We start from the raw sequence: 57,671 nt of genomic DNA, 5'->3' as shown, positions 1-57,671 counted from the left end.
TATCGTGAAAGCTCATGGTGTGCTCCAAAGGGTAGGACGCCGGTGCTGGGGTGGCTGCGCCCGGTAGGTTAGGTGGGGTAAAAGAAAAGAAGCGTGCCCCGTCAAAGCGGGATACGCTCCTTAACCTTACCTGTCTAACAGGTGCTTCGGCTGTTGTTACAGCCGATGTGGAACTTTATTCAGAAACCGGAATTTCCTGGCGGCGGTGCGCGAAGTCCAGGTAACGGAACTTGTCAGCGCGGTGGCGGGAGATGGTGTACTGGAAGGCGGTGCCGTCCTCAAGCACAGTGATAGAGGTGGTCACAGCAACGTACTCGCCAGCGTGCAGGTTCAGGTACTTGGCATCGTTGGGGGTAGCCTGCTCGATGGTGATCTGCTTGGCAGATGACACAATGTTCAGACCCAGTTCGCCCTCAAAATAGTTGTAGAGGGAATCCTCAGCGACTTCGCGGGGGATCTCGGCAACCACGCTCTTGATGATGTAGTCGTGGTCGATGATGGCGGGGGCGCCGTCCATGTGGCGAACTCGCATGATGTGGGTGACGGGCACCTGCTCTACGGAGCCGTCCGTCAGGGCCTGGAAGGGTACATGCGGCAGTAGGGCGTCTTCCAGTTCAACCAGTTCGGTCTGGGTGTCGCGGCTGGCTGACTCGGCAAACTCCTTGTAGCTCACCAGTGAAGACACGGGAATGGAGTAGCGCTTGTGGTCGATGACCAGGGAGCCCTTGCCCATGATGCGCTGAATGTAGCCGCGGTCGGTCAGAATGGCCAGAGCCTTGCGGGCGGTCTCACGGGAGACATTGTACTTTTCGGTCAGCTTCTTTTCGCTGGGCAGCAAATCGCCCACGCCGTACTTGCCTTCATCAATGTCACGAGCCAGATCGTGGTAGATGCGTTCAAACTTTCCCATTTGGTTCCCCTAAGTAACAGGTGCAAGAGCACATTGTGCGAGATGGAGTGAGAGTTTCACACGGTGATTGTGTTTCCCTATAGTCTAGGACTCGCACGGGGTGTTTGCGAGAGACACACATGTAAATGTGTGTCACACGTTAGACAGGAATGTGACATGCCGGTTTTTTCCAGGAGGGTACGAGTTTGACCTGCAAAAACTCTGGTTAACGAGAGCACCCCTGATGGAAATGTGGCGCGAAACGCACTTTCGGGTTGTAAGAAGCGGCCCCCACCAGCGTCCGCTCGCCTCCCCTGGCCCCGCAGCAAGAGGACCGCATAACTTCAAAGGGACCGCATACTACGCGGTCCCTTTGAAGTTATGCGGTCCCCTTTAATGGTGGGGTGGGGTCTAGCCCTAGCCGAAGAGGCGCTCACTGGCGATGCGGGCACCTGCCGTCAGCGATTCCAGCTTGGCCCAGGCAAGGTCGGGGTGCAGGCGTCCGCCCAGACCGCAGTCGGTTGACGCCACCACGTTCTCCTTGCCCACCACCTGAGCAAACTGCTCGATGCGCTGGGCAACCAGCTCAGGGTGCTCAATCAGGTTGGTCGAGTGCGAGACAACACCAGGAATCACGTACTTGCCCTCGGGCAGCTCCAGGTTCTCCCAGACCTTCCACTCGTGGGCGTGCCGCGCGTTAGCGGCCTCAAAGGTGTAACCGGCTGCGTCAATAGACAGCAGGGTGTCGGCCAGGTGCTTGAATTCCAGGTCGGTGCTGTGAGGCCCGTGCCAGGATCCCCAACAGAGGTGGAAGCGGGTCTGCTCGGTCGGAATATCCTCCAGCGCGTAGTTGAGGGCATCAACGGCCACCTGAATAAAATCAAGGTAGTCGCGGACGCTGGGCTCGGGGTTAATCTGGTCCCAGCCCTCAGCCACGGAAGGGTCGTCGATTTGCAGGGTGAAGCCGGCATCGGTGATGGCCTTGTACTCTTCCTTCAGCACATCGGCCCAGGCGTAGATGTGCTCCTTATCGGTGGGGTAGTAGAGGTTACCCACGCGGGCAGCTGACCCGGGTGACAGGGCAGCAACAAAAGCACTGTGCGTCCCCTTGCCCTCGGTGGCAGCTGCCAGGTTGCGGACGTCCCGCCCCACCTCGTCCTGCCCCTGGTAGGTTAACGGGGCAACGGTAACAGGGAAACTGCGGTCGGGGTCGTTGCCCAGATCGAGCTCCGCGGTGTAGAAGTCCTGAAAACGGGTCCAGTCACGGCGGTCAGCAAAGCTGGTGTACTTGAGCTTGCCCGCCTCAGAACGGTGTACCTCGTTAGCGGGGTTGCCCTCGGTCAGCAGTTTTAGACCGCCGGTGCGGGCAAAGGAGTAGTGCCACCAGGCGCCGTAATCCACGGCCTGACTCATGGCATGCCCGTACTCGCCGTCGTTCACAATGTCGATACCGATGTCTACCTGGCGGTCAATCACTGCCTGGGTTTCCTCGGTCAGAATCTGCTGGAAATCTGCCTCGTCTATGCTGCCATCGCGGCGGGTGGCATTTGCTTCAATCAGGCGCTGGCTGCGCGGCAGGGAACCAACGTGAGTGGTCAGAATACGGTCGGTATTGATGGGCATAATCTGCTCCTGGGGTAGTCCTACGGCTGTAGAGGCTGCTTGCGTCAGCGGCCATAAACCCAGCTAACACCCCCACCTTGCGAGCCCCCAAGCCCTCCAGGCCCTAAGACGGCATATTTCAAAAATGAACTTCGGTGACGGATGCGCGTCATACGCGCGTCATGAGCCCCTGCCTCACCGTAAGGGGACCGCAAAACTCAAAAGGGACCTCATATTATGCGGTCCCTTTTAGGTTTTGAGGTCCCCTTTGAGAGGGCGCGGTGCGGAACCGTCCGCCCCTAGTCATCCCCAAGAGCTACTTGTTAGACTCGAAACAACAAGACCAAGGAAAGGAGCAGAACTATGACCTTAAACGCTAAAGATGCAACTCGCTGGCAGCCCACTCATCGAGCGGCCCGTCAAACCCTGCAAAAAGTTCTGCGCCATCACACCACGGCTATCGGGAACGACGGCCTAACGGATACAGAGCGAAAAACCCTCGCATCGGAATACGAAACCCAGCAGAACCGGGCTTTTTCGGCTCAGCATCGTAGAGCCCTTGAGCAGCTCGAGCCTACCCCAGTAGGATTAGCCCTCAAAAACTAGGGGCCTACGTGTATTTTCGAGAGCTCAGCACAAGCGATATACCGGCCCTTCAACAATGGGTCTGCACCTACCCTGCCAAGCGGCACTACCACACCGCTTCACACCCCGCGGAATGGGAGCTAAAGGTTCAAAGCTTCGTCCGGGAAACTCAGCCCCAGAAAATTGCCCGAGATCCCTACAAGGTCTCTATCGGAGCTTTCTTGGAGGAGCAGATAGCAGCTGTCGCTCTCATTACATATCGCCCCTATGATGATGTCTTCGACATTACCTATATCTCTACGGCCGCCCACGCCCAAAACCAGGGAATTGCACAACAGCTTATTCAGCAATGCGTTATCACAGCCCAAGAGCACCCCAAATTTAAAGACCTCACTAGCGACATCATGACCTGCGCTATCGATCGCAGAAATACAAAGTCTCAACGGGCCTTTGAGCGCTTTGGATTTACCCTAGTTGACGATAGCCACCCCCAGCTTCTGGAATATGCGCTGAGATTTATGCGAGGCTTACTGGAGTAGTGTCCCGCGGACGCCCGTCCTGCCGTCCCTGCCCCTTGGCAGGGGAGTGGAGGAGAGACCGTCCGCCCCTATCTTCACTATGTGAGAACGCCGCTTCCCACCCTGTGGACTACCCGCGCTCAGGCGTAGACTAGTACCCAAACCTCCAACCACAAACTTTCTTGGGAGCTAACGATGCCAGAACTGCGCTCGCGTACATCAACCCACGGTAGAAACATGGCAGGTGCCCGCGCACTGTGGCGCGCCACCGGCATGGGCGACGACGACTTCGGCAAGCCCATCATCGCTATCGCCAACTCCTTCACCCAGTTCGTGCCCGGCCACGTGCACCTGAAGAACATGGGCGAACTGGTCGCCGGGGCTATCCGCGAAGCAGGCGGTGTAGCCAAGGAATTCAACACCATCGCCGTGGACGACGGTATCGCCATGGGCCACGACGGTATGCTCTACTCCCTGCCCTCCCGCGACCTGATTGCCGACTCGGTCGAATACATGGTCAACGCCCACCGCGCCGACGCCCTGGTCTGCATCTCTAACTGCGACAAGATCACCCCCGGTATGCTCCTGGCAGCTATGCGCCTGAACATCCCCGTCATCTTCGTCTCCGGCGGGCCTATGGAGTCCGGCGAAGGCATTGAGGGAGTCGTTGAGCACCGCCTTGACCTGGTGGATGCCATGGTCATGGCGGTGGACGATAATGTCACCGATGACGCCCTGGCTCAGGTTGAGAAGAATGCATGCCCCACCTGCGGTTCCTGTGCCGGTATGTTCACCGCTAACTCCATGAACTGCCTCAATGAGGCGATCGGTCTTGCCCTACCCGGTAACGGCACCACCCTGGCCACCCAGGTCGCCCGCAAGCAGCTCTTCCTCGAAGCTGGCGCCAAGATTGTTGAGCTGGCCAAGCGCTACTACGAGCAGGACGACGAGTCTGTGCTGCCCCGCTCCATCGCCACCAAGGCCGCCTTCGAGAACGCTATGGCCCTGGACGTTGCCATGGGCGGCTCCACCAACACCGTTCTGCATATCCTGGCGATTGCTCACGAAGCTGGCGTCGACTTCACTCTGCGCGACATCGACGCGATTTCCCGCAAGGTGCCCTGCCTGGCCAAGGTAGCCCCCAATTCCACCAAGTACCACATCGAGCACGTGCACCGCGCAGGCGGTATTCCTGCCCTGCTCGGTGAGCTGGATCGCGCCGGTCTGCTGAACCGCGACGTCCACTCCGTGCACTCCGGCTCCCTGGAACAGTGGCTGTCTGACTGGGACATCCGCTCCGGCGCCGCCACCGACACCGCCAAGGAGCTCTTCCTGGCTGCCCCCGGCGGTGTCCGCACCACCCAGGCCTTCTCCACCGCCAACAAGTACGAGAGCCACGAAACCGACGCCGAAAACGGCTGCATCCGCGCCGTTGAGCACGCCTACACCAAGGACGGCGGCCTGGCCGTTCTCTACGGCAACATCGCCGAGGACGGGGCCATCATCAAGAGCGCCGGTATCGACGAGGAGCTCTTCCACTTCGTCGGCAAGGCCTTCGTGGTGGAGTCCCAGGACGAGGCCGTCTTCGAGATCCTGTCGAAGAACGTGAAGGAGGGCGACATCGTCGTCATCCAGTACGAGGGCCCCAAGGGCGGCCCCGGCATGCAGGAAATGCTCTACCCCACCTCCTACCTCAAGGGCCTGGGTCTGGGTAAGAAGTGCGCCCTGATTACCGACGGACGTTTCTCGGGCGGCACCTCCGGTATCTCCATTGGCCATATTTCTCCCGAGGCTGCTGCCGGTGGCGCTGTGGGTCTGATTGAGCACGGGGATGAGATTGAGATCGATGTTCACAATCGCATCCTGCGCGTGAACGTCTCCGACGAGGTACTGGCCGAGCGCCGTGCCAAGAAGGGCCCTGCCCCCTGGAAGCCCACCAAGCCCCGCGAACGCCAGGTCTCCAGCGCCCTGCGTGCCTACGCCTCCATGGTCACCAGCGCCGATAAGGGCGCAGTGCGCATCGTTCCCGAGTAAACCTCGGTTTTCACCCAAGATAAGGACGCCCGCCCCGGCTTACGTAAGCCGGGGCGGGGCGTCCCTGTGTTGGGGTTCTGTAGTCCTGCCCGGTTTGTCTCCTGCCGGGCTGCTTCGGCGTCCGTCCGCTCGCCCGCTCCGCGCGAGTGCTTACCAGACTCGCACAGTGCCTACGCACGGGGTGGACGCTCCGCGAAGCTGGTGGGCGTTCACCGAGAGAGTGAAGAAGGCTCCGATGCCCCTCACCTGTTGGCAAAAGGGCGTGGAGTTGGTATAGCTTTAAAGAGTAAGCAAAACAACTATAGACACCCCTTAGGAGATGAATAATGTGGAAATTACGCCTGCACATATCAAAAAATGTGAGCTGACCTGGGAACCGCCGGACTACACCAGCTCTTACCCGGCAGGGTTCACCGAGCAGGGCGTGGCAGTGATTGTGGTGGTCATGGACCAGGTGCGAGCCGCCGGTAACTGCCATGTGGGGTTGACGTCCTTCGCCTTTATCTCGCGTGAAAACGGCGAGCGTGAGGTGATTGAGAGCGAGCCTATCGCCGAATCCCTGACCCACAGCCTCATGGACCCCTGCGACACCGTGCACACCGACATGCTGGGCCGCGCTATCCTGGCCGCGATGGAGGCTATCCCCGAGGACTACAAGACCAACCTCATCACCGTGGCCGCCGACAAGCACTATCTGAAGCTGCTCTTCCGCAAGTTCACGGCCTTCCGCGATTTTCTGGAGTACCGCTCCATTGATAAGGTGATGAACCCCTACGAGTCGCACTCGCTGGGGGAGATTCACGTGAAGCTGATTGGCACTCCCGCGGGGGAGCTCATGCCCCACTTCATGGACGAGGCCTCGCGCCTGGCCCATGCTGAGTTTGAGAAGAATACCGCCCAGCTGCCGGTTGAGAAGCTGGTGGAGTACAGCGTCTTTACTGACTGTTCGTACAGGTCAACGAACAATAAGAAGTATTTAAAGGGCGGACGCATGGGCATCGGCGGGGTGAGCGAAGACGGCTTCTTCTTCCACTCCCACTACGATGCAACGAACATTATGACCGGGGAGCTCTCGGCCATGTTGGCTGCTTTTAATATCTTTTATCACGGTGGCCGGCAGCTGATTATTCACACCGATTCGCTGGGGGCGCTGACCTTTGTGCTGCGCCTGGCGCACAACCGCTGGGTCTACAACACTTGGGCTACCGAGGGTGTGCAGAACCAGCAGGTTCTGGACGAGATGGAGCGGCTGACCGAGGCCATTCGGGAGCGCCGGGTGCTGGTCAAACATATTCCGGGGCATACCGGGCACGGGCTGCAGGAGTCGTCGGATTCTGTGTCGAAGATGCACCGGCACTTCCCCGGGCAGATTGTGGACAAGGGGCATGTTTCCGAGTTCAACCAGCGCTGCGAGTCGATTATTACCGCCCTGTCTGGGTGTGAGAAGGCCCTGCGCCTGCCCTGCGGCGACTGGATTCAGATCCGCCCGTCGGTGGTGCACGCCCGTAATCGTTTGTGGAAGTAGCGGGGTCGCTGCCCTAGGGTGCCCTACTTCCTCAAAGGGGACCTTAAAACTTAAAAGGGACCGCATAATACGCGGTCCCTTTTAAATTTTAAGGTCCCCATGGGTGAGGGGGCAGGTGCGGGCGCGGGGCTCCGCTAAGCCGTGCGGACGCCCGCCGTTAGGCTACGTCGCGCTTTTCCTGGTGGGCGCGGCGCAGCAGCCAGATGAAGACGGCCACCAGGGCCAGGGCTACCAGGGCGTAGACCACCTTGGAGTACTGGTCGATGACGCCTTCAACGGCTTCCCAGTTTTCGCCCAGGACCCAGCCACAGTAGATGAGCAGGGCGTTCCAGATAGAAGAACCGAGCAGGGTGTAGAGGCCGAAGGTCAGCGGGTTCATGCGGTCGATGCCGGCGGGAATCGAGATGAGTGAACGAATGCCGGGGATGACGCGGCCGATGAGGATGGAGGCCTTGCCGTACTTGTCGAACCAGGCTAGGGCGTTGTCGACGTCCTCAACCTTCACCAGCCACATCCAGGCCGCGATCTTGCGCAGGCGGTTGGCACCGATAGCTGCACCCAGGTAGTAGAGGAAGTAGGCGCCGGTGAGCGAGCCGACGGTCGCCCAGATAAAGGCGGCCACTACGTTGATGGAGCCCTGGGAGGCGGTGAAGCCGGCCAGCGGCAGGATGACCTCGGAGGGGATGGGCGGGAAGACGTTCTCAAGGAAGACGGCCAGGCCAACTCCGGGGGAGCCGATGGCCTCCATGACGGAGATAACCCAGTCGATAATGTTCTGGAGCACGAGTGCCCTTTCTCTGCGAGTGCGGGCAGCCGCCCGGTGACAAAACTTTCTCTATTCTCTCGTAGAACCCTGTGTTTTCCTATGAGCTAGCTTGTAGAGAGGCTGGGGGTTTTGGTCACGTTAGATTGGTGGGGCTCAGCGTCTACTAGAATCGCGCTGTGCTTACGCGAGGGGTGGGCTATACGCGAGTTTGGTGGGCTTTTGTCGGGTGTAGAAAGATGCGCGGACGCCACTTTATCTGGAAGGTCGCGAGAGGAGTACCCCTTAATTCCGATGTCACTATCGACATCACACAAATATCTGTACACAAAAAATTAACCCCTCCACGGCAAACACCGCTGAACGGGAAGCCACATGTGGAGGGGGATTCATGTAAAACTCTACCAGTGGTGCTTGTACGATACGGGATAAAGATTAGTGGAAAGCGACCCAAATATATACCGCAGTCAGTAAGACTTAGGGCGGTTTCTTTTTGACGTTTCACCAGCTGGTAATGCTACGTAACCTGTTCACACCGTGAAATAAGTTACCGCCGCCGCGCGGGCATGGGTGACTATGGAGGGTAGAGAACTATGCCTATCAATCAGGAGAGTCCATGGCTGAGCATACTTTTGGCTTCCGCACCCGCGCCCTGCACGCGGGCGGCACCCCCGACGCTGAGCACGGTGCTCGCGCGGTTCCGATTTACCAGTCCACCTCCTTTGTTTTTAAGGACGCGGACGACGCCGCCAACCTTTTTGCCCTGCAGAAGTACGGCAATATTTACTCCCGCCTGGGCAACCCGACCGTGGCGGTGCTGGAAGAGCGCATCGCCTCGCTGGAGGGCGGTATCGGTGCGGTAGCGACTGCCTCGGGTATGGCTGCTGAGTTCATTACCTTTGCGGCGCTCTGCCAGACCGGTGACCATATTGTTGCTTCGTCTAACCTCTACGGCGGCACCATCACCCAGCTGGATGTTTCCCTGCGTCGTTTTGGCATTGACACCACCTTTGTGGACGGCACCGACCCTGCCGATTTTGCCGCCGCAATCCGCCCCGAAACCAAGGCTATTTACACCGAGATCGTGGCTAACCCCTCGGGCCAGGTCGCTGACCTTGAGGGTCTGGCCCGCGTGGCCCACGAGAACGACATCCCCCTGGTCGTTGATGCCACCCTCTCTACCCCCTACCTGATTCGCCCCATCGAACACGGCGCTGACATCGTGATTCACTCGGTCACTAAGTTCCTGGGCGGCCACGGCACCACCCTGGGCGGCGTGGTCGTTGAGTCGGGTCGTTTCAACTGGGGCAACGGCAAATTCCCCACCATGACCGAGCCGATTCCCTCCTACAACAACATTTCCTGGTGGGGTAACTTCGGTGAATACGGCTTCCTCACCAAGCTGCGTTCGGAGCAGCTGCGTGACTTCGGCCCCTCCCTCTCAGCCCAGGCGGCTTTCAACCTGTTGCAGGGTGTTGAGACCCTGCCCCAGCGCATGGACGCTCACCTGGCCAATGCCAAGGACGTCGTCGCCTGGCTGAACGAGGACGCCCGCATCTCCTACGTTAACTACGCCGGCCTGCCGGAGCACCCCCACTATGAGCGGGCGCAGAAGCTGCTGCCGCTGGGCGTTGGGTCGGTCTTCTCCTTCGGCGTTGCCGGCACCGAGAAGGCGGGCGGACGCGACGTGGGCGCCGAGTTCATCAAGAACCTGCAGCTGGCATCGCACCTGGCTAATATTGGCGATGCCCGTACTCTGATTCTGCACCCCGCCTCAACTACCCACCAGCAGCTGACCGCTGAGCAGCTGGCAGCCGGTGGCGTGGGTGAAGACCTGATTCGTATTTCGGTGGGTCTGGAAGATGCCGTCGACATTATCTGGGACCTCGACCAGGCTCTGACTATTGCTTCCGGCCGCAACCACGCCGGTGAGCTCGTCGGCACCGCCAGTGCGGACGAGCTGGTGGCCCGCCGCGAAGCTGCCGAAGCTGAGGCAGCTGCCCAGAAGGAGGCGCTGGAGGCGGATGCCGCCGCCCACGCTGCCGAGCGCGCAGCGCGTGAGGGGGCTGGGACGTCCGCACCGGCGTCCGCGCCCGCCTGCGAAATTCCCGCACCCAAGAAGGAGGCCTAAGCCGTGACTGAGATTCGTACCTGGGAAGGCCCCAGCGCGCCGGAGCGACTGAAGATTTTGCACGAGACGAAGTCTATTGCGATTGTGGGTATGTCTGACAAGATTTCGCGGTCTTCGTATTTTGTGGCGACGTATTTGCAGTCGTCGAGCCCCTACACCCTGTATTTTGTGAACCCGATTTTGGCGGCTAAGGGTAAGGAGGTGCTGGGGCAGAAGGTGTACGCGTCGCTGGCTGACCTGCCGGAGGCCCCTGACCTGGTGGAGATTTTCCGCCGCAACGAGGACCTGCCGGGTGTGGTTCAGGAGGCCATTGAGGTGGGCGCGAAGACGGTGTGGATGCAGCTGGGCTCCTGGAATGAGGAGGCTGCGCGGCTGGGTGAGGACGCCGGGCTGAACGTGGTGATGGACCGGTGCGTGAAGATTGAGCACGCCCGCTTCCACGGCGGCCTGCACCTGGCCGGCTTCGTAACCGGCGTGATTTCGTCAAAGCGGCAGGTGCTGGCCTAGCCCTTGGGGTAGGTACCATCTACATCAGAAATGACCACGAACTAGGTGGTCATTTCTGGTTTAAATGGGTATTTCTTGAAAGCATTGAACTCTTTTTTGCACTGCGTCTGGTACAGATAAGGGTATCGCTAAGGCATTCCTCCGCTTTTGCGGAGAATGGTTAAGCCGAGTTCATAGGTGGTGGTTACCAACAGAACTACCCCCGCTTGAGCGGGGAAGAGCCTATACTGCACCGGAAATACCCCCGCCTGAGCGGGGAAGAGCCTGATGAATCAACGAGCTTGACGTTGGACATGGAAATACCCCCGCCTGAGCGGGGAAGAGGAAACCTCATCAGCGTACCCCTCTGCCTCTCAGGAAATACCCCCGCCTGAGCGGGGAAGAGAAGAAAGGAGGCCGGGAATGGCAACCCGGGAAGGAAATACCCCCGCCTGAGCGGGGAAGAGGGCCTATTCATGGAGCTCACGCAAGGCGGGTCAGGAAATACCCCCGCCTGAGCGGGGAAGAGTTGGTGTGTGGGAACCCGATAAGACCACCGGCGGAAATACCCCCGCCTGAGCGGGGAAGAGGGCTGCCAGTCACCTGAGAAAAACACGGGGTCGGAAATACCCCCGCCTGAGCGGGGAAGAGATCTGAAAGGGCCATCCGACGCGCCTATCATCGGAAATACCCCCGCCTGAGCGGGGAAGAGGCGAAGCCGGCAGGGAATTTCATCTCGTTGAGGGAAATACCCCCGCCTGAGCGGGGAAGAGCCACGGGCCGCATCCAATGCTTTGACTAGGCTGGAAATACCCCCGCCTGAGCGGGGAAGAGGCGAAGCCGGCAGGGAATTTCATCTCGTTGAGGGAAATACCCCCGCCTGAGCGGGGAAGAGGAAACGACGTAATTAAAGAGGCGCCCGGCGATGGAAATACCCCCGCCTGAGCGGGGAAGAGTCATCCCACACTTTCGCATCACCTATCCCGTCGGAAATACCCCCGCCTGAGCGGGGAAGAGGCGGAAGATTTCACCGCTGGCGGTGACTCGCTGGAAATACCCCCGCCTGAGCGGGGAAGAGGCAATCTCTTTGGCGCGATTATCCGCGGCTCTGGAAATACCCCCGCCTGAGCGGGGAAGAGTCTTTAACGAGGTCGCGCCACCGTTCGGCAGCGGAAATACCCCCGCCTGAGCGGGGAAGAGTGGGTCGCCCCGTGATTGCAGATTTCCACGCCGGAAATACCCCCGCCTGAGCGGGGAAGAGTCGTAGTGCCAGATTTCATCCAGGCTCACCAGGGAAATACCCCCGCCTGAGCGGGGAAGAGTTGGGGTGGGGGTAGGTGCGGTTTTCGCCGTTGGAAATACCCCCGCCTGAGCGGGGAAGAGGTGCCGGAGGATTCCATTTCGACGCCGATGAAGGAAATACCCCCGCCTGAGCGGGGAAGAGAGAAGGGATAGCGGTCTTGTCTGAGTTGTACCGGAAATACCCCCGCCTGAGCGGGGAAGAGGAAGTGGGCGCGGGGATACGCGACTCAGAACCGGAAATACCCCCGCCTGAGCGGGGAAGAGCTTTTTGCGTGCATTCTATGGCAGGCTTGCCCGGAAATACCCCCCCCCGCCTGAGCGGGGAAGAGGCCTAAGAAGTAGTAGAAAGGACACACCTTATGGAAATACCCCCGCCTGAGCGGGGAAGAGTCTGGTTTCTTCGATAGGTAAGATCATCTGAGGGAAATACCCCCGCCTGAGCGGGGAAGAGTCGCGATGGCCGGATACAGCATGCTTGCAGGAGGAAATACCCCCGCCTGAGCGGGGAAGAGTCAATACTTAAACCATGCAAAGTTTAGAACTTGGAAATACCCCCGCCTGAGCGGGGAAGAGGGACTTGAGTTCGGTCTGCTCGGCTTCGGTCAGGAAATACCCCCGCCTGAGCGGGGAAGAGGATAACGGGGTGACAGTCGATGAGACCACCTGGGAAATACCCCCGCCTGAGCGGGGAAGAGGCGAGCTTTGACTGTGCCACGTCTTTAACCAGGGAAATACCCCCGCCTGAGCGGGGAAGAGGCTGCTTTTAGGCGGTTCATGAGGCGGACGCCGGAAATACCCCCGCCTGAGCGGGGAAGAGTGGCCGCAGAAAGAAATCACCCCAGGGTTCATGGAAATACCCCCGCCTGAGCGGGGAAGAGACCCAGCACCAAAGACACAACAGCCACAAGCAGGAAATACCCCCGCCTGAGCGGGGAAGAGAACAGCTTGAACTTTCCAAACCTGGGGGACATGGAAATACCCCCGCCTGAGCGGGGAAGAGTTTGATCCTTGGGAGTTTTACAACGCTGGGGTGGAAATACCCCCGCCTGAGCGGGGAAGAGGAGCTGACCTTGCCCGGTAGCTCGCGGAAAAAGGAAATACCCCCGCCTGAGCGGGGAAGAGTCAGAGATCAACGGTGACCCGCGTACCGTGCAGGAAATACCCCCGCCTGAGCGGGGAAGAGACATTGGCAACGTGATGGCAGCCTTGCAGGATGGAAATACCCCCGCCTGAGCGGGGAAGAGCCGAACCTGTGGCCCTAGCGCCGCCCTAGTAAGGAAATACCCCCGCCTGAGCGGGGAAGAGGCCCATTCTTCGGCTACCTCAAACTGAGCGCTGGAAATACCCCCGCCTGAGCGGGGAAGAGCAGGTCTACCCCGCTACATCGCCGCCTCACAAGGAAATACCCCCGCCTGAGCGGGGAAGAGGTTCCCGAGGGCGTGTCCATCGACTCATGGATGGAAATACCCCCGCCTGAGCGGGGAAGAGTCGCAAGGGTTCGCCCTATAGTGGGCGATAATGGAAATACCCCCGCCTGAGCGGGGAAGAGTTGGCTACCAGTGCAGCCCCGTAGGCGGTCAGGGAAATACCCCCGCCTGAGCGGGGAAGAGTTGGCTACCAGTGCAGCCCCGTAGGCGGTCAGGGAAATACCCCCGCCTGAGCGGGGAAGAGTGGGTCAATGGCGCTAGCGCAGGCTCGGCGCTGGAAATACCCCCGCCTGAGCGGGGAAGAGCGCATCAGGCACCTGCAAAGACGTAGTCACCCGGAAATACCCCCGCCTGAGCGGGGAAGAGTCATCAGGCTGAGCTGAAGGAGATTCGCCGTCGGAAATACCCCCGCCTGAGCGGGGAAGAGGTAAGGAGTGTTGCTAAGTTTATGGCCACCAAGGAAATACCCCCGCCTGAGCGGGGAAGAGGATACACCAATTTTTTCTGAGAGCTGACCCTGGGAAATACCCCCGCCTGAGCGGGGAAGAGGGCGCTCCTACTGCAACTACTGGTGGCTAGTGGGAAATACCCCCGCCTGAGCGGGGAAGAGACCCCCTGGCTGGGGATACCGTGGTTATCAAGGGAAATACCCCCGCCTGAGCGGGGAAGAGATTCCTGGGCATGGAACCGAGATAAATCGCCCGGAAATACCCCCGCCTGAGCGGGGAAGAGGTGAGGTAGGGCGTTACGGTTCTCAACTGCTAGGAAATACCCCCGCCTGAGCGGGGAAGAGCTGGGTGTGGTGGGGTCTGTTGATCCTGGCGTGGAAATACCCCCGCCTGAGCGGGGAAGAGTGCGCGGGGCCAGGCGGCATGTATCGCAGGGCGGAAATACCCCCGCCTGAGCGGGGAAGAGAGTCGGGGGTCTACCCATATGCGCCCGAGACCGGAAATACCCCCGCCTGAGCGGGGAAGAGACCCAAAGGAGAAACCCCATGACTGAGAAGAAGGAAATACCCCCGCCTGAGCGGGGAAGAGTGGATTCGGTCGAGTGATAATAAGCCTCACAGGGAAATACCCCCGCCTGAGCGGGGAAGAGGGTCGGTTCCTCGCCCCGGACGGTAGCCCTTTGGAAATACCCCCGCCTGAGCGGGGAAGAGCCGGCAACGCTTGGGTCTCCGGCGACGCTGAGGGAAATACCCCCGCCTGAGCGGGGAAGAGCCGGTGATACTCCCGTTGACGATGAGGGAGCCGGAAATACCCCCGCCTGAGCGGGGAAGAGAGGTCACTTACGGGGACACCGGGTGGAGAAAAGGAAATACCCCCGCCTGAGCGGGGAAGAGTATTTTGCGGTTGGAGAGCCCGTTGGTGTTCAGGAAATACCCCCGCCTGAGCGGGGAAGAGGATTCCTCCCATCAGGATTTGCTTTTCACGTAGGAAATACCCCCGCCTGAGCGGGGAAGAGGGCAACGTCGTCCAGCAACGCGCCGGGACCCAGGAAATACCCCCGCCTGAGCGGGGAAGAGTTGCGTTGGGTGCGGGCCCATTCGATGACCCCGGAAATACCCCCGCCTGAGCGGGGAAGAGGCAAGAATAAAGCTGACGCCTCTGGGGCTCTGGGAAATACCCCCGCCTGAGCGGGGAAGAGTTCCGCGCCGCATGAAGAAGATTGGCGCGAACGGAAATACCCCCGCCTGAGCGGGGAAGAGGAGAGGACTGCCTGGTAATGGCCCAGCACATCGGAAATACCCCCGCCTGAGCGGGGAAGAGTATTCTGCGATTTCTTGGGCGATGGCCTGCATGGAAATACCCCCGCCTGAGCGGGGAAGAGCCTCAGCCTGGGAATGATTCCACACCCACGACGGAAATACCCCCGCCTGAGCGGGGAAGAGGGTTTTGAACTTCGTCAGGTTCAAGGCGGCTAGGAAATACCCCCGCCTGAGCGGGGAAGAGCAGACGGCGGGCACGGTCGCGCAAAAGGTCGCGGAAATACCCCCGCCTGAGCGGGGAAGAGCCCCACGGTTTTGGTGTACCGGTCGAACCATTGGAAATACCCCCGCCTGAGCGGGGAAGAGATTTGCATGGCGCGCAGCTGTGCGCCTAGTGCGGAAATACCCCCGCCTGAGCGGGGAAGAGAATCCGGTGAAGAAACCATCATCCACACCAAAGGAAATACCCCCGCCTGAGCGGGGAAGAGAAGCCTTAGCCGTCAGCATGCCGATAGGGTCGGGAAATACCCCCGCCTGAGCGGGGAAGAGACCCCCACCTCACCGAAGCCGAAGCCTTCCAAGGAAATACCCCCGCCTGAGCGGGGAAGAGAGCATCGTACCCGAGGGTGGAAAGATCTCCGAGGAAATACCCCCGCCTGAGCGGGGAAGAGACTTCCTTGCCTTCGAGGTAGCGCTGGCCGAGGGAAATACCCCCGCCTGAGCGGGGAAGAGCCCTCAATCAGTAGGCCGCGTAGCTGCCAGCCGGAAATACCCCCGCCTGAGCGGGGAAGAGGCGCCGTGCTCGCGTGCTTCCCTGCCTGGGCCGGAAATACCCCCGCCTGAGCGGGGAAGAGTCAGATGCGGCCAGCTTTACGCCCTTGTAGTGGGAAATACCCCCGCCTGAGCGGGGAAGAGAGCCTGGTGAGAGGCCACCTATTACGCCGGATGGAAATACCCCCGCCTGAGCGGGGAAGAGCTCTCTTCGGATGCCGCCCAGCAATCCGCGGCGGAAATACCCCCGCCTGAGCGGGGAAGAGTCAGCCCATCTCCAGCCGTATGCCTTCAGGCCGGAAATACCCCCGCCTGAGCGGGGAAGAGACGAACTGAAAAACGTCCCCAACGATGACCCGGGAAATACCCCCGCCTGAGCGGGGAAGAGTCGAAACCGTCCGCGAAAACCTGCGTGACCTCGGAAATACCCCCGCCTGAGCGGGGAAGAGGAGGCCACCGAGGCGGCGTGTACGCGGCTTCAGGAAATACCCCCGCCTGAGCGGGGAAGAGTGCGGGAACGGTAGTTGCTGCCCACCTCGTATGGAAATACCCCCGCCTGAGCGGGGAAGAGGTCTTCTTCATGTGCATGACCGCGCTGCGTGAGGAAATACCCCCGCCTGAGCGGGGAAGAGATCGGTGAGCACCTGCTACCTGTGGTATCGCAGGAAATACCCCCGCCTGAGCGGGGAAGAGTATTCAGCTTCGAGGGTCGATTCTTCGGTGACGGAAATACCCCCGCCTGAGCGGGGAAGAGTGGCATGGTGCAAGAGCGGTGTGCTTCAGCTAGGAAATACCCCCGCCTGAGCGGGGAAGAGGGTATTGGGCGCGCAGACCATGAGCTAGTCCAGGAAATACCCCCGCCTGAGCGGGGAAGAGATTGGACTCCTGCCCACCATCGGACTCATTCGGGAAATACCCCCGCCTGAGCGGGGAAGAGTCAGCCTTGGAAGGTTCGGCCTTTCCAAAGCTGGAAATACCCCCGCCTGAGCGGGGAAGAGTTCAGTTCGCCGCCCTGAGCGTAGAGCAATTTGGAAATACCCCCGCCTGAGCGGGGAAGAGTTTTCAGGCACGCCCTGCACGATGCTGTCGTTGGAAATACCCCCGCCTGAGCGGGGAAGAGCCTTCGAGGGGTTTTGCAAGCGTTGCAACATGGGAAATACCCCCGCCTGAGCGGGGAAGAGACGCCACCGAGTCCGAACGCGCCGAACGTGACGGAAATACCCCCGCCTGAGCGGGGAAGAGGCGAGGGTCAGTTCTTTCATTCGTAGATACCTGGAAATACCCCCGCCTGAGCGGGGAAGAGACTATCTGACTTGCGATTTTATCAGCTTAAATCTGAATTTTCGCTGTTTTTAGGTACTGGAAGATAAGTCAGTGAGAGACCATCTAGTTCAATGACAGGGCGGCTCTGGGCACCTACTGACTGAATGGTGAAACCCTGCTCTGCCTTTCGGTCACTGGTAATCATGGTGAACGATCCTTCCTTCGCGGCGAGGGTACATCTCATCCAGAGATTTTCTTGTACTCGTTTTGACACGTTACCAACATACAGTCCAGCGGATGCTTCTGATAAGAATCTACTGAGGTACCCACGCAGATGCTCAGGTATGGCTGTTGCAGAGAGAACCACAAACATATCTATTATTCACCTCCGTATTGGGTATGCCCGTCGACTTCTTCGCCGCGGTCTGAAATAAGCCGATCATCATCTCTGTTCGGTAGATGTGGTGTAAGCACTTCCATTAATGTTTGGAGCATACCTTTGAGGACCTGCTGTTTGACAAGTTCTTTTCGGACTCCTGTCCTAACGTCTTCAGCGAGATTAGTGCTGTTATGGCATGCAAAAGCAACAGGAATTGATAGTGAAGGCTTGTAGAGATCAGCAAGGTCGAAAAGAAGAGACCGGGCATCACCTCGATGAATAATTCCTAGGGCCGGGTTTACTCCGATAGCGGCGCAGGCTGCTGCCGCACACCCATAGAGTATAGAGTTGGCAATATTAAGTGCCATATTTACGTTATCGTCAGCATCGACTTGTCTGCGGAACCCCGTAATTTTGTGTTTCTTGGCTGTGTCACGGTAGAGGTTTCTGATAGTTCTTCCCTCTAATCCACGCATAGTGGCGATAGTTCCCCCGGGCATATGTTCAATGCCGAGTTGTTTTTTATATAGGACTAGGGCAGCGACACGCTGATTCTTTTCTTGAGCAATGAGTCGGGCTTGTGCAATTGCCCAGCGTGCGGACGAGGTCAGTGGGGTAGCATGCGAATAGGCGGGTACTCCGCCTCCCCCAGTGAACATGACAGTTGTTCCTGCACGAGTACACGAGGTGATAGCGGGCTGAGTGATGCTTGTTCCTGGCCCAAGCATAAGTACTGAAAGTCCACTGACAGGTAGCTGAACTCTTTTGCCAGCTACAATGCCTTTCTCGGTATCGCCCCCGTAGGCAATAACACCTGTTTTGTCTTGCCGGATTACGCAGTATTCCAGGTAAAGAAAAGACACTCGGTCTTCTAGTCTGACTTGATGATCGGTAGGAATGGTAGAGAACGCTAGGGCTTCTTCTGAGTAACTCATTCTTCGCTGACTCCTATAAAGCCGAGAACGTGGTCGTATGTGTTGCCTTCAGGTACCTGCATATAGTAATAGCGGTTGAGGAGGGTCTTAGAGTCAGAGAGCGAAGGCAGGCCATTGAGATATTCACGGTTATTCTTAGAAACAACAATGGGTAAGGACGCTCGTAGTGCTTTTTGAATTTCTTGCTGGTTGTGTGCAGCGAGAGAGAGCAGATTCTCTAAGGAGCCTTCCCACGCACCAGGAATCTGTTCTGGGTTTCCGCCAACAATCACTTGGCGGATATCGCTGTTGATAAGTCGGGTAAAAGCGCCATCATCTGAGTCGTTAAAGTTTTTGTCTGTCATATCGCTGAACTCTTTGATGGTGCTCAGCGGGTTTAAAGCAGAGGCGAGTTTCTCAGATTTATCTTTACCCTTTCGGAGAGCTGCCGAGTTCTCAGCGAACTGGTCTAAATCTTCTGAGGTGAGTATGGATTCGAGAGTTACAGCCGCAGCATCTACGAAGTCTTGGTTCATCGTTGGGCAAGAGAACTGGGGGTGAGCTTGCAGAAATTCCCAGGTTCGTTGAAGTTCAGCCGCGTAGTAGGGCTTGAGCATCCAACTTTCGGCATCGTGAGGAGTTATGACGTGAATCGTTAGATTGGGCACCCCAGGTATTCTCTGTTCCCTACTGGTGTCTTCTCGTCGCCATACGCGCCCTGCACGTTGAATTAAGGACGGAGCAGGGCAGAGATCTGTCGAGAGCAGATCGAGATCGATATCTAGAGATGCTTCTATTGCCTGGGTGCCAACGACAGTTAGTGAAGTTCCCAGACCGCCAGCTCCAATTGTTTTTTCAAGAATTTCGGCGTTACGTTTGCGGTGTTCTGCGGTCATCCGCGAATGTAACAAAAGAACTGTCTCTCCCCGGTTAGATAGCTCCTGTGCAATAGCCTGTGCCCTTTTCACTGTATTGCAGATAATGCCTAGTCTTGCTAGAGGGAATGAGCGTCTTTGTTCGCTAGCCCATTGAATATGCGTGGATTCTAAATCTGTAAAATCTGGTTCGGAGAAAGTGAAGTCAATAGTGTATTCAGGTACAGAAAGCACGGTTTGCTGAGGCTTAGGAGACTCTGAACTGGCGGCTTCAACTGCAGGAAAAATGGCTTTCTGTTCTGGATTTGTTCCTGTGTAAGCCTGCATGAAGCGGTCTCGTTGCCATTGAGGGAACGTTGCGGATAAGAAGGTCACGCGAGTGTTAGTTAGGCCAAACCATGTAAGCAAGGGGACGAGCAGTTCGCTCTGATAATGGTCTAAAGTATGAATTTCATCAATAACTACGTGAGAGTTAGCAAGTGCTAATAGGCGTAGATGGGTCCATTTCATGGGGATAGATGCCATGAGCGGCTGATCGATGGTACCAACGCAGACAGGGGCTAGTAGACGGGCAGCCCCAGATTTAACAAACTCAGTGGGGTAGAGTCCGCCACTATCATGGCCGTTGCAGGTGTCAGAGAATAAGGTTATAGGCCGGGTGTAGAAATCTTCGATGGAAGAAAGGCCGTGGGCTAAGGAAGCGACATTAGGTGTGGACTTGTAAGCTTTTTGGACTCGCCGCATAAGAGCGTTCGTTGTAGCTTGGGTAGGAAGAAGGAAGATAAGCCGCTCGTCTTTGAGTGAGTGGCGGAGCAACGCTGCTTCAGTTTTTCCATTGCCGGTTGGCGCCATCGCATTCCAAATACCTTCGCCTGCAGCTAGGGCTTCTTGTTGTAGGGGGCGTGGACTATGGTCCCCCAAAATAGAAGAAAGAGCTGCGTCAGTGCTTTCCCAGCCGTGGTAAAGACCTACCGTATCTTTGATGCGTTGCAGGGCTCGGCCAGTACACAGTTCAACCCATGCCGCAGGTTTATCGAGAGAGAGCTTCCCCTGATTCATAAGTTCTTGGTTTTGGGTAACCCAGTCGGTGCCCGATGCGATGCGGTCGGCGAGAATAACAAGACCGGAGAGCAAGACAATGACGGTTGGGGAGACTTCTTCAGGGAAATTATCAGGGGAAATACCCAAGGACTCGGATAAAATATCGAGTAAATCAGATTGCGCGTCAGACCAGCCTGCTGCAAGTGCTTGTTGGAACCTTCGCCGGGTGACTTTGTTATCTCCCCGATCCGGGAAAGTGAAAGCGCCGTGATGCCCTAGCGCCGGAAGAACAAACCAAAAGTCTGATGCATCATCATTACGATCTGTCAGCTCTCCATTTGAGAGCGTGAAAGCACCTATTTGCTCATGCCTATGCAGGAATCTATTACCGCTTCGTGCGATGTCTGCAAGGGTTCTCTCATCAAGAAAAGCACAGGCCGGTTCATTCTCAGAAATGGATTTTCGTATTTGCTCCCATTCAGGATTTTTGAACCGAGGCTGAGCTTGAAAAATGGGAGACGCTTTTCCTACATCGTGAGATCCTGCGATCCACTGAATAATCTTTTTGCTTTCTTTACCTAACTCGTCCGCAAGGAGAGCTTGTAGACCTGGCCTGAGCCAATGATCGTGGAGGGCTAGGGCAACTGCCGCAGTATCAAGTAAATGGGCTAAAAGAGGATAAGTTTGGTTGAGGCCGTTCTGCTTCGACCAGATGTAAGGGTGAGCCTTCACGAGTATTTCCTAGTCGACTAGTGGGCGAATCGAGAGTAGGCCGCAGCCGTATGATTTTGCCCGTCCGACACCTTTTAGCAGTAGGTATTCCAAATGCGCAGTATCTTCGACGCGGGCAAAGCCATCAATCGTATCAACTTGTACTACGAAGGGGCTGACTTGTGATCGACCGAAACGGTCAGTGCCTAGAGCTTGACGTTGATGGTTCAGGATGGTCACTTCACCAAGGGCGGGGGAGAGCTTATCTGCTAGCCACTCACTCATGCGAGGTAGCCGTTCGTCTGCTTCGGCATCGCCGTCAAAAGGAATCGGAGTGACTCCATACCCCCTTTTACGACTGCTACCTGCTGCGTTCCCCTTCCTCTTGATGGCGTTAACAGCCAGACGGAAAGATATATGTGCTCCTACTGGAGGTGAAACAAGCTCAATCTGCTTTGTCTCTACCGGATTTCCCTCTGTTGGTGCGATATCAGACTGGATGAGAAAGTAGGGCGCGCTACCGGCAACAGTATCCAGACGGAAAAGAATACTGGAAGTTGCGCGTGGGGTAGTGCCAGCAAGCTCAGGAAAAAGGTGCATAGTGGCTCGGTGTCGAAAAATAGGGGAGTTGATATCCCAACCATGTTTGGGCTTAGAGGGATGATCCACCATAAGCGCTTCATGGACTGGGTACTTAGTGAGGAACACTGTGCGAGACACTGTTGCTTGCCTTCTTTCTGGCTGTATCAGCTGGGGTTGGTAAAGTTATTCTTGGCTCGGGTTCCTGCTACGTTTTCTGACGAGTGGCGGGGTAGTTCAATATAGTTGTAATGTCCGAGGCCTTCCCCGTAGTTGCGGGGGAATCTGTTTCCAGTGTACTTACCTGGGAACAGAAGAGCAATAATTTTCTGTACATATAATTGTATTGTTTGTTCTTATGATTTACTCTGGAGATACAGATACCGAAGGAGGTAGTCGTTGCTATCTAATGCTTTGACTGACATTCCCTGGATTCGTCTTGAGACGGATAAGGGCATGACTAGTGTCACTATAAGGGATACGCTCTTGTCTTCCCATCAAGAAGGAACAGCCCTTGATAAAAAAATCCCTGGGTACCTTTTAGGAGCCCAGATGCGGATTCTCCGAGACGTCCTTGCTGTAGTACTACGTCATGAAGAAGGGTATGAACCTCGAAAAGAAAAGAAACTAGCGAAAAAGATTCTTGAGCAGGGGTTAAGCGAAACAGCCGTGGATCAAGGGCTTAAACAACTAGAGGACGGCGCAGATGTTTTTTCACCTACCTTTCCCTTCTTGCAGCGTCCACCATTAGAGCCCACATCTTCCAGAGACTCTGCACGGCTACTTGCCCCTGGCAAGCAACCCGTTAAAAAACTGCTTCCTGCTATGCCGGCAGATCAGGGTGAAGATTTCTGGAACCTATCAGTAGCCCAGCAAGCTAGCTTGGGTCTGGTGGAAGCAGTGCAAAATATCGCAGTGCACCATCACTATTCCATGGCCGGAAACAATACCTATGATGGTGAAAAGTGCGCTATGGGCTCCCCAGGTGTTCGTTTCCTCGGGAAGGGAAATACCTCTACAGAGATTTTCTGGGAAGAGAAAAGCCTGTTGGCAACTCTCCTGCAGTCATTGCCTAAAACTTGGGTTCAGGGAGATGCCTTGCCAGCTTGGTGCGATCGACTGGGAGCTACAGCCCTGCTGGATGATGGGACGGAACACCCCCTGTGGGCGGGTACCTGGAGCTCCAACACGGCAGCTTGCTTGTGGGAAGGTGACCGTTTAGTTGGTGTGCGAATTGGCGGTATTCCTCAGGAGTGGTATCTACCTGCTATGGGTCAAGATAAGGATACTCGCAAGGACTGGTGGGACCATCGCAATACCCGCGATCCCTTGTATCTCTACATGAGGAATGAGCAAGGAGACCTTAAAGCTCAGCGGCTTGACTTAGGAAGAGATGCTACAGATTTAGCTGTCGAATGGGCAGCGGCGCATAAGTCTGTGGTAGCTAAAGAGCGACGAGATGACTGCTTCTACTCATCAGATGAATCGAGATTAGCTTTTATCCGTCATCAGATTGAAGGAACTGCATCGTCGCCTAGCATTCGTGCTTCACAGGTGTATACGCCGGATCCGGAGCGGTGGGCTTTTGGACAAAATGAAGATACTCAGGAGCTTATCCAAGAACAGGCTCGTGTGGTGCAGCAGATGCACGCTATTGTCTGTTCACCTTTTAGGCGGAAAAATGCTGGAGATGAAAAACGTGCCCTAGAGGGGTATGCGCCTGTTGTTCTTGATGATTTGGAGCAACTCAGGCCGGATGCCTCTGAGAATTATTGGAGGGCTATTACCCCCGTCTATATACGTTTCCTTCAGCATGACTGCGAGAATCGAGGCTATTTACCAAACTCGCTTCTTGAAGATGCGTTGCGAGCGGCTATAGGGGCATATGACGCAACCGTTTTGCCTTACCGTAACCAAAATATGGCCCGTATTGAATATGTGCGTGGGCAGCTTTATGCGCGTCTTAGGAAAGCAATGAACATTATCAAGGAAACCCCTAGTCAGGAGGAAGACGATGGTGAATAAAGAGCCAGCTGTTTGGTATCACCTCATTAAAAAGGTGAGCTGGATAGCAGAGCAAGAAAGCGGTTATGCCAAAGAGATTTCTGCTTTGCGTCGTGGGAATAGCTCTATAACTGAACATTATGCCTACCCTTACGTGTTGCCTTATGCGACAGATTTTAAGTCTGCAGATCAAAAGACAGCCCTTTTGAGAGTTGCTGCGATGCTCGCAGAGTACAGGGATATTCCAACATTTGATAGGGGTAATGGAGCAGGCTACCGTTCCTTCGGTTCCTGGTGCTATCACCTGTCGAAGCATCTTGCAGAGGGAAAACAAGCAGTACTAAACCCTGACAAGCCTGATGTTGTGGGTCAACGTCTTGCCTACCTTCATACGCAGTCACTTGAGGAGGCTGTTTTGAGTATTAGGCGGTTATTGGCTCTTGCTAATGGGTTGCAAAACCCACCGTCTCTCGATAAATACAACCTGGCAAAAACCATCATTTACTGGGGGAACGGATTATCTCCAGCCTCGCAAGATAATCGTCGCCAGGTGCTTCGAGATTACTACTCTTCATTTAACTACACCCTTTCACAGGCCGAGGGAAATTCATCGGCCGATGACCAGTAAGGATAACTGACCATGTCAAACCATCTAACTATCAGCATTCTGACCTCCGTCCCGTACTCCAATCTCAACCGGGATGATAATGGCACGCCCAAACGCGTTACCGTTGGCGGCGCCCTGCGCGCCCTTCATTCATCCCAGTCAGTTAAGCGTGGTATTCGTACTGCGTACGAAAATGCTTCCTTGGATCGTTCTGTACGGTCAGGGGATCTTGTTGGTGAGGTAGTAGCTAAGGCTCTGGAAATTTCTCCTGATACAGATGAGAAAACTCTCTTAAAAGCAGCGAAAACTCTTGTCGGTACGCTTACTAAGGGCAGCGGTAAAGAGGGGGATGACGAAGGTGGATCTGCACGTTCTTCTTGGCTCAGTGAAGAAGAAATTACTACTGCCGCAACAACTATCCTGGATAAAACCGACGCTGACTTTATCAAAGAAGGCAAGACCGGGTCCCTCGCAATAGCCAGCTTTGGTCGCATGTTCGCCAATGCTCCGCAGAAGAACACTGAGGCAGCTTTAAGCGTTTCACCTGGGGTGACAACCCACGCCGCTACTATTGAAACTGACTACTTCTCAACGGTAGATGATGTGAAGGAGCGCAAGGGTGAAACCGGTGCGACTTTCCTTGGCGTTGCCCAGTACACCAATGGAATCTTCTATCGCACTATTAGTATCGATAAGGCACAGCTCAAAGAATCCTGGACTGGGTTTGGTCAAGAGCGTTCAGAAGATAACCTCCGCGACCTTATTACCGCAATTATTTATGGTCTGCCTCGTGGCAAAGAAAACAGCACGGCTCCTTATATTCAGCCTGCCTTCGTCCTTGCTGAAGAACAGCAGTATCGCACTGCCTATGACTTCGAGACCCCCGTGCGCAACAGCGCAGAAGGTGGTTACTTGAAGCCCAGTATCGAGAGGTTGGCTGAACAGTATGCGCAGGCTCGCCGTTTTGACCCCGATAATTTTGGCCCCGTTGAGGCTCTTACCGGTACCTACCCTGAACTTGACGGAAAATTCGGTGATTTGAAGGCAACTTCCCTCAAAGAGTTTATTGATGCTGTTGTCGAATGGATTCAGCAGTGAGTGATTCTGTATATATCAGATTGGCAGGTCCTCTGCAGTCCTGGGCAGGGGCAGCAGTCACCGGCAATATCGTACGCACAGAGGAAATTCCCTCACCACGTAGCCTTCGTGGCCTTCTTGCAGGGGCTATGGGGTACAAGCGTGATGATGAAATGCCGACCTGGCTTGAAAGCATCCATTTTACTGTACGACAAGAACGCAGAGCGATTTTCGTAGATGACTTCCACACCATCAATCAACGTACCGGTGAAGAGAAATTTCGGCGTCGGTTGCTCTTGGCTCAGGGGATGAAAGCTAGTAGCGCTAAAAATCTAGTTTTTACTCCTGACGCTCAGGGTGGCACATCTATCGTCAACCGCACCTACCTGGCAGATACGGAATTTATTGTCCGTATTACAGCCGAAGGCCGTACCGAAGAAATCGATCAGGCTCTGCGTAGCCCACGATTCTCCACTTATCTCGGACGAAAAGCCTTCCCTGCGGTTTTTCCCTTCTACCTGGGCGTAGGTAACTCAGAGCTGCTCTATCAGCTCCCTACTGTTGCCACGAAAAAAGGTCAGGAAAAAGCGTTGGTCACTATCCATGAGTTCGTGCAGAATCAGGCTATAGCCCCCTTCACTACGGAAGTCCCTGCGGTTTCTAATCGTGGGACTTGGCTGAAGGACGTCGGCACGCAGCTAAAGCGTCGCAAGACTGTCCTCTCTGCCTAGGGTGCACCGCTGAATGCGACTCGTTTTCCCAACAGGACGTTAAAACAACGCCCGCTCGGGAAAAGGAGTCGCATTCGGCGTATCTGCCCTCCGCCGTCCGCTTGTCCCGGCCGTCCGGTCAAACCCACCCACCCCCGTCCGCCCCGGCGTACACTAAACCTATGAAACTCATTGAGCCTCGCCCCGTGCCCCTGGGTGGGCTGCGGGCCATGACCGTCCGCCGCCTGCTGCCCTCCCGCGACCGCCGCATGGTCGGTGCCTGGTGCTTCATCGACCACTACGGCCCCGACGACGTCGCCGTCACCGGCGGCATGCGCGTCGCCCCGCACCCCCACACCGGCCTGCAAACCGCCAGCTGGATCTTCACCGGCACCATCGAACACCGCGACTCCCTCGGCACCGTCGCCGACGTGCGCCCCGGCGAGCTCAACCTCATGACCGCCGGCTACGGCATCAACCACTCCGAATACTCCACGCCAGACACCACCGTGCTGCACGGCATCCAACTCTGGATCGCCCTGCCCCACCAAGACATGAACACCGCCCCCGCCTTCGAAAACTTCGTGCCCGATGCCCTCACCTTCGGCGGGCAGGGGAGTGGGCAGGACGCGTCCGCCCCGGCTCCGGTGCAGGCCCGTGTCTTCCTGGGGGAGTTGGGTGTGGCCGTCGACGGGCAGACCCTCACCGGCTCGTCGCCCGTCACCACTTTCTCGCCCCTACTCGGCGCTGAAATTCTGGTGGGTGCCCCCGGCTCCGACCCCGAGGCAGACAAGAACCCGGCAGACGACGCCCCGCGCCGCACCATCACCCTGAGCATCAATCCCGAGTACGAGCACGGCTTCGTGGTCGACACCGGCGCTCTCCTTATTAAGGGCCAGCAGGTAGCTGCCGACGAAATGCTCTTTATCGAACCCGGCACCACCGAACTCACCATCGAGGCAATCGGCGACACCCGCCTGATCTTGCTCGGCGGAGCCCCCTTCGGCGAAAAAATCGCTATCTGGTGGAACTTCATCGGCCGCTCCCACGAAGACATCGTCGAAGCCCGCGCCGCCTGGAACGCCCAGGCCGAGAGCTTCGAGGCCGTCACCGCCCCGGCGGGTGCCTCTGGTGCTGACATTGTGACCGATGGTGCCCTTGCCGCCGGTCAGAGCGATACCGCCGATCACCCCCGCTTCGGCGGGGTGGTGCTCCTGCCCGGTGAATACGACGAAAAGCCCCGCACCTCCGTCATTCCCGCCCCGGAGCTACCCAACGCCCGCCTGAAACTGCGCGGCGACTAGCCCCGGGCAAGGGGGCGGACGGGCGCGCGTCCGCTTGTGTAGTACCTGAAAGGTATCGGCCGGGTCGCGGCTTTGTCATGAAACCGTGACCCGGCCGTTGCCGTGTCGCAGATTATTTCGGTGTGTTCTTGCCGCACAGGTTACTCGCCAGTAACCAGCTGTGACCAGTCTTAACAGCTGATTCCCAGGCTGTTCGGGGGACCCATTAAGACGTGACATAGGGCAGAAAAATCAACTTTTTATAACGATTTGGTATACATCGTTACCAAATCGTTATAGGCTGTTCAAAGTCCAATCAGCTTCCGAGGGAAGCATGGGAGCCCACAACCCCACGTACGGGCCACCCAGCAGTAGCAGCAACCCGGCTGCGAAATCTCAAGAAGAGACGAAAGGTACAACATTGCGTCGTTCACTCTCAGTAGGTGCGGTAGGTGTCATCCTCTCCGGTGCTGTTCTCGCAGCAGCAAACGCATCGGTAAATGAAGCCCCGCAGACCACCGTAGACAACGGTGCAGCCGTTTCAGCCCCCCTGCTCAAGGCATTCGCCGTTGCAGGTGAAGGCAAGGTCGTAAGCTGGGGCGTTCCCGCTTACATCGTAGCTCCCGAAAAGCCCGTTGAAGCAACCCCCGTTATCGAGGAAGCTCCCGTTGAGGAAGCCCCCGTCGTTGAAGAGGCTCCTGTAGAAGCTCCGGTTGTTGAAGAGGTACCCGTAGAAGCTCCCGTAGAGGAAGCTGTCGTCGCAGTTCAGTCAGAGACCATTGAGGTCGTAGAGGCTGCTCCTGCTCCCGCTCCTGTTGAGACTGTAGCTCCCGCAGCGGCTCAGGCACCTGCTCCCGCAGCAGCCCCCACTCTTTCCACCACCACCAACCAGGCTAAGCGCGATGCCGTTGTAGCGGCCGCTAAGGCCGCTGCAGCTGTCAATGCTCAGACTGACTGCACCATGCTGGCAACCAACTCCCTGCGCGCCGCTGGCATCAACTTCCACGGTTGGCCCATGGACTACATGTCACTGGGTACTGTCACCAGCAACCCCCAGCCCGGCGACCTGGTTCTTTACCAGTCCAACGGCTTCGGTCAGCAGCACATCGCTGTTTACATTGGCAACGGCCAGGCTGTACACGGCGGCTGGAACGGCATGGGCACCTCCATCTTCTCGGTGAACCTGCCCACCGCGTCCGCACCGATCTTCGTAACCCCCGCTGGCTACAACAGCTAAGCAGACAGCCTCAGGCGTCTTTTCTTGAGAAAGGCCCCGCTCCCTCACCAGGGAGCGGGGCCTTTTTTGCTAGCCCTGCAGGGCCGCCCGGTAGAAGGAGGCCTTGAGCTCGCGCACAGCGGTCACCGACCAGATGGCGCTGGTAGAGCCTGCCCGGGCCTGCTGCAGGTAGGGCAGGTCGGCGGCTAGTGCCCGGTCGAACTGGGCCCGCAGGTCGTCGAGGGAGGCGATGCTCTGGCCGCGGTGGGTGAAGGGGAAGACCCCGGACGCCCCCGCCCGCTCAAGCCCCTGGCGGTAGCGGGCCGCGCGGTCGGCGGCGTAGTCGGCAATGCCGATCTGCCCCATGATGAAGCTATCCGACAGGGCCCCGCCCGCAGCGGCCTTGTACTGGTTAGAGATATAGGGGACCATGCCCTCGTCGTAGCCCTTGTAGGCCAGCAAGTCGAAGGCTTGACGGCGGACGGTAATATCGCCGGGTGCCCCGGTAGCGGGGGTGTAGGCGCCGTAGGCGGGGTCGAAGAGGGGGATGGTGTAGTAGCTGTTGGCCGGTGCGGTGCCGATGGTGCTGATGCCGCGCCACTGGTAGCGGGATACCACCAGGCCCTGGGTGGTGAAGTCTTCCACCGTTGAGAGAGCGGCGGCCTCGTCCACGGTGATGGTGCTGAAGGTGTCGTCGGTGTGGCCGGTGGTGCCGCGCGGGGTCTGGCTCAGGCGGTTGAGCAGGACGGCGCGCTCTTCGGCCGGGCGGCGCAGGATAGCTTCTGCTTCGAGGGCATCCAGCAGGTAGAGGGTGTCGAGCTGCTGGCGCATGTAGGCAGAGAGGTCTTGCTTGGTGGCGAACTGCTCGGGGCTGCCGTTGTGCAGGCGGTCGGCGACCGAGGTCCAGTCGAAGTACTGGTTGAAGCCAACGATAGCTGAGGTGGGGCTGTCGGGGCCCTCGAAGATACCGCGGGCGATTGTTTCGGGGCCAAAACCGTCGCGCAGGCCACCGCCGTTGGTGAGCAGGGTGTCGTCGATGAGGTGAGTCATCTCGTGGCCGTAGGTGGTCACACCGTTGGCAGAGATGGCCTTGCCCATGAAGTAGCGCATGCCGGTGCCCTCGGCCTGGGCGGTTGCCTGAGTGTAGGGTGCCCAGAGGTTGAGGGGTGCGAAGAAGTCGCTGATAGCCCCGGGGTTGGTTTTAGGCAGCCAGGAGGTTGAGATGTTCTGGGCCTTGTAGCCCTGGAAGGTGTCAATCGCTAGGCGGTTACCGGTGAGCTCACCCGCGTAGGCGGGAGCCAGGCGGGTCCAGAGTTCCACAAAGGCGTTCTGCTCGGCTGCCCGGCGGTTGAGTTCGTCGATGAAGGCGGTCTTTTCAGCGGTGCTGCTACCTGCGGTAGCGGGGTCTATATAGGTGTAGGTGTGGCCGAAGGTGATAGAGGCCGGGGTCGTTGCAACATAGACCCCGTCATTCTCCTGCGAAAGCAGGGGCAGGATAAAGCGCTGGGAGGCAGGGTCTGCCGCCAGCTTGCTGTAGAGCGGGGCGGCGTCGTCCGCAATGATGGCCCCGCTCTGCTCTCGCATCCAGGCGTCCAGGTCGCTGGTGCCTGCCCGATCTGCGATAAAGCTGGTGAGCTCGGGCAGACGCACCACGGTGCGGTGGGCGGTGGGGGAGTTGCTGAAGGCCAGCACATTGGCCCGCTGGGAGCCGATGTTGAGAATGTAGTCAACAGGGTCAACCCCTGCGATACCGAACTGCTCAGGGTTGGTGATGAGGGCTTCTGCCACATTCACACCACCTAGCTCGAAAGAATAGAGTGACCGCAGGTAGGCCAGGCCCAGTAGGAACTGTTCCTTGCGCCCGCTCACTTTGTTGGTGATGAGGGTTTCGCGCTCTGCCTCTGAGAGGTGGGCGTAGAGGGGGTTTGCGGCAATCGCGGTGAGGGTGTTTTGGGCCAGGAGCTTTGAGACGTTGAACTGCTTCTCAAGACCGGTAGCTTTGAGCACCTCGGGCTGGAGCTCAGCACGGGCCTCTGCCTCGGTCACGGAGTTGAAAGGACGCCCGGTGCGGCGAGAAATCTCTAGCCGCTTGTTGGTGATGTCGGTAAAGCGAATGATGGGTGAGAGCGAGTCGTAGACGGTCTGTGACTCGGTAAAGGAGATACCGCCCAGTTCTGCTGCCAGGGTGGCAAAAAGGTCAGCGGACGGCGTTGATGCGGCGTAGGCGGGCACCGCCGAGCTGGCAATGATGGTGGGGGCAGACCAGGCTGCGCCCTGAATGAGGGTGCGGCGATGAATGGGGGAGGCAGGCATAGAGAACTCTTTGTGTGGTGTCTGAGGGGATGTGTGTGAGGTAAATACGGCCCTGAGCGACAGCGGACGATCGGGCGCAGGGCTCGCACCTCTTCTTTAAGAATACCGGCTGGAGGCAGCCGGGAGCAGGTAGTGTGTGCCGGTGAGGCTCGTGTGCTGGTGCGGATGTGCCCTTGGCTATATCTCTTGTGTTTGCCCAAGAGTAACGTCATAAATGCGTAACATTAATTCTCTGCCTTGCAGATAGCAGGTATAGGCTCTATAAATACGCTTTTTTCTTGACGCCGAAAGGAATTACTGTGGCAGGCTTTACCACCCGCGCAATCCACGCCGTGCACTCTAACGAAGAACAGGCCGTTGTACCCCCGATTTACACCGCCTCCACCTTCGGCCAGCCTACCGACGGCACCGAAGGCCCCTTCGAATACCAGCGCGGCGGCAACCCCACCCGCTCCAAGGCGGAAACCACCCTCGCCGCTCTTGAGGGTGCTGAGCATGCCTTCCTCTACGCCTCCGGCATGAGCGCTACCGCCGCAGCCATGGGAATCCTTGAACACGGCCAGACCCTCATCATGGGCATGCCCGTCTACGGTGGCAACTACCGCTTCGCCACCATCGAACTCCCCAAGCGCGGCGTCACCAACGAACTGGTCTACGACCTCTCCACCCTCTCCGACGCCCACTTTGAGGGCAAGAACGTGGGCATGGTCTTTATTGAGACCCCCTCCAACCCCACCCTGCGCGTCACCGACATCAAGAAGGTCGCCGAGCTGGCCCACCGCCACGGGGCCCTACTGGTCGTCGATAACACCGTCATGACCCCCTACCTGCAAAAGCCCCTGGAACTGGGTGCCGACATCGTCGTGCAGTCAGCCACCAAGTACCTGGCCGGTCACGGCGACCTGCTCGCTGGCGTCGCCACCACCAACGATGCCGACCTGGCCGACAAGCTCTTCAAGGCCCAGCTGATTTCCGGCGGTGTGCTCTCACCCATCGACTCCTACCGCCTGCTGCAGAACGTCAAGACCCTGGCCCTGCGCATGGAACGCCAGCAGGCCAACGCTGAAGCCATCATCGAGGCTGTCGCCGCCCACCCCGCCGTAGAGACCGTCTACTTCCCCGGCTCCTACAGCGCCGAAGAAGCTCAGATCCAGGCTGAACAGGCCACCGGCAAGGGCGCCCTCTTCTCCTTCACCGTCAAGGAAGGTCACGACATCAAGGCCTTCCTCGACTCCCTCAAAGTCTTCACCTTCGCCGTCTCCCTCGGCGGCATTGAGTCCCTGGTATGCCTACCCACCACCATGACCCAGGGCGCCTACTCCCAAGAAGACCGCGATGACGCCGGCCTCACTACCCGCCTGGTGCGCGTAGCCGTCGGCATCGAGGACGTCGACGACCTGCGCGCAGACATCATCGGCGCCCTCGACGCCGCCTAAGCCTTCCCCACAACAAACACAATCACCGAAAGGTAAACCCATGCAGAACATCACCCGCCGTACCGCGCTCTCCGCCGCTGGCGCGTCCGCCCTCGCCCTGGCCCTGGCTGCCTGCGGCTCCTCCTCATCTACCACCTCTGACTCCTCTGCCGCAGCCGACAAGCTGCAGGCCATCAAGGACGCCGGTAAGATCCGCATCGGCTTCGAAGGCACCTTCGCCCCCTGGAACTACCACAACGAAGCCGGCGAACTCGTTGGCATGGAAAAGGAAATCGGCGACCTGATCGCCGCAGACCTGGGCGTCACCGCCGAATACACCGAGACCCCCTGGGACTCCCTGATCGCCGGTGTCGACGCGGACCGCTACGACATCGTCATCAACAACGTCTCACCCACCGAAGAGCGCAAGCAGAAGTACGACTTCTCCAACCCCTACGTCGCCTCAGAAGGCAAGGTAGCCGTCCTGCAGGACTCCAGCCTGCAGACCATCGCCGACCTCAACGGCGCCACCGCAGCCTCATCAGAGACCTCCAACTTCCGCACCCTGCTGGAAGAAGCAGGCGCCCAGATGACCATCGTCACCGGTTTCGACGAAGCCATTGAGCAGGTCCTCACCGGCCGTGTAGACGCCTGCGGTAACGACGCCGTCACCTTCGCCTACTATCAGGAACAGCACCCCGACGCCCCCATTCGCCTGCTCGACGGTGTGCTCGGCGACGCCTCCCAGTCCGCAATCCTGATGCCCAAGGGCGCCACCACCCTGCAGACCGCCATCAACGACTCCATCGCCAAGCACCTGGAGAACGGCGACTTCAAGGCCATCTACGAAAAGTACGTTGGCATCGACCTCAGCCCCAAGGCCTAACCCGGCCCCGGCAAGCCGAACCCCGGCGTCCGAACCGAAAGTAACCCGTAGAACACTATGGACCGCTACCTAGAACTCTGGGCACAATCCCTGCCCTCCCTGCTGCTGGCCACCGTGCAGGTGACCATCCCGCTGACCCTCATCTCCTTCGTCCTCGCGCTGGTACTGGGTCTGCTGGCCACCGCCGCCCGCAACCTCAGCCGCTACAACCCGCTCAACTGGCTAGCCACAGCCTTCGTGTGGTTCTTCCGCGGCACCCCGCTTCTAGTGCAGCTCTTCCTGGTGTTCTACGGGCTACCCCGCGTCGGCATCACCCTCGACACCTGGCCCGCCGCCATCATCGCGCTCAGCCTCAACACCGGAGCCTACGTGGCAGAGACCTTCCGCTCAGCCTACGCCTCGATTCCGCGCGGCCAGTTTGAAGCTGCCCGCACCCTCAACTTCACCAAGATGCAGACCCTGCGCCACGTCGTCATCCCGCAGGCCACCCGCATCGCCCTACCCCCGCTGGGTAACGACCTAATCGACCTGGTCAAGGGCACCTCCCTGGTATCGGTCATCTCTATGGTCGACCTCTTCCAGTCCGGCAAGCAGGTCGCCGCCCGCACCTTCGAACCGCTGGCCATGTACCTTGAAGTAGCCGCCATCTACCTGGTCATCTTCACCCTTCTCTCCATCGCCCAGCGCGCCCTAGAGAAGCGCACCAGCCGTTACATAAGGACAGTCAATGCTTAGCCTGAAGAACCTCACCAAAAGCTTCGGCGAGAGCACCATTCTGCGCGACATCTCCCTCGACCTCGAAAACGGCGAAACCACGGTTATTCTCGGGCCCTCCGGCTCGGGCAAGTCCACCCTGCTGCGCTGCCTGAACCTGCTCGAAACCCCCGAGTCCGGCGTCCTGACCATCGAGGGCGACTCGGTGGACTTCGCCGCCGGCCTGAGCGACGAGCAGGTACGAACCATCCGCAAGCACTCGGCCATGGTCTTCCAGAACTTCAACCTCTTCCCCCACTACACCGCCGAGCAGAACGTGGCCCTGGCCCCGGTGCTCAACGGCAAGATGGGTAAGGACGCCGCAGCTCGGCTCGCGCGCGACCTGCTGGAAAAGGTGGGGCTGGGGCATAAGGCAGACTCCTACCCCGATAACCTTTCGGGCGGCCAGCAGCAGCGCGTCGCCATCGCCCGCGCCCTGGCTGTTGCCCCCGACTACCTGCTCTTTGACGAGCCCACCTCCGCCCTTGACCCCGAGCTTGAAGCCGAGGTTATTCGCGTGCTCATCGACCTGGCCCGCGAAAAGCGTTCCCTGGTGGTTGTTACCCACAATATGGCCTTCGCCCGCCGGGTCGCCGACCGCATCGTCTTCCTCGACGGCGGCAATGTGCTTTATAACGGCGCCCCCGAAGCCTTCTTCGCCTCCGACAACGACCGCATCCAGCGCTTCCTGCAGATCTTCGAGATGACGGACTACCGGATCTAAGGCGCTGGGACGCTAGAGACGGCCTGGACGTAGCGATGCCTGCCTGAGCTTCGCAGAGCCGACTTCACCCCGTCCTTTCTCTCTTCACCCCGAGATAATCACTAGGGCGAAGAGAGAAAGGACGGGGTGATGTGTTAACACCAGAGGATCTCAGAGGGCTACCGGTAAATTGCTGAGCGGTGACCAACGTCGAGAGCGATAATCTGCATCTGCTGATCTTCAAATTTTACGAGTACTCGAAAATTTCCTACACGATAACGCCACAGGCCAATCTTGTCAGCTGTCAGCGCTTTTCCCCGATCCCTCGGATTATCTAACTGAACTACCTGGTCAAGGTAAGTCTTAATTCTACGAATATCCGGCTTATCGAGCTTTCTAATCGATCGTTCAAACTCTTTTGCCAGCACTAATTGCCAGGCCACATTCAGACCCCGAGCTCATCCCACAATTCCTGGGCGGGGCGGGTCTCACGACCGTCTGCCTCGAAGCGCGCCAACGCCTGCTGCGCCCATACCTGTTCTTCCTGCTGCTCAAGATAATCAAGTACAGCAGAACGCACTAGCTCTTCGGTGCTCGTACCAAGAGCGGAAGAAAGACTCTGTAGCTGTGCCTCTTCAGTAGCTGTAAACTCAACATGCACGGTCATAGGTTCTCTCCTTACTGTGCTTTCCAGTATGGCAAACGGCTGTACTTTCAACAATAGGATATTGTTCTGGGCTTGCTTTCTGTAATGAAAAAGCTGGCAGTATTTTCAGGGATAAGCGCACGGTAAAGTTTTGCCCATGACCACCGCTTTTACTTTTTCAGTAGGTCTGGTACCTAGCCAGCAGGAACTGGTAGATCTCTATACCTCTGTTGGGTGGAGTGCTTACACCGACCACCCTGAAGACCTGGTGCCCATGTGCACCGGTAGCCTTTACCTGGCGGTAGCCCGCGAGGAGACTACCGGCCGACTCGCCGGGCTGGTGCGGGTCGTCGGCGATGGGGTCAGCATTAGCTATATTCAAGATTTACTCATTAACCCGGACTTTCAGAAGTCCGGCCTTGGTTCCCGCCTGCTCGACATGGCGCTGGCTGCCGTCGGCGGCGTCCGCCAGGTCTACATCACCACAGACACCCACCCTAGCAACCAGCACGTGATTGACCTTTACCGGGGTAGGGGCTTCAATCCCGTCGAGGGCTACGGCTGCGTGACCCTGGCACAATTTACCTTTGACTAGGTCAAAGGGGTCTTTCTTAGGCCCATCATTTTATACTGTGGAAACCGTAAAACTATCCCTTACAGCCGCCCCTCGCGGTGGGCTCGGGCTGTTTCTTCGTCAATAATGCGCATTTCCTGGGTCAGCGGGGCACCGGGCACCCACCGGTCGCGTGAACCTGAGCGGCGGCGTCCTAACCGCAAGCGGGGGCGGGGAACCTTGAACTGAACCGGCTCCGGCAGCTGCCAGCGGCGCCACCGCGCCAAAATACCCATGACCAGGCAGGTCACAATAGAAAGAGCCATGCCCAGCACCTGCTGATCCCATACAACCACGCACAGGGCAACCTCAGAAGCCCCCACAAAAGCCACCGTGGCATAGAGCGGGCTCCCACCCAGAATCGCCGGAATACGGTTGACCATAATATCGCGCAGAGCCCCACCGCCCACAGCTGTCACCACACCCAGGGCAATCGCCGGCAGCCAGTGCAGACCCAGGGCGAGGGCCTTGATGGTTCCGGTGGCGGTCCAACAGCCCATGCCCAGAAAATCCGCCACGAGCAGGGTGCGGTCAGCCCAATGGGACCCAAAATCCATCAGATAGGCCAGGGCCGCAGACCCCAGCGCAGCCACCCAATAGTAGCTATCGGTCAGAGCAACGGGAAAACCGGTATCGAGCAAAACATCGCGAATAATGCCCCCGCCCATCGCCGTAATGACCGAGAAAATAATGAACCCCACAATATCAAAACGGTGGGCGCGAGCAACCGCCCCACCCAACAGACCGTTGGTGACAATAGCGGCAACATCAATCACACGGAACCAGGTCTCTGGCTCAAAATCAAAAGGGGGCATTTACTCGGTCCACTCGCCGCCCGGCACCAGGGGGTAGCGCTCGCGCAGCTGCGCCTGCTTGCTCACCGGCGGAATATAGACCCAGGCGGTGACTTGCTCACCGGTAACTGTGACCACCTCGGCCAGCACCCGGTTGTAGAGGTTATCGTCGTGCACAGGACGCTCCGAGTCAGTTCCTTCCAACTGGTCGAGCGAGGCGGCAACAGCTTCCCAGTCGGCGGGGTCTACGAAAACCAGGGTGCCGCGCACCACCGGGGCGGGGGCGTCCGCGCCGGTATCACCGCTACCAGCTGACGTGCTGACCGGGGCGGACGCCGGGAGCAGATAAGGGTAGGAGCCGTTAGTGACCAGCTCGTAGCCGGTGATGGTCGCATCGACCCTGTTGGCATCCGCCCCGCGGAACCAGTGATGATTGCTCATACCGGGGCGTAGGGTGCCGTAAACAAAAACGGGGTGGTGGGCTGTCATGCCTCTATCGTACCCATTGGGTTTATTGAAGGCGTAGGTGAAGCAGGCTCGCAGCGAAGCTGCTGGCTCGGCGGCTGGCGTGAATCGCTTGTGAGCGTCAGCGAACCAGCGAGAGGGTCGGCAGCGAGCGCGAGCCTGCTTCACCTACTCGCTTACTTGAGCACCGTCGGCACGAACCGGCAGTAGCCGTCGGTAATTGCCCCGTCTGATTCGCGCACGCCGAAGCCCACGGAGCGTCCGCCCACCACCCAGGCCCCGATGATGGGGTAGTTGGGTTCGCCGGCGTCCCCGGTGAAGTTGGGCGGCTGCACGTACTGCTGGTAGATGTACTCGTGGTCGGCGGCGGTTTCGGTCATGTAGCCGTCGGTGTGGGCAACCTGCACCCCGTGGGTCGGGGCGTTCACCACGATACCGTCGCCCTCCCGCCCAAAGATGGGTTTCTTGACCCAGTTGGTGAAGCCGTGGCCGGGCGACAAGGACGCCGGCAGCAGTAGCGGATGCCCCGGGTAGAGTTCCCAGAGGGCGACCATCAGCACCTTGTTGGAGAGGAACATCTTCCAGGCCGGTTCAAACCAGTTCTCCATGGCAGCGTAGCCGCCGTCGAAGAGGACCTGCCCGTAGGCGTCCTCAACCATGTCTTCCCAGGGGTAGAGCTTGAAGAGGTTGTGCACCTGCCGGTCGTGGTGATCAAGCCAGATGCGGCGGTCGGCGTCCCAGTAGAGGTCATCGATGCGCATGATGTGGGTTTCCCAGCCCGCCATGTGCGCGGCGTGGGCTACGACCTTGAGGTTTTCAAGGTCCTCGCCGAGCTCGTCGATGTCTTCGTTCACGCAGGCCAGGTGCAGAACCGGGTGCTTGACCCGCTGACGGATCTGCGCCCAGCGGGCGACAAAGGCGTTACCCAGGTCGTTCCACTCTTTGAAGCCGCGCAAATCCAGGCGCTGGTCATTGAACCAGGTGGACTGGCTGACCGCCGCCTCCACCAGGCCGGTGGGAGTATCGGCGTTGTATTCCAGAATTTTGAGCGCGTGAGTCTCGGGGTTGTAGACAAAATCAAAGCGGCCGTAGAAGTCGTATTCGTGCCAGCGCCAGGAATCAATCGCCAGTTTCAGCGCAGCGTCGCTCAGCCCAAGCTTGTACTTGAGGGGGCCGGCAATGATGTGGTCGATGGCAGCAACGCACATGCGGTGGGCCTCTTCGACCTGCTCCTGCAGCCAGAGGGCCTCAGCCACGGTGAATTCGTAGGCAGCAAACTCGTTCCAGTAGTGGTCGGTGTCGTCGGGGCCTTCGAGCGAATAGACCAGCCCCTCAGCGGCGATAGTCTGCTCCCAGTTATGGCGGCCCAGGGGGAAGGACAGTCGTCTCATTGGCCTTAGCCTCCCTTGGTTCCGCCGCCGGTCTTCGACCCGCCGCCAAAGCCGCCGCGACTCTTCTTGGTGGTGGTGTCTTTCTTGGCATCCTGGTTGAAACCGCCGTAGGAGTCCCCGCTCTGGCTCGACTTCACCTGCGAGTTCTCCACGGTATAAGAGCTCTTTGACTCGCGGAAAGACTCGGCAAACCCGCCGCCCTGCGAGGGCAGGTTACGGAAAATCGTGCCATCGGACGGGCGGCTCTCCGACCCGCCTGCCACCTTCTCACCCACCTTGGGTAGGGTCGATGACGAAGAATAGGGCACCCAGTAGGAGCGCCCGGTGCCGCCACCGCTGGAACCTGAGCTGCTGCCGTCCTCGCACTCGGAGTTCTCAAGGCGCTGCCCGGTGCCGGGGTCGTAGCAAATCTCGGCGTACTCCTTGGAGCTGCCGCTGATCTGTGAACTGGTGGAGGAGCGTCCGCCCTGCTTCTGCGACGACGAGGACGAGCTGCCCAACAGGGGCGCAACACGGGTCGGGGCGGCGTGGTTGGTAGCGCCAATACCGATAATGGCTGCCCCGCCCGCAAGCAGGGCAAGCACGGTCTTGGTCGCGCGTGAGAACCTTGGCATGGAATCTCCCGATGGTAGGTGAGTGCGTTCCCTCCCTATTTTAGGTCGGGTAGGCGCTCACCTGCGCAAAGGGGCGCCCGCAGAGTGGGCAGGCGGACGCGGACGCGCGGGGCGGTTCGGGTGCCTCTAGCGGGTTGCCAGCACCTGGGCGATAGCTTCGAGAGCTTCCTCGTTCTGCAGGGAGGAGGTATCGCCCAGTGACCGGCCCTGGTAGAGCTCACCGAGCAGGCGGCGGGTAATCTTGCCCGACCGGGTCTTGGGGATATCAGCTACCGCGATGACGTCCTTGGGCTTGGCAATCGGCCCAATCTCGTGGCGGATGTGCTCGGTCAGCGCCGCCTTCAACTCTTCGGCGCTCAAGGCACGACCGGCCTCAGAGAGAGTCACATAGGCAACCGCCTGGTGGCCGGTCAGCTCGTCCTCCACCGGGCAGACCCCGGCCTCCACCACAGCCTCATGCGTGACCAGGGCAGACTCAATCTCAATGGTCGACAGGCGGTGGCCCGAAATGTTAATGACATCGTCGATACGACCCAGAATATAGACATCGCCCTCGTCATCGACCTTGGCGCCGTCACCGGCCAGGAACCAGCCGCGCTCGCCGTAGTGGCGCCAGTAGGAATCGAGGTAGCGCTGGGGGTTGCCCCAGACCGTGCGGGCCATGGACGGGCCAATCTTATCGACCACAATGAAGCCCTGCAGGCCGGGCTCCACGTCGACCCCGTGCTCATCGACCACGCGGGTTGAGATACCCGGAACTGCCCGGGTCGCACAGCCGGGCTTGGACGCGGTGTGGGGCGCGTCGTCCGCGAAGGTGCCAGCGGGCGCGAACTGGGGGTCGTGCGGACGCGGCGAGCAGACGGTCGAGCCCGTCTCGGACTGCCACCAGGTGTCGATGAAGGACGCGGTGCCCCCGCCCACGTGCGTCCGTAGCCACCGCCAGGCCTCGGGGTTGATGGACTCGCCCACCGACCCCAGCAGACGTACCGACGAGAGGTCGTACTTGTCGGCGGGTGGGCCGTCGGGGAAGGCACCCATGAGGGAACGAATCAGGGTGGGAGCGGTGTAGTAGTTGGTCACCCCGTAGCGTTCAAGCACCTCAAAATGGCGCTCAAAAGTGGGGGTGTTGGGGGTGCCTTCATAAATCACCTCGGTAACGCCGTTGAGCAGCGGCCCGTAGATTTCGTAGGTGTGGGCGGTGACCCAGGCCAGGTCGGCGGTGCACCAGTGAACGGTGTTCTCGACCTTGGCGGGGTCGTTGACGGTTGATAGCTCGTCCACGCGGCGCTGGCCACTCTCGTCCTCAATCTCGGGGAGCAGGTCAAAGAGCAGGGCGTGGGTGTAGGCCACCTGGGTCAGGTAGCCCGCGGACGTGTGCACCAGGCCCTTGGGCTTACCGGTGGTGCCGGAGGTGTAGATGATAAAGAGCGGGGTTTCAGCGTCAAAGAGCTGGTAATCGTGGGTGTCGGGCAGGTTATCGACCAGGTCGTGGTACCAGACGTCTCGGCCCTCGGTCCAGGGCACAGCGGCATGGGCTTCGGGGGTGCCAGCGGTGCGGTCAACCACAATAACGTGCTCGATACTGTTCTCACCCGAGCAGGCTTCGTCGGCGGTGGCCTTGACCGGAACCACGGTGCCGCGGCGGTTCTGCCCGTCGGTGGTGATGAGTACCTTAGCGCCGGTGTCTTCCACGCGGAACTTCAGGGCCTCAGCCGAGAAACCGCCGAAGACCAGGGAGTGAATAGCGCCAATGCGGGCGCAGGCAAGCGTGAAGATGATGGTTTCGGGAATCACCGGCAGGTAAATGACTACACGGTCACCCTTGCCGATGCCGAGTTTCTCCAGGCCGTGGGCTGCCTTAGCGATACGGCGCTGCAGCTCGGCATAGGTAATGGCCTCGCGGTCACCGGGTTCACCTTCGAAGTAGAGGGCCACCTTATCGCCCTTACCCGCTTCGACGTGGCGGTCTACGCAGTTGTAGGCAACGTTGAGCTTGCCGCCCTCGAACCACTTAATCTCGGGTACGGTGAACTGCTCGATACCCTCATCATCGAGGCCCAGGCTCTGGGGCTTGGCGAAAGTGTGGGGGTTGGCCTCATTGAAGAGCTCACCCCAAGTCAGGCGGGACTTGGCCTGGTCTGCCCAGAACTGCACGCGGGCCTCATCTGAAATCAGAGCCGGGTTGGGAGTTGGGGTGGAAGGGTCGGTGTAAACGAAATCGGCAGGTGCGCCCAAGGGTATCTCCCATCGGTAGCTGGCTGTAGCACCGGCGCCGGTTCTCGCAGGACGCCCGTGGGCGGCTTGTTCGGCGTGGTTGCTGCGATCGTCGTAGAGCCAGGTCTCTCGTATCGCTCTTGATGGACAAAATCTCTTTCAGGGTAAGCACCTGCGAGCCACTGCTACTAAACCGTGACGCCCCTTAACGTTTATGACGCCGCGTGACGCGCGTCCGTCCGCCTGCGTCCGCCCCCGAATGTAACCGAAACCTTCATCTGCGCGTTCAAAGAACATGCACATGAAGGTTTTGACGACATTCGCCGAGCACACGCCACGTTACCGCACCCCGGCATTGACCAAAAGGATGCGTAAATTTTCCGGGTGATGCACGATGTCTTCCCACTGCACCCTAATGACCCGGTACCCGAGTTTCTCAAGGTCACGGTGGCGTCTTTTCTCAGCGCGGATAGCTGCCCCAGGGTCGCCGTAGGTGCCATCATATTTGACGTAACCGTCGACTTCTAAGATGAGTTTGAGCTCTTCCCACAGAAAGTCGGGGCGGTAGTAGGAACTTCCCACCCAAATGGTTGCCTGTTCCTTGGGCGGGGTGAGCCCCCACATCGCAATTCGATAGCGGGTCACCGTTTCCGCAGGAGATTCTGAGCGTTCGCTCATGAGACGGCTGACCTCACGCGCGTTTTTGACCCCTTTGCAACGTAAACCCGTGATGCTACTGGTGAAATCAGAAGCGGCGATGAGTCCTTGGTTGAGAAAAAAGTCCACGATACACAGGGCATCAAGTATGGGCAGAGTCAGCGCACAGTCGACTGCTGTTTGTAGGGGAGGAGTGACAAAAGCTCCTTGATGGAAGACAGCAGATGAGCACTCTGTCTTTCGGGCACGGCTGACATGGACTTTTGGGGTAGAGCGGACGGTCTCCGTTGGATGGCTGACCCAAATTTTGCGGGGGAGCCGCAGTAGGGGCGCATCCCACCAGAGTGCTGCAGATACATGACTGAGCACGAAGTCTGATCTGGTTTTGAGAAACCCTACGTGTTGGGCGATGCAGCGGGCGCGGGCGTCCCAGCTGTTCCAGGTGGAGGTCTTGATGTAGGCTCCGTGGCAGATGCGACGAAGGGTTCCGCCCTGACACGCCCTGGTGATGCTTGAGGACGACTTCCCGAGATGGCGCAGCTCCGCAGAGGTTTTTACTTCGGTAAAGAATTGTTCCATGCCATGAATGTCTCCGATAGTTTCGTCCATGACAAGGGGTTATATATAAATTGTGGATAACTCGGGGTGTTTTGTGTGGGTTTATACCTCTATGCGTTTGTATGACGCTTGAAGGGCTGTTTTCCACAGGGGAGCTTCACCAGTGCTGTAGGTAGCCAAAAGCTTCATCTGCGTGTTCAAAGAACATGCAGATGAAGCTTTCGGTTACATTCACGGATGGTCGCGCCCTCGCCCCCTCAACCCGGCGCGTCCGCCCACCTCGTCTTCTAGTTGCTGGGGAACCGGGCCTTGACCCACCGTTCGAACACACCCAGCAGGGCGTCGGTGATCTTACCCAGGATAGCGAGTAGCACGATGGCCAGGAGCAGGCGGTCGGTGCGGCCGTTGTTCTGGGAGTCGGTGAGCAGGAAGCCCAGCCCCATCGAAGCACCGAGCAGCTCGGCGGCGACCAGGAAGAGCCATGCCTGCGCCAGGGCCAGCCTCAGACCCGAGACCACAGCGGGCAGAACGGCAGGTAGCTGCACGGTGGTAAAGAGGTTGATGCCGCGGACGCCGAAGGTGCGGGCCGCTTCAACCAGCTTGGGGTCTACGTGGGCTAGGGCCGCCGAGACGGTGGTGTAGACGGGGAAGAAGGCGCCGATAGCGATGAGGGTGACCTTGGAGTTCTCGCCGATGCCGATCCAGAGCAGCAGCAGCGGCACCCAGGCCAGCGACGGTACAGCGCGTAGGGCGCCGATGGTTGGGGCGGCGAGCACCTGGGCCCAGCGGGAGAGCCCTACCCAGGCTCCGAGCACCAGCCCGAGGATAGCCCCGATGCTGAAGCCCAGAACCACGCGCTGGGTTGAGATAGCAACGTGCAGGCCGAGCTGCCCGCGTCCTGCCAAATCAAGGGCAGCGGCAACCACCTTCGAAGGGGCAGGGAGCTGCACCGCGCTAAAGACTCCGGCGGTGCTCAGGTACTGCCAGAGCGCCAGCAGAACCAGGGGAAGCAGGGCGCCGAGCCAGGGTGCCCAGCGGCGGGTGAGCAGGGGGCGGCGGGGTACCTTCGCGGACGCCGGTGTTTCGGTGCGCGCCAGACGGCGGCGGGTTGCCGGTTGGGTGGTGAGATCAGAGGTAACTGACATGATTACTCAGCCACCAGGGTTGAAATGCGGGCGGGGTCGGCCTTCTGGGCAAAGGTATCGTTGACGATGCTGCCCAGGGCGGTGTCTACTTCGTCTTGTGAGGCAACGTCGCCGGATTCAACCAGGTAGGGGCCGACCTTCTCCAGCACGGCGAGCTGCTTGTCGCCGGGTACGTTATCGATATCGAGGTAGGTGCGGTCCCAGACGACCTGGGCGGTTTCAAGCTCAATTCCGGAGCCGTCCGCCAGAATCTGCACGGCCTCTTCTTCGTTGGCGAGTGCCCAGTCGCGGGCGTATTCGTAGACGTCAACGATGGTCTGGGCGGCTTCGGGGTCGCTCTCGATGAAGTCCTCGGTGGCGTTCAGGAAGCCGTAGGTGTTGAAGTCGACGTTGCGGTAGAAGAGGGTGTTGCCGTCCTCAATTTCGGCGCTGGCCATGATGGGGTCAAGGCCGCTCCAGGCGTCTACGGTGCCCTGGTTGAGGGCGGTGCGGCCGTCTGCGTGCTGTAGCTGCTCGATGGTGACCTCATCGGGTGACACACCTGCTTCTTCAAGAGCTTGGAGCAGGAAGAAGTAGGGGTCGGTGCCCTTGGTGACGGCTACCTTTTTACCGGCCAGGTCTTTCACCGATGAGATACCGGTATCGGTGCGGGTCACCAGAGCTGACCACTCGGGCTGGGAGTAGAGGTCAATCACCTGAATGGGGGAGCCGTTAGAGCGAGCCAGCAGGGCAGCTGAGCCCGCGGTGGAACCCACGTCAATCGCACCGGAGCGCAGGGCCTCATTGGCCTTGTTTGAACCGGCTGACTGAACCCACTCGACGTCCTTACCCTGCTCTTGTAGGGCGGTCTCAAGCCAGCCCTTTTCCTTGATAATCAGGGAGAGCGGGTTGTAGGTGGCGTAGTCGATGGTGACGGTGGCGTCGCCCGCTGCTGCAGAAGTATCGGCGGTAGAAGCGTTTTCTCCTGCCAGGCACCCGGTCAGTAGTAGGGTGCCGGTTGCGAGCAGGGCAGAAGTGGTGGTGAGACGAGAAATGAGTGACATGTATGTTCCTAGTGTTCTTCGACGCCGAGTTCGGCCAAAAGTTCTTTACGCAGGGTGGCAAGCGCCGGGTTACCGCGGTCGCGGGGGCGGTGGTCGGGCACATCGACGATACGGGCGATGGTCGCCGGTGCGGACGGCTCGGGCTTGCCCAGCACGATGACCCGGTCAGAGAGGTAGAGGGCTTCTTCTACATCGTGGGTGACCAGCAGAATAGTCGCCGGGTCCTGGGCGTGAATATCGAGCAGGAGGTCCTGCATGTTGATGCGGGTCAGGGCGTCCAGAGCGCCAAAGGGCTCATCCAAGAGTAGGACACCGGGGTTCCGCGCCAGCGCCCGGGCCAGGGAAGCGCGCTGGGCCATGCCACCGGAAATCTCGCGGGGGCGGTGCTGGGCATAGTCTGCCAGCCCCACGAGGTCTAGAAGCCGGGCAACCTGCTCGCGGGCGGCGTCCTTGGGTGTTCCCTTGGGCAACCCCAGGGCAACATTCTTCTCAACGGTTCGCCAGGGCAGCAGGCGGGGTTCCTGGAAGCCAATTGCCACGCGGGAGTCCAGGCCGCGTACCGGGCTGCCATCGATGGTGACGGTACCGGCGGTCGCTGCGCCCAGGCCCGCGGCAGCCCGTAAGAGGGTAGATTTGCCGCAACCGGAGGAGCCAATAATCGAGATAATCTCACCGGGGTAGGCGGTGAAGGAGACGTTTTCCAGGACGGTGCGGGTCTCGCCGCGCTCGCCGATGAAGGTTTTGCCGACGGCCTTGAAGTCAATGTCGCAGGCGGTGAGGGTGGTGGGGGTGCGTTCTAGCGTGGGTGCGCTCATGCTTTTCTCCATCGTCTCTTGGCGTTAGCACCGACCCCTGTAATGCGGGAGGTTGCTGCGACGTCGTTGAGCCAAGTCTCTCGGTCGCTCTGGATGGTTGACGCTCTCAACGCTAGGGGCCGGTGCCGCGGCCGGGCAAGAGTATGACGCGGTATTTCGCCTGGTTACGAGTGTGACGCAGTGGGTGAAACTGACCGGAACTCGCAGGTGAGCGTAACACTGCTCAACACGTGCCACAATGTGAAACGTAGCCTCAGATGCTTGCCTCTTGGCGGGCTGCGAGGGCTACACTAAATCTCAAGATCAAGAGTCCCAACGCGAAGCTCTGGCTAGTTGGGCGGCAACCCTCTCCCGTAGCGGGGTGCCCCAGATGAGGATCAGGCAGTAATGCAAGTACGGCGCAACCAGGCGCCACCTTCGCGAAGGCTCGGCGCCTTTTACTTTTGGGTAAGGACGCCGGTGGCAGCACGGGCGCGAGGGGCCAAGCACCACCTGTGAAAGGGCCCGGTTCATGACCGAGAAGAAGCGCATCGTCGTCAACGCCTTCGATATGACCACCACTAGCCACCAGAGCTTTGGCCTGTGGCGTCACCCCCGCAACCGTGCGGATGAGTACAACACCATCAAGTACTGGACCGACCTGGCTAAGGTCTGCGAGAAGGGTCTGTTCGACGCTGTCTTTATCGCTGACGTGGTGGGTGTCTACGATGTCTACAAGGATTCAGTAGCTCCCGTGCTGAAGGACGGCGCCCAGGTTCCTGTGGGTGACCCCTTCCTGCAGATTTCTGCTATGGCCGCTGTCACCGAGCACCTGGGCTTTGGCGTGACCGCCGCTGTGACCTACAACCAGCCCTACACTCTGGCCCGTTCCTACTCCACCCTGGATCACCTGACCGGCGGCCGTGTGGGCTTCAACGTGGTGACCTCTTACCTGCAGTCTGCTGCTGAGAACCAGGGTCTGCCCGGGCAGATTGAGCACGATGAGCGCTACGAGATTGCCGAAGAGTTCCTCGATGTCTGTTACAAGCTCTGGGAGGGCTCCTGGGAGGACGGCTCGGTACCCCGCGACCGCGAAAACGGTATCTTCGCTGACCCCTCGAAGGTGCACCCCATCCTGCACAAGGGCAAGTACTTCCAGGTTCCCGGCATCGCCCTGAGTGAACCTTCCCCCCAGCGCACCCCCGTGATTTTCCAGGCCGGTGCTTCGTCTCGCGGCCAGGCTTTCTCGGGCCAGCACGCCGAGGCTATCTTTATCACCGCCCTGCGTCCCCACCTGACCAAGGTTCTGACCGAGCGTATCCGTTCTGAGGCTGAAAAGGCCGGCCGCAAGCGCGATGACGTCAAGATCCTGGCTATGCTCTCCGTTGTTGTGGACGAGACTGACGAGAAGGCCCAGGCCAAGTACGCCGAGTACCTCAAGTACCAGAATGTTGAGGCTTCCCAGGGCATTATTGGCGGCTGGAGCGGCCTGGACCTGGATCAGTTCGATGAGGATGAGGCCCTCAAGTACGTTGAGACCGAGTCTATCCAGTCCTTCCTGACCCCCTTCACCCTGCAGGATAAGGAGAAGGAGTGGACCCGCAAGGACATCGCCGAGCACTGCGCTACCGGCGGTATGGGTGCGGTTCTGGTGGGCTCCCCCCAGACCGTTGCCGATGAGCTGGAGAAGTGGATTGACGAGGGCGGCCTGGATGGCATCAACCTGGCCTACCATGTTTCCCCCGGCTCCTTTGAGGACTTCGTTGAGTTCGTCGTCCCCGAGCTGCAGAAGCGCGGCCGCTACCGCACCGCCTATGAGGGTTCCACCCTGCGTGAGAGCCTCTTCGGTGAGGGCAACAAGTATGTGGACGAGCGCCACCCGGCTGCCAAGTACCGCGGCGCCTACGCGGGCAAGCCCTCTGCTGCTGACACCCCGGCTCGTGACTTCCTCAAGCTAGCGATTGAGAACGCGGAGAAGGCAGAGGCCGCAGGCCACTAGTTCTTCTGAGATAAGGACGCCGCCCCGCACCTTCCTGCCAACGGGCAGGGGAGTGCGGGGCGACGTCCTTATCTTCTTTATGCCGTGCCGACGGTTAGAGCAGGGCGCTCCACAGGCGACAGAGGTTTTCGGCAACCTTCTGGTGGTTGGGGCGGTTGACCCACTCGTCGTAGCGCAGGCGCTTGCAGCGGGAGATGTAGTCCCGGGCTACGCCTTCGAGTTCCTGCACCATAGCCTTGCCCACGATAAAAGTGGAGACCTCAAAGTTGAGGGCAAAGGAGCGGGGGTCCATGTTGGATGAGCCGATGAAGGTGATTTCGTCGTCCACAATCATGAACTTGGAGTGCAGCACGGTGGGGCCGGGGTACTGCTGAATGTTCACACCCGAGCGGAGCAGCTGCTCGTAGTAGGAGCGCTGCCCCATAATCGGCAGGAACTGGTCACCCTTCTCGCAGACAATCAGGGTCACGTCGATACCCGAGAGTGCCATGTTGGTCAGAGCCTGCAGCAGGGTTTCTTCGGGCACGAAGTAGGGGGAGCAGATGATGATGCGTTCTTCTGCGTTGTAAATCAGGTGGTTGATCAGGCGCAGGTTGTTTTCGGTTTCGAAACCGGGGCCAGAAGGCACGATTTGGGCGAGCGGACGCTGGCCTTCCTGCCCTGCCTCTTCGTTGGCTTCGATGTCGGCGTCGATTTCATCGAGCAGGAGTTCCTTGGTTTCGGCGTACCAGTCGGAGACAAAAACCGCGTTGAGCTCGTGCACCACGGGGCCGGTGCAGAAGAAGGAGAGGTCCTTCCACTCTAGGCCCTTTTTGATGTTGCCCTTGAGATTGTAGGTTCTATCGATAGCATTCTGGGAGCCGGAGAAAGCCAACTCGCCATCGATGACCACAATCTTGCGGTGGTTGCGCAGGTCGGGCCGCTGCCACTGGCCCTTCCAGGGTTTGAGGGGTAGCATGAGCCGCCAGGGCACCCCTGCATCGTTGAGCTTGCGCTGGAGTTCCTTCCAGCGGGGGTACTTGCGGGAGCCGATATGGTCGATGAGTACATGGACCGCTACACCGCGCTGGTGGGCGCGCACCAGGGCGTCCCAGAGGGGCTCGGTGGTGCTATCGAGGGCGGTGATGTAGAACTCGAAGTGAACGTACTTCTTAGCCTGGTCGATCTTTTTGGCGATTTCCTGCAGGGCCGCGTTGTTGTCGTGGCGCAGCTCGAAATCATTACCGCCAATCAGGGGCAGGGCACCGAGCTTGTAGTTGAGGTTAGCTGCCACCCGTGCAGGCTCAGAGAGCTCCGGGTCGCCCAGCACGGCGTCATCCCCCTCGATGGAGTCTTTAATAATCTGGTTCATGCTGCGCTGGCGGCTGCGGCGGTGCCGGGGCACCAGGTTGGAACCAAAAATCAAGAAAGCAAACAGGCCCACGAAGGGAATAAAGAAAATCGCCATCAGCCAGCCGAGCGCGACCACCGGTTTACGGTTGTAGGGCAACCAGAAAATAACGGTGATGCGGATGAGGATATCGATAACGACCAGGGTTATCGAGAGCCAATCCGGCAGGTTCGTGATATCGAGAAAAGGTAGGCTGAAGTTCACCTTTCTAAGTCTACCCGGGGTCCGAGTGCGGGGTGGGGCTTGTCCACATAGTCAGAAAGCTCTCTACGCGCGATGCTCGTACCCTGCCCGTAATATCTCACCTAGCTTAGGTTCTCTGCACCTCTGCAATAGACTGGTGGTGTGAAGAAACCCGAGAAGTCCGTGCGCCAGCAGCGCCGGGAGCGAACCCACACCGCGATTCACGAGGCCGCGCTCAAGCTTGTGCTTGAGAAGGGCCTCAAAGCCACCACTACCGACGAAATCGCTGAAGCTGCCGGGGTCAGCCCCCGCACCCTCTTCAACTACTTCGCCAGTAAAGAGGACGCCGTGCTCGGCCTGCGCGCCCCCGTCATCACCGATGACATCCTGCAGCGCGATGCTGCCCGCCAGGACCTCTATATCTTCGAGCGCGTCGCCCACCTGATGCTCGACATCATAGTCGCATCGGTCGACAGCCCCACCTACCCGCAGGTGCGCCCCCTGGTGCAGGAATACCCGGAGCTGCGCTACCGCCTGAAAACCCACCATATCGAGTGTGAAAAGACCCTGGCTGACCTGCTGCGCACCGTCAACTGGGTGGAGTTCAGCGCGAGCGGACGCCGCGGCCCCTGGCCCTACCTGCCTGAAAGTGAAGCCGGAGAAGGGGCCTCAGAACCCCGCCTGCGTGCAGCCCTTTGTATCACTTCGGCCCTGCTCCGCTATATGGACTACACTCGCGGTGTGCCCGAGAGCACTGAACGTGATGAGATAATCCGCGAGGCCGTGCAGACCTTCCGCCACCTGCTGCGCGAGGACTAGCCGCGGCCCGTCCGTCATGCTGCGTCACGGGTAGAAACAGCAGTGCCCTGCGGGGGTAAAGTGGCTAGTGGGTGCCCCCGCGCCTAAAACTTGGAACAAAGGAGTACACCATGAAGATTCTTCTGCCCACATCAATCACCCTTGACCAGAGCGCCCTAGGCGCTGAAGCCGGCGACGAGCTGGTCAGCTACGACCCCACCGTCAACATCGCCCCCGAACACCACGACGCCGATGTGCTGGTGGCATGGGGCAACACCAACGACCAGCTTAAGGACGCCGCCGCCCACCTTCAGCAGGTAGAGCTGGTCCAGGCCCTGCTGGCAGGTCCCGACCAGGCACGCGCCGCGGGCTTCCGCCCCGAGGCTGTCATCGCCTCCGGCAGCGGCCTGCACTCAAAGACCGTTGCCGAACACACCCTGGCCCTGGCCCTGAACTTTGTACGCTTCCTGCCCACCCTGGCCGAGCACCAGGCACAGAAGAACTGGGCCACCGAGCTGGGCGGCCCCCAGGAGCTGCACCCGGCCGACCAGGTCACCACCCTGCTCGGCGCCAAGGTCACCATCTGGGGCTTCGGCTCCATCGGCCAGGCAACCGCCCGCCTCTTCGACGCTTTCGGCGCCGACGTCACCGGCATCGCTCGCTCCGCCGGTGAGCGCGCGGGCTTCCCCGTGGTCGCCACCGACGACATCGACTCGGTCCTAGAAACCACCGACATCCTGGTCATGATCCTGCCCAACTCCGAGGAAACCAAGAACTCCCTCGACGCCGCCCGCCTGGCCAAGCTACCCCAGCGCGCCTACGTCATCAACGTGGGCCGAGGCCCCACCGTCAACGAGGCAGACCTGATTGAAGCCCTCAACTCAGGCAGCATCGCCGGCGCCGCCGTCGACGTTGTAGTTGAAGAGCCCCTGCCCGCCAGCGACCCCCTGTGGGACGCCAAGAACATCATCATCACCCCCCACTCAGCGGGCGGCCGCCCCGTCGAGCCCGAAGCCCTCATCAAACAGAACCTGCAGGCCCTGCGCGATGCCCGCGCGGGCAAGGACGCCGACTGGCGCAACAAGATGAACTAGGGGAGTGGAGTTAAGGGGTAGGGTAGGGCGCTACGTCCGCAGACCCTCTCACTCCTCGCCTGGCGGCTCGTCGTGATTCACGCCAGCCCCGAGCCAGCGGACGTAGCGCCCTACCCCACCCCTGACCTGAACCGGCTGAGCGTGGGGAATGCAAAGGACGTGCTAGAAGCCAGCTGGCTGGGTCTGGCGTGAATCGGGCGAGCGCCCCAGCGCGAGCCCGAGAGGGTCAGCTGGCGCTAGCACGTCCTTTGCATTCTCTGCCACCGAAATACACGTATAGGTACACAAAGGAGCTCCACCAGAATCTGGTGGAGCTCCTTTTAGTTGCCTTTAGCTGACGACGTGGCCGGTCTCGTCCAGCAGCTTGGCGCGCAGTTCGCGGCGCTCAGCCTGGGCATCCGGGTCGGGCAGCGGAACAGCGGCCAGCAGGCGCTGGGTGTAGACCTCACGGGGGTGGCGCAGGATCTGCTCGCGCGGGCCCTGCTCTACGATTTCGCCGCGGCGCATCACCGCGATGCGGTCTGCCAGGGCGTCGATGACGGCCAGGTCGTGGGTGACAAAGAGGCAGGCGAAGCCCATTTCTTCCTGGAGTTCCTGGAAGAGCTCGAGCACACGGGCCTGGACCGATACGTCGAGGGCTGAGGTGGGCTCGTCCGCAATGAGGAGCTTGGGCTTGAGGGAGAGGGCACGGGCGATGCCGACGCGCTGCTTCTGGCCGCCGGAGAGCTCGTGCGGGTAGCGGTTGCGGTAGGAGCGGGGCAGCTCAACACGGTCCAGGAGCTCCTCGATACGCTTCTGCAACTCGGCTCCCTTGGCGACGCCGGCAAGCATCATGGGCTCACCGATGGATTCGCCGATGGGCAGGCGGGGGTTGAGGGAGGATGAGGGGTCCTGGAAGACCATACCTACGTGCTTGCGTACCTCGGCCAGGTCCTTGCGGCTGGGCTTGCGCATATCAATGCCGCAGACGTTCAGCTCACCTTCGGCAACCTGTAGGAAGCCCACGGTGGCGCGACCGATGGTGGACTTACCTGAGCCTGATTCACCGACCAGCCCCAGAACCTCACCGGCACGGATCTCGAGGTTGGCGCCGGTGACGGCGCGGAAGGGGCCAACCCGCCCCTGCTTGGGGTACTCGAGGGCGACGTCCTTGAGGGAGAGGATGACGTCGCCGGTGCGCTGGGGGGCTACCTGCTCTAGCAGGGCGGTGGCCGGACGCTGGTTTTCGGCGGCGTCGTCGATGGCGGCGTTCACGTCGATTTCGTCGCCACCCAGGTGGAGCACGGCACCGAGTAGGGCCTGGGTGTACTCGTGCTGGGGGTTGTTGAAGACCTCGTGAATCTCGCCGGTCTCAACGATCTGGCCGCGGCGCATGACGGCAACACGGTCGGCCAGGTCGGCGACCACGCCCATATCGTGGGTGATCAGGATGATGGCTGAGTTGAGCTTCTTCTGCAGGTTGCGCATGAGCTCAAGAATTTCTGCCTGCACGGTCACGTCGAGTGCCGTGGTGGGCTCATCTGCAATGAGCAGCTTGGGGTTGGTGGAGAGCGACTGGGCGATCATGGCGCGCTGGCGCTGGCCACCGGACATCTGGTGGGGGTAGGAGTTGAAGGCCTTGACGGGGTCGGGCATTTCGACCATCTCAAGCATCTTGATGGCTTCTTCTTTAGCCTCTGCCGGCGAGACGTTCTTGTGCAGGCGCAGGGTCTCAACGATCTGGTCGCCCACAGTCATGACCGGGTTCATGGCGGTCATGGGCTCCTGGAAGATCACGGCGACTTCTTCACCGCGCACGCTGAGCAGCTCGGTGTTGCTAAGGCCAACGAGCTCGCGGCCGTTGAGTTTGACGGAGCCGGTGACGCGGGCGTTCTTGGGCAGTAGCCCGATCATACCCATGGACGAAACGGACTTACCTGAGCCGGATTCACCCACAATGGCGAGGACCTCACCGGCATGCACCTCGTAGTTGAGGTTCATGGCGGCGGGAACCCAGGTACGTTCGACGCCGAAGTCAACGCTGAGGTCGCGGACTTCGAGGACCGGCTGGGCGCCGGTTGGCTGAGTGGTTGGTGTATTCACTGGTTTTCCCAACTCTTGGTTGTTTCTGTAGAAGATTGGTGTGGTGGAGCTGTCTCATCTGAGAGAATCGAGAGACTATGAAGTCTCAGTATTTGCAGAACCCTCCGGTTACCTTTCGCGTGAAGACCGCCCCTTTTTACACCTGGTGTGCTGTGCTGGTTGCAGCGAGTGTGCTGGTGGCCTTAGCTGTTAGCGGTGGCATGTCGGCCCTGCTGACCGGCGGCTGGGGCGTGCTGTGGATGGCCTATACGGTCTGGTATGTGCTGGGCCGATCCCGCCTGGTTGCTGGTGCCGACGACATCACCATCTATAACCCCTTTGTGACCCACCGGGTCAACTATGCTGCCCTGATTGATATTTCAACCAAGTACCATCTGACCCTGGTGACTCCCACCAAGCGTTTTCAGGCCTTTGGTGTGCCGTCAAGCGGGATGGTGGCGTCCCTTTCTGCCCATCGTCAGGATCTTGAGCGTCTACCCACGATTACTTACGGGGCGGAGCGGTCAGTGCGTACCTCGGACCTGCCAAATTCGGCGGCGGGGTCGGTTGCCCTGGTGCTGCGCGGCTACTGGCAGGAGCTGGTGGAGGACGACGCCCTGGGGTCGGTTGAGCCCCTTCAGCAGTCGCGGGTGGACGCCCGTGGGTTGGCTGTCTTCGTCCTTCTGCTGCTGGCGGCTGTGGGGGGCCTGGTGTTCTAGGCTCCGGGTGAGCCGGGAGGTTCTGCCTTCTCTATTCGGTTATCAACGAGGCGGTGAGTGCTGGTGCGCTCACCGCCTCGAGCGATGAGAGCTACTTGTTCTGGGGTGAGCCCGCAGGGCCGTCCAGATCCTGGTCAAGGGAGTCTGAGGTGCGGGTGCTGTGCGGGGTCTCTACCTCTGAGGCAAGGGAGGTGTGTACCGTGGCGGTGCCTGCTGCGGCAGGAGCTGCCGCGGGGGCGGCTACAGAACCGTCGATACCCACGCCGTTTTCGGCTGAGTGGGCGGTACGCTTGGTTGCCTTCTTGGGGTTGAACTTCTTCTGGCGGGGGTCAAAGGCGTCACGCAGGCCGTCGCCAACGAAGTTGACGGCCAGTGAAATCACCAGAATGAAGAGGCCGGGGAACCAGAAGAGCCAGGGGCGGGTAGAGAAGGCTGACTGGTTCGCTGAAATCAGTGAACCCAGTGACCAGTCGGGGGCCTTGATACCGAAGCCCAGGTAGGAGAGCGCGGTCTCGGTCAGAATGGCGGAGCTCATCATCAGCGACACGTTCACGGTGACCACGCCGATGGCGTTGGGCAGGATGTGCTTGAAGATGATGCGCAGGTCTGAGGCGCCTGCCAGGCGGGCGGCGTCCACGAACTCGCGTTCGCGCAGGGAGAGGAACTCTGCGCGGACCAGACGGGCCAGGGAGGACCAGAAGAGCAGACCCACGACTACACCGAACATGATGGTGTTCCAGATGCCGTGGAAGTAGCTACCGGCCAGCTTACCGAGCACGGCGGTCAGCAGCATCAGGGGGATGATGATAACCATGTCGGTAAAGCGCATGATGACGGCTTCAATCCAGCCGCGGTAGTAGCCTGCCAGGCCACCGAAGAGCACACCGAGGAAGCCGGCGATGCTGGTAATCAGGATGACCACCAGGAAGGTGTTCTGCACACCGCGCATGGTCATGGCGAAGAGGTCGCGACCGGTGGCGTCCTGGCCGAACCAGTGCTGGGCGTTGGGGGCTGCACCGTTCACGATGGGGTTCATCTCGGTGTAGTTGTACTTCCACCAGCCGGGGATGGGGCCCACGCCGATGGAGGTGAGGGCCAGTAGGAGCACGGCGACCAGGATAGCCAGTGAGATGACCGCACCGGTGTTCTGGCGGAAGCGCTTGCGCACAATCTGGCCCTGGGTCTTACCCACGGACTCCTGGGCGCGGATGTCGACGTTGGTTTCGACGGAGCGCAGGGCGGTGGTCTCGGTGGTGGGCTCCTTAGCGGGCCCTGAGCTGAGGTTCTTGTCGTTGGTGCTCATTATGCTTTCACCCTCACGCGCGGGTCGAGGGCTGAGTAGAGGAGGTCAGCCACAAGGTTGAAGACGAGCGCCAGGATGCCGGTAAGCAGGAAGACGCCCATGACGGGGTTGGGGTCGGTGTGAGCCAGCGAGTCGAGGAAGAGGGTACCCATGCCCTTGAAGGCGAAGATACGCTCGGTGATCGCTGCGCCGCCGATGATGCCGCCGATGTCCATGGCGATGATGGTGGCCAGGGGGATCAGGGCGTTGCGGAAGGCATGCTTCATGACGACGGAGCGTTCGGAAACACCCTTGGCGCGGGCGGTGCGGATGTAGTCCTGGTTCATGATTTCGAGCATGGACGCACGTGAGTAGCGTGAGTAGGAGGCCAGCGAAATCAGGGTCAGGGCGATGGTGGGGAGCAGGATGTGGGTGAGGGTATCTGTGTTCAGAATCCAGAAGTCACCCTGCAGGTTGGGGGTAGAAGCGTTGGCGGTGGGGATAGGACGGCCCTTGATACGGCTGTTGCTGATGTAGGCGGGCCAGGCCTGCATGAAGCGGTCGGCGATAATCAGCAGGGCCATGACCAGGCCGGTGAGCATACCGACGCGGGCACCCTGGCCCTTGTCGTAGCCACCCCAGAGCAGGCCAACAACCCAGCCCAGAGCCATGAAGGCTAGGGCAATCAGAATGACCATGAGCATGGTGGCCAAATCGAGCAGGTTCTGCAGGGGGAAGTAGGCTGCCAGGCCCACAAGGACCATGGTCAGACCTGCACCCAGGGCCCGGCGGTTACGCAGGCCGGAGACCAGGATGGTGAAAATGACGGCGGCGCCCAGGCCCAGGGGCAGCATGAAGGGGATGCCCAGGAAGGGGGTGAGGAACCACTTGGTGGTGGAAACGAAGACGATAGCGCCCGCGGTGATGACGAAGCCCAGCAGGCCCATCAGGTAGCGGGTCTTCTGCTTGCCGAAGGAGGCGGAGTACCAGAAGAGGCCTGCTAGTACCGATATGAGCAGGGTTGTGGGTATGGTGACCACCGGGTTGCGGAGGAAGTCGTTGAAGCCGATGGCGACGAATTCCTTGAGCAGAACTGCGATCCAGAAGGAGGGCAGGGAGAAGAAGAGGAAGCTGGCGAAGGTAACGGTGTAGTCCAGGCCTGAGTACTGGCGCAGGGCTGAGATAATACCCAGGCTGACACCGATCAGGATGGAGAGCACGGTGGCTGCTACGACCAGGGTGAGGGTCTGGTAGACAGCGTTGGAGAGAAGCTGGGTAACGGGGGTACCTGCCAGGTTCTGGCCAAAGTCGCACTTACCTGCGAAGCAGCCGAGCACACCGCCGAGCCACTTGAAGTAGCGCAGGGGGGCAGGGACATCGAGATCGAGGGCATCGATGCGCTGGGCAATCAGTGCTTCTTTGTTGGGGGAAGTTGAGGTGCGTAGTTCTTCGAGGGGATCGCCCGCGATAGCTACGAGGTTGTAGATGAGGAACGATGCACCGAAGAGAATGAACACTGCGGTGATCAGGCGCCTCACGGAGTACATGAGCATGATGAATCCTGATGGGTAGGGGAGTACACCCTGGGAATAGGAGGGTGCTCTCAAAACAGCCAGAGGCGCGGACGCTCGTGAGCGTCCGCGCCGTAGGGCAGTTACAGATTGTTAGTTGCCATCTGTAGCGTGACTAGAGCGTAACTGTACTTACTCTGCGATGTCCCACTCTTCGATGTTCCAGGTCAGGGGCTGCTGACCGGGCTTAGGCTGTACACCGGTGATGGTGTCTGAAACCGAAGTAACAGCGATGGACTGGAAGAGGGGCAGACCGTAGGCGTCCTTGAAGATTTCGCCGTCTGCCTGCTTCTTCAGCTCTTCGATGCGGGCGGTATCGGTGGTGGTCATAATCTCATCAGCGGCTGCGTCAACGGTGGGGTTGGAGTAGCCGGTGAAGTTGGAGGATGAACCGGTCTTGAAGATCTGGCCCAGTGAGGAGTTACCTACACCTGAGGAAACCCAGCCGAAGATGGATGCCTCGTAGTCGCCGCCCTGAAGCAGGGATGACCACTGCTCGCTACCTGCGTCAACAACCACGAAGCCTGCCTTCTCAGCGGATTCCTTGATCATCTGGAAGGAGTTGATGCGGTTGGGGTTCTTGTTGTTGTAGAGGATGCGGATGGTGGGGGTCTGGCCGCCCAGCAGTTCCTTAGCCTTCTCGATGTTGGCGTCCATGTCGTCTGAGGGGTACTCAGAGGAGTTATTGGACTCAACGGTCTTGGCGTAGTTCTCAGCGTCGGAAGCTACGTAGAGCTGGGAGTTCAGAACCTGAGCATCGGCGTCCATGGGCTTGATGAGCTTGTCAACGATGTCCTGGCGGGGAACGGTCAGCAGGAAGGCCTTGCGGACATTCTCGTCAGCGAAGGGTGAGCCTTCCTTGACGTTCAGGTCGAGGTGGTCGTAAGCCTGGTCGGGCTGGGTTTCGGTGACAACGCCGCTCAGAGCTTCAAGCTGGGAGACGGTGTCGATAGATGCCTGGGGGGCAACGGCGTTGACTTCGCCGTTCTGCAGAGCCTGAATCTGGGTTGCAACGTCGCCCTGAACCTTGAGCACAACTTCGCCAATAGCGGGCTTCTTGTCACCCTGGTAGTTGGGGTTGGCGGTCAGAGTAACTGACTGGTTCTCTTCAACGGCGGTGACCAGGTAGGGGCCGTTACCGACGGTGAGAGCCTCGTTGGCAGGCATGGT

The 57,671-nt window shown here is 59.4% G+C and carries 45 protein-coding genes, 1 pseudogene, 2 CRISPR repeat arrays and 2 riboswitches (2 of these 50 cut by a window edge); of the genes and pseudogenes, 21 read left to right on the top strand and 25 right to left on the bottom strand.

The genetic code is table 11. From position 1 onward, the window contains the following. The 3 genes from ACEE43_RS07430 to ACEE43_RS07420 form a co-directional block, all read right to left on the bottom strand. Window positions 1-16: the 5' portion of an alpha,alpha-phosphotrehalase gene (locus tag ACEE43_RS07430; protein ID WP_449107634.1), read on the bottom strand. Its footprint begins 1,646 nt before the window's first position; only the first 16 of its 1,662 coding nucleotides appear in the window; its start codon is at window positions 14-16; the stop codon falls past the left edge of the window. A 159-nt stretch (window positions 17-175) separates the two neighbouring features. Further along, window positions 176-910 (bottom strand): trehalose operon repressor, encoded by a 735-nt coding sequence (gene treR / locus ACEE43_RS07425; RefSeq protein ID WP_237199233.1) that lies wholly within the window; start codon window positions 908-910, stop codon window positions 176-178. A gap of 396 nt (window positions 911-1,306) precedes the next feature. Beyond that, complete coding sequence (locus ACEE43_RS07420; RefSeq protein WP_449107633.1) at window positions 1,307-2,512, bottom strand: cobalamin-independent methionine synthase II family protein; 1,206 nt, start codon at window positions 2,510-2,512, stop codon at window positions 1,307-1,309. 593 nt (window positions 2,513-3,105) lie between these two features. On the opposite strand from ACEE43_RS07420, the gene ACEE43_RS07415 reads away from it, so the two are divergent. The 3 genes from ACEE43_RS07415 (at window position 3,106) to ACEE43_RS07405 (ending at window position 7,153) form a co-directional block, all read left to right on the top strand. Beyond that, on the top strand, window positions 3,106-3,615 hold the full coding sequence (locus ACEE43_RS07415) for a GNAT family N-acetyltransferase (RefSeq protein WP_449107632.1): 510 nt from the start codon (window positions 3,106-3,108) through the stop codon (window positions 3,613-3,615). 174 nt (window positions 3,616-3,789) lie between these two features. Beyond that, window positions 3,790-5,628 carry a dihydroxy-acid dehydratase gene (gene ilvD / locus ACEE43_RS07410; RefSeq protein WP_449107631.1) on the top strand — a complete coding sequence of 613 codons (1,839 nt, stop codon included), beginning with the start codon at window positions 3,790-3,792 and terminating at the stop codon, window positions 5,626-5,628. Window positions 5,629-5,956: 328 nt separating this feature from the next. Next, the gene (locus ACEE43_RS07405; RefSeq protein ID WP_449107630.1) at window positions 5,957-7,153 is read left to right on the top strand and encodes an RNase H family protein; all 1,197 of its coding nucleotides are present in this window, start codon (window positions 5,957-5,959) and stop codon (window positions 7,151-7,153) included. Between the two features lie 157 nt (window positions 7,154-7,310). On the opposite strand, the gene ACEE43_RS07400 is transcribed toward ACEE43_RS07405, so the two are convergent. After that, window positions 7,311-7,937, bottom strand: a complete 627-nt coding sequence (locus ACEE43_RS07400; protein WP_449107629.1) for a DedA family protein — start codon at window positions 7,935-7,937, stop codon at window positions 7,311-7,313. A gap of 595 nt (window positions 7,938-8,532) precedes the next feature. On the opposite strand from ACEE43_RS07400, the gene ACEE43_RS07395 reads away from it, so the two are divergent. The 3 genes and pseudogenes from ACEE43_RS07395 to ACEE43_RS07385 form a co-directional block, all read left to right on the top strand. Continuing rightward, on the top strand, window positions 8,533-10,047 hold the full coding sequence (locus tag ACEE43_RS07395; protein WP_449107628.1) for an O-acetylhomoserine aminocarboxypropyltransferase/cysteine synthase family protein: 1,515 nt from the start codon (window positions 8,533-8,535) through the stop codon (window positions 10,045-10,047). 3 nt (window positions 10,048-10,050) lie between these two features. Further along, the gene (locus ACEE43_RS07390; protein ID WP_135012911.1) at window positions 10,051-10,554 is read left to right on the top strand and encodes a CoA-binding protein; all 504 of its coding nucleotides are present in this window, start codon (window positions 10,051-10,053) and stop codon (window positions 10,552-10,554) included. Then, window positions 10,539-10,718: pseudogene (locus ACEE43_RS07385) on the top strand (hypothetical protein); the annotation flags it as partial. The gene ACEE43_RS07390 and the pseudogene ACEE43_RS07385, both read left to right, overlap by 16 nt. A 70-nt stretch (window positions 10,719-10,788) precedes the next feature. Further along, window positions 10,789-12,099: a CRISPR direct-repeat array (repeat unit 29 nt; unit sequence GGAAATACCCCCGCCTGAGCGGGGAAGAG). A 96-nt stretch (window positions 12,100-12,195) separates the two neighbouring features. Beyond that, window positions 12,196-17,044: direct repeats of the CRISPR family, unit length 29 nt; unit sequence GGAAATACCCCCGCCTGAGCGGGGAAGAG. Window positions 17,045-17,065: 21 nt separating this feature from the next. Here ACEE43_RS07385 and cas2e read toward each other — a convergent pair. Genes cas2e through cas6e form a run of 4 tightly spaced genes read right to left on the bottom strand, consistent with a single transcriptional unit; the run spans window position 17,066 to window position 21,644 of the window. Continuing rightward, window positions 17,066-17,377 (bottom strand): type I-E CRISPR-associated endoribonuclease Cas2e, encoded by a 312-nt coding sequence (gene cas2e, locus ACEE43_RS07380; protein WP_449107795.1) that lies wholly within the window; start codon window positions 17,375-17,377, stop codon window positions 17,066-17,068. A 5-nt stretch (window positions 17,378-17,382) separates the two neighbouring features. Then, entirely contained in the window at window positions 17,383-18,318 is a 936-nt protein-coding gene (cas1e, locus tag ACEE43_RS07375) for a type I-E CRISPR-associated endonuclease Cas1e (protein WP_449107794.1), read from the bottom strand. Next, window positions 18,315-20,945, bottom strand: a complete 2,631-nt coding sequence (gene cas3 / locus ACEE43_RS07370) for a CRISPR-associated helicase Cas3' (protein WP_449107793.1) — start codon at window positions 20,943-20,945, stop codon at window positions 18,315-18,317. Before cas3 ends, cas1e begins: the two co-directional genes overlap by 4 nt. A gap of 9 nt (window positions 20,946-20,954) precedes the next feature. Further along, window positions 20,955-21,644, bottom strand: coding sequence for a type I-E CRISPR-associated protein Cas6/Cse3/CasE (gene cas6e / locus ACEE43_RS07365; RefSeq protein ID WP_449107792.1), 690 nt, complete (start codon window positions 21,642-21,644; stop codon window positions 20,955-20,957). Window positions 21,645-21,902: 258 nt separating this feature from the next. On the opposite strand from cas6e, the gene ACEE43_RS07360 reads away from it, so the two are divergent. The 6 genes from ACEE43_RS07360 to ACEE43_RS07335 all read left to right on the top strand — a co-directional run bounded on the left by ACEE43_RS07360 (window position 21,903) and on the right by ACEE43_RS07335 (window position 28,421). Then, window positions 21,903-23,528 (top strand): type I-E CRISPR-associated protein Cse1/CasA, encoded by a 1,626-nt coding sequence (locus tag ACEE43_RS07360; RefSeq protein WP_449107791.1) that lies wholly within the window; start codon window positions 21,903-21,905, stop codon window positions 23,526-23,528. Next, window positions 23,518-24,135, top strand: a complete 618-nt coding sequence (locus tag ACEE43_RS07355) for a type I-E CRISPR-associated protein Cse2/CasB (protein WP_449107790.1) — start codon at window positions 23,518-23,520, stop codon at window positions 24,133-24,135. Before ACEE43_RS07360 ends, ACEE43_RS07355 begins: the two co-directional genes overlap by 11 nt. A 12-nt stretch (window positions 24,136-24,147) precedes the next feature. Further along, a complete protein-coding gene (cas7e, locus tag ACEE43_RS07350; protein WP_449107789.1) occupies window positions 24,148-25,212 on the top strand; it encodes a type I-E CRISPR-associated protein Cas7/Cse4/CasC in 1,065 nt (354 codons plus the stop codon). Continuing rightward, on the top strand, window positions 25,197-25,922 hold the full coding sequence (cas5e, locus tag ACEE43_RS07345; protein WP_449122308.1) for a type I-E CRISPR-associated protein Cas5/CasD: 726 nt from the start codon (window positions 25,197-25,199) through the stop codon (window positions 25,920-25,922). Before cas7e ends, cas5e begins: the two co-directional genes overlap by 16 nt. A 161-nt stretch (window positions 25,923-26,083) precedes the next feature. Then, window positions 26,084-27,205 carry a pirin family protein gene (locus ACEE43_RS07340; RefSeq protein WP_449107787.1) on the top strand — a complete coding sequence of 374 codons (1,122 nt, stop codon included), beginning with the start codon at window positions 26,084-26,086 and terminating at the stop codon, window positions 27,203-27,205. 400 nt (window positions 27,206-27,605) lie between these two features. Continuing rightward, on the top strand, window positions 27,606-28,421 hold the full coding sequence (locus ACEE43_RS07335) for an NlpC/P60 family protein (protein ID WP_449107786.1): 816 nt from the start codon (window positions 27,606-27,608) through the stop codon (window positions 28,419-28,421). 69 nt (window positions 28,422-28,490) lie between these two features. Here the strand turns inward: ACEE43_RS07335 and ACEE43_RS07330 are convergent, their stop codons facing one another. Continuing rightward, window positions 28,491-30,713, bottom strand: coding sequence for a ZmpA/ZmpB/ZmpC family metallo-endopeptidase (locus ACEE43_RS07330; protein WP_449107785.1), 2,223 nt, complete (start codon window positions 30,711-30,713; stop codon window positions 28,491-28,493). Window positions 30,714-31,012: 299 nt separating this feature from the next. On the opposite strand from ACEE43_RS07330, the gene ACEE43_RS07325 reads away from it, so the two are divergent. The 4 genes from ACEE43_RS07325 to ACEE43_RS07310 are packed head-to-tail and all read left to right on the top strand — an operon-like array spanning window position 31,013 to window position 34,491. Next, window positions 31,013-32,149: a trans-sulfuration enzyme family protein gene (locus ACEE43_RS07325; protein WP_449107784.1), complete on the top strand. Its 1,137-nt coding sequence runs from the start codon at window positions 31,013-31,015 to the stop codon at window positions 32,147-32,149. 40 nt (window positions 32,150-32,189) lie between these two features. Continuing rightward, a complete protein-coding gene (locus ACEE43_RS07320; RefSeq protein ID WP_449107783.1) occupies window positions 32,190-33,014 on the top strand; it encodes a transporter substrate-binding domain-containing protein in 825 nt (274 codons plus the stop codon). A 57-nt stretch (window positions 33,015-33,071) separates the two neighbouring features. After that, window positions 33,072-33,749, top strand: coding sequence for an amino acid ABC transporter permease (locus ACEE43_RS07315; RefSeq protein WP_185173617.1), 678 nt, complete (start codon window positions 33,072-33,074; stop codon window positions 33,747-33,749). After that, window positions 33,742-34,491 carry an amino acid ABC transporter ATP-binding protein gene (locus tag ACEE43_RS07310; protein ID WP_449107782.1) on the top strand — a complete coding sequence of 250 codons (750 nt, stop codon included), beginning with the start codon at window positions 33,742-33,744 and terminating at the stop codon, window positions 34,489-34,491. Before ACEE43_RS07315 ends, ACEE43_RS07310 begins: the two co-directional genes overlap by 8 nt. A gap of 158 nt (window positions 34,492-34,649) precedes the next feature. Here the strand turns inward: ACEE43_RS07310 and ACEE43_RS07305 are convergent, their stop codons facing one another. Then, window positions 34,650-34,913: a type II toxin-antitoxin system RelE family toxin gene (locus ACEE43_RS07305; protein ID WP_449107781.1), complete on the bottom strand. Its 264-nt coding sequence runs from the start codon at window positions 34,911-34,913 to the stop codon at window positions 34,650-34,652. 2 nt (window positions 34,914-34,915) lie between these two features. Further along, window positions 34,916-35,137: a DUF6290 family protein gene (locus tag ACEE43_RS07300; protein ID WP_237186906.1), complete on the bottom strand. Its 222-nt coding sequence runs from the start codon at window positions 35,135-35,137 to the stop codon at window positions 34,916-34,918. A gap of 136 nt (window positions 35,138-35,273) precedes the next feature. Between ACEE43_RS07300 and ACEE43_RS07295 the strand changes: the two genes are divergently transcribed. Then, window positions 35,274-35,711, top strand: coding sequence for a GNAT family N-acetyltransferase (locus ACEE43_RS07295; RefSeq protein ID WP_449107780.1), 438 nt, complete (start codon window positions 35,274-35,276; stop codon window positions 35,709-35,711). A 59-nt stretch (window positions 35,712-35,770) separates the two neighbouring features. On the opposite strand, the gene ACEE43_RS07290 is transcribed toward ACEE43_RS07295, so the two are convergent. The 9 genes from ACEE43_RS07290 to ACEE43_RS07250 form a co-directional block, all read right to left on the bottom strand. Beyond that, window positions 35,771-36,544 carry a trimeric intracellular cation channel family protein gene (locus tag ACEE43_RS07290; RefSeq protein ID WP_449107779.1) on the bottom strand — a complete coding sequence of 258 codons (774 nt, stop codon included), beginning with the start codon at window positions 36,542-36,544 and terminating at the stop codon, window positions 35,771-35,773. Next, window positions 36,545-37,012, bottom strand: coding sequence for a gamma-glutamylcyclotransferase family protein (locus tag ACEE43_RS07285; protein WP_449107778.1), 468 nt, complete (start codon window positions 37,010-37,012; stop codon window positions 36,545-36,547). 152 nt (window positions 37,013-37,164) lie between these two features. Then, window positions 37,165-38,379 carry a glutathionylspermidine synthase family protein gene (locus ACEE43_RS07280; protein WP_449107777.1) on the bottom strand — a complete coding sequence of 405 codons (1,215 nt, stop codon included), beginning with the start codon at window positions 38,377-38,379 and terminating at the stop codon, window positions 37,165-37,167. A gap of 5 nt (window positions 38,380-38,384) precedes the next feature. After that, window positions 38,385-38,993 (bottom strand): hypothetical protein, encoded by a 609-nt coding sequence (locus tag ACEE43_RS07275; RefSeq protein WP_449107776.1) that lies wholly within the window; start codon window positions 38,991-38,993, stop codon window positions 38,385-38,387. Window positions 38,994-39,119: 126 nt separating this feature from the next. Continuing rightward, the gene (locus tag ACEE43_RS07270; RefSeq protein WP_449107775.1) at window positions 39,120-41,228 is read right to left on the bottom strand and encodes an AMP-binding protein; all 2,109 of its coding nucleotides are present in this window, start codon (window positions 41,226-41,228) and stop codon (window positions 39,120-39,122) included. Window positions 41,229-41,546: 318 nt separating this feature from the next. After that, complete coding sequence (locus ACEE43_RS07265; protein ID WP_449107774.1) at window positions 41,547-42,473, bottom strand: DUF559 domain-containing protein; 927 nt, start codon at window positions 42,471-42,473, stop codon at window positions 41,547-41,549. A gap of 236 nt (window positions 42,474-42,709) precedes the next feature. Next, a complete protein-coding gene (locus ACEE43_RS07260; protein ID WP_237205865.1) occupies window positions 42,710-43,567 on the bottom strand; it encodes an ABC transporter permease in 858 nt (285 codons plus the stop codon). Between the two features lie 2 nt (window positions 43,568-43,569). Then, window positions 43,570-44,610 carry an aliphatic sulfonate ABC transporter substrate-binding protein gene (locus ACEE43_RS07255; RefSeq protein ID WP_449107773.1) on the bottom strand — a complete coding sequence of 347 codons (1,041 nt, stop codon included), beginning with the start codon at window positions 44,608-44,610 and terminating at the stop codon, window positions 43,570-43,572. A gap of 8 nt (window positions 44,611-44,618) precedes the next feature. Then, entirely contained in the window at window positions 44,619-45,425 is an 807-nt protein-coding gene (locus ACEE43_RS07250) for an ABC transporter ATP-binding protein (RefSeq protein ID WP_449107772.1), read from the bottom strand. A gap of 5 nt (window positions 45,426-45,430) precedes the next feature. Then, a riboswitch (SAM riboswitch) is annotated at window positions 45,431-45,525 on the bottom strand. A 201-nt stretch (window positions 45,526-45,726) separates the two neighbouring features. Continuing rightward, a riboswitch (SAM riboswitch) is annotated at window positions 45,727-45,827 on the top strand. Between the two features lie 109 nt (window positions 45,828-45,936). Between ACEE43_RS07250 and ACEE43_RS07245 the strand changes: the two genes are divergently transcribed. Beyond that, window positions 45,937-47,403, top strand: coding sequence for an LLM class flavin-dependent oxidoreductase (locus ACEE43_RS07245; RefSeq protein ID WP_449107771.1), 1,467 nt, complete (start codon window positions 45,937-45,939; stop codon window positions 47,401-47,403). A gap of 94 nt (window positions 47,404-47,497) precedes the next feature. On the opposite strand, the gene cls is transcribed toward ACEE43_RS07245, so the two are convergent. Then, a complete protein-coding gene (cls, locus tag ACEE43_RS07240) occupies window positions 47,498-48,997 on the bottom strand; it encodes a cardiolipin synthase (protein ID WP_449107770.1) in 1,500 nt (499 codons plus the stop codon). 141 nt (window positions 48,998-49,138) lie between these two features. On the opposite strand from cls, the gene ACEE43_RS07235 reads away from it, so the two are divergent. Further along, a complete protein-coding gene (locus tag ACEE43_RS07235) occupies window positions 49,139-49,795 on the top strand; it encodes a TetR/AcrR family transcriptional regulator (protein ID WP_431463611.1) in 657 nt (218 codons plus the stop codon). Between the two features lie 110 nt (window positions 49,796-49,905). Then, window positions 49,906-50,868, top strand: a complete 963-nt coding sequence (locus ACEE43_RS07230; protein WP_449107769.1) for a phosphoglycerate dehydrogenase — start codon at window positions 49,906-49,908, stop codon at window positions 50,866-50,868. A 330-nt stretch (window positions 50,869-51,198) separates the two neighbouring features. On the opposite strand, the gene ACEE43_RS07225 is transcribed toward ACEE43_RS07230, so the two are convergent. After that, complete coding sequence (locus ACEE43_RS07225) at window positions 51,199-52,950, bottom strand: ABC transporter ATP-binding protein (protein ID WP_449107768.1); 1,752 nt, start codon at window positions 52,948-52,950, stop codon at window positions 51,199-51,201. Between the two features lie 119 nt (window positions 52,951-53,069). Here ACEE43_RS07225 and ACEE43_RS07220 point away from each other — a divergent pair, with 119 nt between their 5' ends. Then, a complete protein-coding gene (locus ACEE43_RS07220; RefSeq protein ID WP_449122307.1) occupies window positions 53,070-53,648 on the top strand; it encodes a hypothetical protein in 579 nt (192 codons plus the stop codon). 91 nt (window positions 53,649-53,739) lie between these two features. On the opposite strand, the gene ACEE43_RS07215 is transcribed toward ACEE43_RS07220, so the two are convergent. From ACEE43_RS07215 to ACEE43_RS07205, 3 genes are all read right to left on the bottom strand, one after another. Then, window positions 53,740-54,951, bottom strand: coding sequence for an ABC transporter permease (locus ACEE43_RS07215; RefSeq protein WP_449107766.1), 1,212 nt, complete (start codon window positions 54,949-54,951; stop codon window positions 53,740-53,742). Then, window positions 54,951-56,483: an ABC transporter permease gene (locus ACEE43_RS07210; RefSeq protein WP_449107765.1), complete on the bottom strand. Its 1,533-nt coding sequence runs from the start codon at window positions 56,481-56,483 to the stop codon at window positions 54,951-54,953. The genes ACEE43_RS07215 and ACEE43_RS07210 overlap by 1 nt, the downstream gene beginning before the upstream one ends. 150 nt (window positions 56,484-56,633) lie before the next feature. Next, window positions 56,634-57,671 carry the 3' portion of an ABC transporter family substrate-binding protein gene (locus ACEE43_RS07205; protein ID WP_449107764.1) on the bottom strand. 717 nt of this gene lie beyond the right edge of the window, so 1,038 of the gene's 1,755 nt are visible here — the last part of the coding sequence; its start codon lies off the right edge, out of view — the gene reads right to left on this strand; its stop codon occupies window positions 56,634-56,636.

Source organism: Rothia sp. 11254D007BW, from assembly GCF_053548195.1.
The sequence above is the reverse complement of the archived record's forward strand: the minus strand, read 5'-3'. Positions and strand labels throughout refer to the sequence as shown.

Bases quoted from the DNA above. Each gene is read 5' to 3' on its own strand.
- treR (WP_237199233.1), bottom strand. From the start codon at position 910: ATGGGAAAGTTTGAACGCATCTACCACGATCTGGCTCGTGACATTGAT.
- ACEE43_RS07420 (WP_449107633.1), bottom strand. From the start codon at position 2,512: ATGCCCATCAATACCGACCGTATTCTGACCACTCACGTTGGTTCCCTG.
- ilvD (WP_449107631.1), top strand. From the start codon at position 3,790: ATGCCAGAACTGCGCTCGCGTACATCAACCCACGGTAGAAACATGGCA.
- ACEE43_RS07395 (WP_449107628.1), top strand. From the start codon at position 8,533: ATGGCTGAGCATACTTTTGGCTTCCGCACCCGCGCCCTGCACGCGGGC.
- cas2e (WP_449107795.1), bottom strand. From the start codon at position 17,377: ATGTTTGTGGTTCTCTCTGCAACAGCCATACCTGAGCATCTGCGTGGG.
- cas1e (WP_449107794.1), bottom strand. From the start codon at position 18,318: ATGAGTTACTCAGAAGAAGCCCTAGCGTTCTCTACCATTCCTACCGAT.
- ACEE43_RS07355 (WP_449107790.1), top strand. From the start codon at position 23,518: ATGGTGAATAAAGAGCCAGCTGTTTGGTATCACCTCATTAAAAAGGTG.
- cas7e (WP_449107789.1), top strand. From the start codon at position 24,148: ATGTCAAACCATCTAACTATCAGCATTCTGACCTCCGTCCCGTACTCC.
- cas5e (WP_449122308.1), top strand. From the start codon at position 25,197: ATGGATTCAGCAGTGAGTGATTCTGTATATATCAGATTGGCAGGTCCT.
- ACEE43_RS07340 (WP_449107787.1), top strand. From the start codon at position 26,084: ATGAAACTCATTGAGCCTCGCCCCGTGCCCCTGGGTGGGCTGCGGGCC.
- ACEE43_RS07330 (WP_449107785.1), bottom strand. From the start codon at position 30,713: ATGCCTGCCTCCCCCATTCATCGCCGCACCCTCATTCAGGGCGCAGCC.
- ACEE43_RS07320 (WP_449107783.1), top strand. From the start codon at position 32,190: ATGCAGAACATCACCCGCCGTACCGCGCTCTCCGCCGCTGGCGCGTCC.
- ACEE43_RS07315 (WP_185173617.1), top strand. From the start codon at position 33,072: ATGGACCGCTACCTAGAACTCTGGGCACAATCCCTGCCCTCCCTGCTG.
- ACEE43_RS07310 (WP_449107782.1), top strand. From the start codon at position 33,742: ATGCTTAGCCTGAAGAACCTCACCAAAAGCTTCGGCGAGAGCACCATT.
- ACEE43_RS07300 (WP_237186906.1), bottom strand. From the start codon at position 35,137: ATGACCGTGCATGTTGAGTTTACAGCTACTGAAGAGGCACAGCTACAG.
- ACEE43_RS07295 (WP_449107780.1), top strand. From the start codon at position 35,274: ATGACCACCGCTTTTACTTTTTCAGTAGGTCTGGTACCTAGCCAGCAG.
- ACEE43_RS07290 (WP_449107779.1), bottom strand. From the start codon at position 36,544: ATGCCCCCTTTTGATTTTGAGCCAGAGACCTGGTTCCGTGTGATTGAT.
- ACEE43_RS07285 (WP_449107778.1), bottom strand. From the start codon at position 37,012: ATGACAGCCCACCACCCCGTTTTTGTTTACGGCACCCTACGCCCCGGT.
- ACEE43_RS07280 (WP_449107777.1), bottom strand. From the start codon at position 38,379: ATGAGACGACTGTCCTTCCCCCTGGGCCGCCATAACTGGGAGCAGACT.
- ACEE43_RS07275 (WP_449107776.1), bottom strand. From the start codon at position 38,993: ATGCCAAGGTTCTCACGCGCGACCAAGACCGTGCTTGCCCTGCTTGCG.
- ACEE43_RS07265 (WP_449107774.1), bottom strand. From the start codon at position 42,473: ATGGACGAAACTATCGGAGACATTCATGGCATGGAACAATTCTTTACC.
- ACEE43_RS07260 (WP_237205865.1), bottom strand. From the start codon at position 43,567: ATGTCAGTTACCTCTGATCTCACCACCCAACCGGCAACCCGCCGCCGT.
- ACEE43_RS07255 (WP_449107773.1), bottom strand. From the start codon at position 44,610: ATGTCACTCATTTCTCGTCTCACCACCACTTCTGCCCTGCTCGCAACC.
- ACEE43_RS07250 (WP_449107772.1), bottom strand. From the start codon at position 45,425: ATGAGCGCACCCACGCTAGAACGCACCCCCACCACCCTCACCGCCTGC.
- ACEE43_RS07245 (WP_449107771.1), top strand. From the start codon at position 45,937: ATGACCGAGAAGAAGCGCATCGTCGTCAACGCCTTCGATATGACCACC.
- ACEE43_RS07230 (WP_449107769.1), top strand. From the start codon at position 49,906: ATGAAGATTCTTCTGCCCACATCAATCACCCTTGACCAGAGCGCCCTA.
- ACEE43_RS07215 (WP_449107766.1), bottom strand. From the start codon at position 54,951: ATGAGCACCAACGACAAGAACCTCAGCTCAGGGCCCGCTAAGGAGCCC.
- ACEE43_RS07210 (WP_449107765.1), bottom strand. From the start codon at position 56,483: ATGCTCATGTACTCCGTGAGGCGCCTGATCACCGCAGTGTTCATTCTC.